The following is a 49829-nucleotide window of genomic DNA, read 5'->3' as shown; positions in this document are numbered from 1 at the left end:
GCTTCATATTTTTAAAGAACATTTCGAAACACTTCGTTGTTCCGAGGGATGTGCATTCTAAGCATTCCCAATTTTTTGTCAATACTTAATTTTGAATTTCTTGAGAAGAAGTTTCGAACTTAAGTTTTACTTGACGCTAACTCGTTGCTGCTTTGCTTTTCAGCGTAGCGCCCCGTGTCAGTGGGGTCGCATTATAGGGCGATCCGATTTTAGTGCAACCCTTTTTTTAAAGAAAATTGCGAAAAACAGATTGTTTGGATAGAAATCACTCTAAGACAGTTGTTTTTGCATGTTTTACAAACAAAAAGAGCGCTAAATGCGCTCTATTTTTAATTCCCAACCGAATTTTGATAGGTAAGCTGCTTCTTGAATGAGCTCCGCTAACATCAACGGATGAAGGGATAGCCAAGGATTGGGCATTTGCATAGTCAGGGACTTATTCTCTTTATTGTTGGCTTGCACTGTTACTTTAGGTAGAACATCGTCTTTTCTACGCATAGATAACAAAACACCAAGTCGAACTACGACGCATAACAACTTAGCGTATCCAAAGTGACAACCTAATCGATCAAAATCTTTGGCAACAAGGTCAGCTCTATGATTTTTAACGATAGCAACGATAATATCTTTTTGCGCTTTGCTATATCCAGGCATTGAAGTATTCGCCAATATATAGCCGCTGTGTCTATGGTACTGTTTATAGTCAATCAGCAAGCCTACTTCATGAAGAGATGCGATTGCCTTTGCCAAGTGAAGACTCGCTTGTTCATCGAGACCCCAGCTTGATGACACTTGGGCGATAATATCAGACACCACTTCGTATACTCGCAGCGCCTGCTCGGTATCAACATGATAACGCTGAGTGAAACCATCCAATGTGCGCTGACAGATATCGACAGCCTGAAAATCAGGGATCATACTATAAAGTACACCCTCACGAAGTGCGCCACCGGCAAGACCCATAGATTGAATATCCAATGACTTGAATAGTGCAATCAAAATTGCAAGGCCCGATACAAAGACTAAGCGGCGTTCTTCAATTAGCCCAGGTAAAGTTAGCGCAGCCACCGTTTCACATTCAATTGCTTTAAGCTTTACTTCTTCCAACTTGCTCAGAGTCAGTTGTTCATTCTCGCCCATCGCAGCGAAAATTTCCTGAATGGCTTGAACAGTACCTGACGCACCAATGGCTAACTCCCAGCCAAGCTTTTTATATTTGGCTTGAATAGGCTGAATAACCTGTTTTGCAGCCAGCTCTGCAGCGTCAAAGTTTTTCAGACTTAATAGGCCATCGCTGAAATATCTATCAAGATAAGTCACACAACCCATATTTAAACTTTTATACAGTAAGGCATCAAAGCCTTTTCCGATCACAACTTCGGTACTCGCGCCGCCAATATCAATAACGAGTTGCTTACCTTGACAGGCGGATGTGTGAGCGACACCTTTGTAAATCGTTTTAGCTTCCACTTCTCCACTTATCACATTTACCTGATGATTAAGGATCTGCTCCGCTTTTTCGATAAATGTGTGAGCGTTAGTAGCCAAACGCAATGTCGCAGTCGCTACAATACTGACATTTTGCTTGGGGATATCTTGTAAGCGCTCAGCAAACAAAGCAAGGCACTCCCATCCTCTTTGCATCGCCTCAAGCGACAATTCATTTTGGTCATTAAGCCCAGATGCCAGCCGCACCTTCCTTTTCACACGGCCGATTGTGTGAATACCGCCTGCCATATGTTTCGCTATCAACATATGAAAGCTGTTAGAACCTAAGTCTATTACAGCGTAAATATCTTCCTTCGAAGCAGTCTTTGCCACTTTTCAAACCTCAACAAATCGCATTAAGCGCTTACTACTTTACTATCCAAGTTTATTTGGATTGTGGTTTTCTATAGCCACCAGTTCGGCGACCGCCACCACGTTGCTTGTTACCACTATTACCATGGCCTGAATGACGACGTTTATTTACTTGAGGCGCACGCAAGTCAGTTAATAGTGCTGTTTTATCATAATGAGAAACAGGAATTGCATGTTCTATGTATTCTTCTATCTCATGTAAATTGTAGGCATATTGCTCGCACGCGAAACTAATCGCATGCCCAGATGCACCAGCTCGACCCGTACGACCAATGCGGTGAACATAGTCTTCTCTGTCATCCGGCAAGTCAAAGTTGAACACATGACTTACTTCAGGAATATGTAAACCACGTGCTGCAACATCAGTCGCAACCAGCAAGTCAACATCACCACGCGTAAACTGCGCTAATATCGATTGGCGTTTCTTTTGGTTCACATCGCCAGTAAGCAAACCAGCACGGTGACCATCCGCTTTCAGCCATGCATATACGTTTTCGCAGCTGTGCTTAGTATTAGCAAAAATGATTGCCTTCTCTGGCCACTCTTCCTCAATCAAAGTAAGCAGTAAAGGTATTTTGTCCTCTGTTGACGGGTGAAATAGCTCTTCTTGAATACGCTTGCCCGTTTTAACATCTGGCTCAATTTGCACATGAATAGGATTGGTCATGTGTTCGAATGCTAACTCTTGCACTCTGTATGACAGTGTTGCAGAGAATAATAGATTTAATCGCTCTTCACGACCTGGCATGCGATTAAACAAATAACGAATGTCTTTGATAAAACCTAAATCAAACATTCGGTCTGCTTCATCTAGCACAACCACTTCGATATCATTGAGGTTATAAGCACCCTGCTTATAAAAATCGATTAAACGCCCAGTCGTTCCGATTAGTATATCCGCACCTTTTTCCAGTTGAGCCCGTTGTTTTTCGTAATCTTCGCCACCATATACAAGGGCAAGCTTAAGATCACAACGTGGCGCAATGACTTGCGCGTCCTTATGTATTTGGATAGCCAACTCTCGAGTCGGTGCCATAATAATTGCACGAGGTTGCGTTTTTTTATCCTTTTTAGTCTGCAATAGGCGATGACAGGTCGCGGTCAAAAACGCAAGGGTTTTGCCCGTACCAGTTTGTGCCTGACCCGCGATATCGCGGCCTTCACAGATGTAAGGTATACACTTTGCTTGGATTGGCGTACAAAATTCGAAGCCATTTTCCTGTAAACCGGCGACCACTTCCGGCGCTAAAGCAAAGTCGTTGAATGTTTTATTGGTCAAATGTGTCTTAGTCATAGCAATAAAGCATAACGTTTAAACTTGCAATAAGAAACAAGAGTGTTTAAATACGCATTAAATATTTCGCCTAATTCTAACGGAGAGCGTAATGAGCGACAAAATTATCCAACTAACTGATGACAGCTTTGAAGCTGACGTAATCAAATCTGACAAGCCTGTACTAGTAGATTTCTGGGCAGAATGGTGTGGCCCTTGTAAGATGATTGCGCCTATCCTTGATGAAGTTGCAGAATCACACGGTGACCGCGTTGCGATCGGCAAACTGAATATTGACCAAAACGCAGGAACTCCACCTAAGTACGGTATCCGTGGTATTCCAACACTATTACTGTTTAAAGATGGTGCAGTAGCCGCAACCAAAGTTGGTGCTCTATCTAAGACTCAACTTGTTGAGTTCCTAGAAAACAACCTGTAATTCAGGTTGTTACATACTCTGCGGCATCACTGCCGCAGTTGTAGACCTGATCTATATCATTTTTAATAGAATAAAATTTGTATAAACACTGGACGACCTGACGCCTAGCTGCTAACTTATAAAGCCACAAACCTTTAAGCTTTATCAAATCAACCTCTCTCGTGAAACTAACGAGAATGACAACTGTAATAAAGAACCCACCAATATGCATTTACGCGAATTAAAAGACAAGTCAATCAATGAACTTGTAAAACTTGCTGAGTCCATGGGACTTGAAAACGTAGCTCGTTTAAGAAAACAAGATATTATCTTTGCTATTTTGAAAGCGCACGCGAAAAGCGGCGAGAATATATACGGCGGCGGTGTTTTAGAAATTTTACAAGATGGCTTCGGCTTTTTACGTTCTTCAGAAGCATCTTACCTAGCTGGCCCTGATGATATTTATGTTTCTCCGAGCCAGATTAGACGTTTCAGCCTGCGTACCGGTGATACCATCAGTGGTTTAATCAGACCACCAAAAGATGGCGAAAGATACTTTGCATTATTGAAAGTTAATGAAGTTAACTTCGATAAGCCTGAAAACTCTCGTACCAAAATCCTATTCGAAAACCTAACGCCTATTCATGCTAATGAGCGTATGGTAATGGAGCGAGGTAACGGTAGTACAGAAGATATTACCGCTCGAGTATTAGACCTTGCTTCTCCAATTGGTAAAGGTCAGCGTGCACTTATCGTTGCACCACCAAAAGCGGGTAAGACAATGTTGCTTCAAAACATTGCTCAGTCCATCACATACAACAACCCAGATGCAACATTGATGGTACTACTAATCGATGAACGTCCGGAAGAAGTAACTGAGATGCAGCGTCTTGTTCAAGGTGAAGTAATTGCTTCTACGTTTGACGAACCTGCCAACCGCCACGTTCAAGTAGCAGAAATGGTAATCGAAAAAGCAAAACGCTTAGTTGAGCATAAGAAGGATGTTATTATTCTACTTGACTCAATCACACGTCTTGCTCGAGCATACAACACGGTTATTCCTTCCTCAGGTAAAGTATTAACTGGTGGTGTTGATGCCAATGCACTTCACAAACCTAAGCGCTTCTTTGGTGCTGCGCGTAATGTTGAGGAAGGCGGAAGCTTAACCATCATCGCAACGGCACTTATCGATACCGGCTCTAAGATGGATGAAGTTATCTACGAAGAGTTTAAAGGTACGGGTAACATGGAACTACACCTAAACCGTAAGATTGCGGAAAAACGTGTATTCCCAGCTATCGACTTCAACCGCTCTGGTACTCGTCGTGAAGAACTACTAACGAAGACTGATGAGCTTCAAAAGATGTGGATCTTGCGTAAGATTGTGCATGAAATGAGTGAGATCGATGCCATGGAATTCCTTATTGATAAGCTTTCCATGAGCAAAACAAACGATGAGTTTTTCGACTCAATGCGTCGTAAGTAAGTAGACTCTAAGTCTAATTTTTGAAAAGCCAGCTTATGCTGGCTTTTTGCTTTTCAGGTTCGCCAACTGCCTGTTTTTGTTCTATACCTATCTAGTGAATTTAAACCGTATTTGTATAATGAACCTAGGGACTTAGAATGAAGCCGAGTCGTATTATTGTCACAGTCACACTGTTTAATCTGGCTTCGGTAACACTCGCAATCACCTTGCTATCTTCTGATACAGCCAAAATAGCTGTTGCTCTCGGAGCTCTAGTACTGGGGGCGCTCTTCCAGCTTTTATGCTTTAAGAAAACCTCTTCCGCTGAAAAGAATATGGAACATCTCGTTCGCAACTTTATCAACGACAATGGTGTCGACCTAACGTATCGCTTTAACGAACAAGATAAAAATATTTCTAAGTCCTGCCTACTAATGAATGATTGCTTCGCCGTTATAGAACATATAATTAGTGAAGTATACGCATCTTCTTCTCGACTTCACCCAATGGCAGATAGTTTAAGAGATACCTACGCATCCATGACGCAAAAAGCGACGCTACAACATACTCACGGAGAATACTTAGCCACCTCGATACAGTCTATGTTAGAGATCTCCGCGCGTTTAGATACTAGCTTAGAGCAGATCTACGCATCTGTAGAAAACGCTACAACGGCAGTGAAGCAGACCAGATTAGATACTGACAAAAGCCAAAAAAGCCTGCTAACTCTTGCAGATAACATCAAAAAAACCAATGAACAAATAGAGTTGCTCAAAACAGACAGCAACGAAATTAGCTCAGTGCTTGAAGTTATTAATGCTATTGCAGAGCAGACCAATTTACTTGCGCTAAACGCTGCGATTGAAGCAGCACGAGCTGGCGAGCTAGGCAGAGGCTTTGCCGTCGTTGCTGATGAAGTTCGTAATTTAGCGGCAAGAACAAGCCAATCTACAAAAGAAGTAAGTCTGGTTATCAGAAAAATTCAATCCGGTACAGATTCTGTTTACGCACTCATGCAAGCAGCACTAGAGGAAACAGATAACACGGTAAAATTAAGCGAAGCCTCTACAAAAGAGGTTGATGAAATAGAAAACGCGATGCTCTCTATCAACCAAATGTCTCACGATATTCATCGACAAGTTGGAGAACAGAAGCAAGCCTCTGACGAAGCTCAAGAGAGTATAGAGTCAATGGTGCACCTGAATTCAGATGCACTTTCAAGTACAAGAATACAGGCGGTCTCCAATCGTGACCTCATAGCACTATCGCAAAGTATTCATTCCAAGTTATCCATGTTTAAGATTTCAGATTACACCCCGGAACTAGACACCAGAAAAGACAGTTCACGGGTATCAATCAGTAATATTGAGCAACCTGAAAACTCAAATGTGGGGAATGCTGATGATATAGAACTATTTTAGGACGCTAAAGACTCTTTAGATTTTAGCTGATCGCACATCGCTAAGAACAAAGACTGAAACTGATCTTCATTTCCTTGCTTTAACACTTTTTCAAATTCTATGGCTATACTTGCCAGTTCGGGAAATTCAAACATAGATGCCGCCCCCGCCAACTTATGGCAAATAGCCTGGAGTGTGAGCAGCTCTTTATTTTGCCAAGCATCAATTAGTAAATAACGCTCTTGTTCAAAAGTACTTGCGAAGCTATCTCTTAAGTCCGATAAATCGATATTAAGCTCATATGCTTTGCCATGCTCAAAGTTCAAATGCGTATTCAGAACTCCCAGCAATTCATTTTTATTAATCGGCTTGCCAATATGTCCATTGAATCCAGAATCAATATATGATTTGACTTCTTCCATCAGTACATTAGCGGTTAGCGCGTATATCGGCCCAGAATAGCCAGCAGAACGAATAATCCTTAATGCTTCGACACCATCCATTCTTGGCATTTGAATGTCCATAAGCACCAAATCAGGAAAATCACTAAGACACTGTTCAACCGCTCGAGCACCATTTTCGGCTACAATGACCGTCGCCCCCGTCCGCTCGATCATACGAGAGAATAATTGGCGGTTTTCAGGGTGATCCTCTACAACCAACACAGTACCTGATAACAAAGGTTGCTTTAGCTGAGGTTCTTGCGCTTCAGTGGCCGCGACATTGAGATACACAGTACAAGGTACATGAAAAGAGAAGATACTGCCTTTATCAATAATGCTTTGAACTTTTATTTCACCATTCATCATATGCGCAAGCTGGCTCGACAAACTTAATCCGAGCCCAGAGCCACCAAAGCGCCTTGTTATGCTGTTGTCAGCTTGTTGGAAATTATCAAAAATTCGGCCTATCTGCTGCTCAGTCATGCCAATACCTGTGTCCTTCACCACAAACTGTAAGCCATGGTGCGTTTCAGATACTTCTAATTCAATACGGCCTTTTTCGGTAAACTTTAGGGCATTACTTAGCAAGTTTATTAGTATTTGTTTTACTCGAATGTAATCTAAACGCACGTAAGCGTTAGCCCTGACCTGGTCACAAACGATAAACTCTAATTCCTTACTCTGGATATTTTGTTGAAACATATCGCATAAGTCCGCAAGTAAGCTGCTTACCGAAAACTCTGTTGATTCAAGCTCTAAGCGCTCAGCTTCGATTCGACTTAGGTCAAGAATATCATTGACGAGATCTCGTAAGTGTAACCCTTGATTATAGATAGTTCTGACTGAAGCTTGTGCCTGAGCATTTAAATCTTGTTCGACCAACAAGTCTTCTGCATGTCCCAGCACCGTAGTAAGTGGCGTTCTGATTTCATGGCTCATGTTTGCTAGAAATTGACTTTTCACTTGATTTGCCGCTTTTAACTCATCCGCTTTTTGCTGAAGCTCAGATGTTCTAAGTGCGACTTTTTGACTTAGCTCCAGTTTTGCTCTTTGCTCAACCTTACGTCGGTAAAGTGCGAAAGTTGTCAGTAAGGTTAATAGTGCAATGATAACACCCAACAATTGTAACTGGCTGCGCTGCTCTTCTTTCAGTAGCTGTAATTTTTGCTCTTGCTTGAGCACTTCAACTTCTCGAGAAAGCTCACTCGCTTCATACTTAGCACGATAATCATTGATTCGCTTAAGCACGTCATCATTCATTAAGCGCTTTTGCGCTTCCAGATTTTGCGAGTCATATTCTCTAGCTTGTTGTATATTACCTTGAGCAGCCTCAATTAGCGCTAGTAAACGTAGCGACATTCGCTCCTTCTTCTGCTCGTGCATCAATCGGCTGGCAGCTAAACTTTGCTCAGCATTCGCTAAGGCTTCTACAAGTCTGCCTTGTGCAAAAAATATTTGTGCTAATGTATATTGCGCCTCCATAACATTAGCGGGGTTTTGAGCCTTTTCAGCGTAATAAAGTGCAAAATTCGCCTCTTTTTCAGCAACGTCAAGCTGATCTAAGGAATAGCTAAGAAGTGCGAGGTTAACGTATTCGTACGATAAATGGCGAACATCATTTTGAGCTTCATAATACGTAATGGCGGCCTGATAAGAAGCTTTAGCCAATTCAGGCTTTTTCGTTTCCGTATACAGGACTCCAAGATCTGCATGAGCAAGCGCGACACCATATTCATCACCCAATTCATTAAAAGCTTTAAGCGCGGTATGTAGCATCTCCTCCGCTTTATCGTAGGCAGCTTGACGAATATAAACCCCTGAAATATTGAGTAGAATGTCAGCGTGATCTTGAGCATTGCCAAACTCCTGATAGAGCTCGTCCGCTTTTAAATAGTTTTGTAGTGCAAGATCTAAAGTAAAGTTTTTAAAGTAGGCCAACCCTAGGTTGCTGTGTAAGTTAGCCATTTCAATAGGGATATTACGCTGCTCAGCCAGCGCTAAAGCACGAGAGTAAAACTCTATTGCCTGTTGGTATTGACCGAGATAGAAATTACAGATCCCTTGTAGCTTAACAGCAGTAAAGTGGTTGTCAGTTAAGGGCTCTGACTGGGTGATTAATTCTAGCTGACTAAGAAAAGCTAGTGCATCTTTAAACTGATTGTGACTATAAGCAGACTTACCAAGGCTAAACAAAATGTCCACTTTTTTCTCTTTTCCGAGCTTTTTCTCAGCGAGAAGTTCCTTGCCTAGAATTTTTTTTTGTTGCCAATTCGTAATCAGCTTCATTTCCGTAATGCGTTCAGTGAGTGAAGTATTACTCACTGCATATTCCGCATGAAAAGTAGTAGAGAGATAAAAACAACACGCAAACACAGATCTGGGCTTTAGTAGCCTCGATAAATTCATTGTTGCTCTCCATTGCTTATCATTTAGTCTGCGTGGTAGTGTGAAGATACACCAAGACTAAAGAGGCGACAATGTTCAATCCGCTTACAGATGTTATTTTTAAATTAATTTGTCAAAATCAATCTTTAAAAGTACACACTATTGCCGCCGCTCTGATGGAACAACAGCAACTACCTCGCCTTGATGAAGATGAAAATAAAAATCTCTTCAAGCGCAACTTTCTGATCATGAATGCCCTGTACCAACTTCAGCAAGAAGTATTCGCTGAGGGTCAATACCTGCATGTTGAAGCGCTCAATGTTTATCTAGCTCCACAACTAGGTGAACATCAATTAGCATTAGATGATCCGCTCAGAAGCTACTATTTAGATTGGCAACACTATGAAACCAGCAGTGAAGAAGTGAGTGCTCTGTTGGATAACTTTTGGCAGCGCTTTGCATTCAATGGCGCTCGCCAGCGAATTAATATCAAGGCTGACGAATTAAACGCGATTAAAACACGCTGGCGACTGCCTAACGGATATGATCGCAGGATGTTAAGTCAATGTTGGAGAAAACTGGCCCTGACTCATCACCCAGATAAATCAGGTGATGAGGAGGCTTTCAAACGCTTAATGAACGAGTATGAGATACTTAAGCAGACCTTAAGCACGTAGGGCTTTATAGCGCTTATTTTTAATTTTGCTATTGTTAAGCTTTCGTAGTGCAGGCTTTACTGCCTCGCGTTTTACAGCCACGAAGGTTTGTACATCATATATATTGATTTTACCAATTTGTTTAAAGTTAATGCCCTCTTCACCTGTCAAGCTGCCGACGATATCTCCTTTGCGAAGCTTTTGTTGCTTTCCACCTTCAATCATGAGGGTCACCATATTCGACTTATAGGCTGGTTTTTCGAGCAGTGAATGGCCCGGCAACGTGCCATGTTTTAGCTCTTGACCATATATTTCCGCCAACTGTTTTATTTTGAAGGCTTCTTTTTCTCCATAAAGAGATACTGCGATACCTTTGTGCTCACCCCGGCCCGTACGACCAACACGGTGAATATGCGTCTGTGGCTCAAGCGCCAAATGATAGTTAACCACAAGCTCAACTTCCTCAACGTCGAGCCCTCGAGCGGCCACGTCAGTGGCAACCAAAATATTGGCACTCTTATTAGCAAAGGTGAGCAATGACCACTCACGCTCACCTTGATCTAAATCGCCATGTAACTCGACACAAGCAAGTCCGGTTTGGCGTAATTCTTCGAATAGTCGCTTAGTCTCAGCTTTGGTATTACAAAAAACGATACAGCTTTGCGGCTGGTGCTGCATTAACAGCACTCTCAGCGCGTTAAAGCGCATTTTATTGTTGTCTAACTTATAAAAGGTTTGCTTAATGCTGTGGTGTGCTTGTTCTTCTTTTGCTTCAACAAACTCTGGCTCACGCATATATTGCTTCGCCAGTTTCATGATCTTATCTGGGTAAGTCGCACTAAACATTAGTGTTTGTCGAACTTCAGGGACATACACTAAAATGCTTTCTAGCGCTTCAGTAAAGCCCATATCCAGCATCTGATCAGCTTCGTCGAATACCACAGTCTGCGTTTCAGTTAGCATGAGTGAGCCATTAAAAACATGCTCTTCAACTCGACCAGGTGTACCAACAACAATATGCGCACCGTGTTGCAACGCCCGTGTTTGAGGTTCAATTGGCGTTCCTCCGCAGAGTGTTTGCACTTTGACGTTACCAATTAAAGCCGCCATTTTTCTGATCTCTTGTGCGACTTGATCAGCCAACTCTCTCGTTGGACATAACACCAAAGCCTGAACTTCATTGCACTCGGGCTGCAACTTATTCAGCAGCGCAAGTGAAAACACCAGTGTTTTACCAGATCCAGTTTTCCCTTTCACGACTAAATCTCGTCCGGTCAGCGCCGGCGCTAAACTCACAGACTGTACTGCTGTTGGCACCATGTAGTTAAGATCTACAAGGCGCTGAGCAAGCGCTTGGTTTAGAGGTAATTGAGAAAATGAAGTGATCGACACAGTGCTTTCCTATTCGCTATCTTAATCGCGTATTTTATACCAAATGTGTAAATTCGCTAACCGCTTTACTCTATTATTCCAAGATAAAGCCCCCCTAGATTGTGGATGAATTATCCTCATCGCAATACACGGACTTACATCACAATTTATGCTTTAATCTCTCGGTAACTCCATTTTTACCAAGGATTATCATGAAGTTTAAATCACTATTGGCATTTGGTTTATTAAGCGCAGGTTTGAGTACAGCACTGCAAGCCGAAGAATTTACTACACAACAATTAGAACAAGTTAAACAAGTTAGAGAAGCCGCAAGCCACAGCAACCTAAGTTGGCAACTACTAGAATCCCTCACCACAGAAGTAGGCCCACGCTTACCGGGTACCGAAAATGATAAAAAAGCGGTAGCTTGGGCAAAGAAACAATTTGAGCAACTGGGCTTTGACAAAGTCTGGCTTGAGAAAGCGACCTTTCCTGAATGGCGCCGCTACCATGAGTCTGCAAAAATCCTGATACCGAGCGAACAACCGCTACACCTTACAGCGCTCGGTAACAGTGTCAGTACACCAAAAGATGGCTTAAGTGGCGAAGTGGTGTTGTTTGAAACTCTCGATGAGCTGATTGCTGCGCCAGACAACAGCTTAAAAGGTAAAATAGCTTTTATTAATTACCGCATGAACCGCGATATTGATGGTAATGGCTATGGACCGGCAGTAAGAGCTCGTAATAGCGGCGCCGTAGAAGCGGCTAAAAAAGGCGCTATCGCCTATATGATGCGCTCAGTCAGCACCAGCCACCACCGCTTCGCGCACACTGGCGGCAGTCACTATAAAGCGGGAGTGACAAAGATCCCGTCCACTGCAGTTGCCAACCCAGATGCGGATCAGCTAGCACGCCTTATCAACTCTGGTCATGCAGTTAAAGTCGCGCTAAATATTCAAACTGAGGACTTAGGTGAAGGAACCAGTTATAACGTCATCGGTGAATTCTCTGGTACTGAGTTTCCAGAGCAATATGTCTTGATTGGTGGTCACTTAGACTCTTGGGATCTGGGTACTGGTGCACTCGATGATGGTGCTGGTGTTGCATTAACGATGGCGGCAGCTAAGCATATTGCCGATGTAAAACGCCCTAAACGTAGTGTCCGCGTAGTCCTATTTGCAGCAGAAGAACTCGGTCTTTGGGGAGCAAAAGCTTATTTTAAAAAGCATCAGGCAGAATTAGACCGCATCGTAGCCGCATCCGAGTCCGATTTTGGTGCAGATGTAGTGTATGCGTTTGAATCAAACGTAAATGCCGCTTCCTTACCGGTTGTGCGTGAGATTGCAAAACAATTGGCGCCACTTGGCGTTACTTATATTGGCAAGAATAGCGCACATGGTGGTCCTGACTTAATTCCGCTGAAAAATGCTACATCAGCGCCAATCTTCGCTTTACACCAAGATGGAACCGATTATTTTGATTATCACCACACAGCCGATGACACGCTTGATAAAGTCGATCCAGAAAAACTAAAGCAAAATACCGCGGCATACGCCGTATTTGCCTTAATGGCAGCCGATGCCAAAACGAAAATGGCAGGGAAATAAAATCTTACACTTATGGGGACAAGTACACTTGTCCCCTACACTCAAGTTGCCTACCTTAGACATACCCACACCTAACTAACTAATAGAATATGGAAATCAAAAGCGTATTTTTTTCCTTTTACGACACAATATTCAACTTCATCAGTAAATATAAAGTTGCCGTGTCGGCACTAATTGTGGTCACTATTGCATTTTACTTTTATAACCAGCATCAACAACAAATCGCTAGTTATCAAACATACTTAGCATCCCCACAAATCGATGACCTGATTATTTTTGACGCTGGCAAGAACACTGGGCAAGTTTATGATCCTGCTTTTCAGATATTACAAATTACTGAGCTGACAGATGACAACATTGAAGTGAAGGAAAGTGCCTACACTTATCGAACAATGCGTAACATCACCCGAGATATCCGTGTCAGCATGCTAATGACCGATCATTATTTTAAGCCACAAAGGCTGACGCTAGAAAAAGACAATCTATTAGACTTACTTGACGATGAAACCATAGTCTCCGTATACAGGCCTGTAGGGATCCATGTACTCGGCGGCGTTGTTAGACAAAGATTTAAAAAGCCGAAGCCACTATATAATGGACCTAAGATCTCTGCACAGAACCAAGAAGCAATTCACGCTTACAGCCAAGGAAACTTTGAAGAAGCAAAAACGGGATTTGCAGCAGCGGCTAAAACCGGCAACCCTTGGGCACAATATAACTATGGGACAATGCTTCGCGACGGTGAAGGCGGTGCAAAAGACATTAAAAAAGCGATCCACTGGCTTAAACTTGCCGCAGAGCAAGGTAATCATAAAGCACAGACAGCCCTGGCTAAGTTATGCCAAGACCACCCCTGTTAACTGTGACTTTGCTTGTGATACTGCACAGTCAAAACGTTTGCTTCAAACTCTTGTTGTGCCACCGGTTTAGAATGAAAATAGCCTTGTGTCATATCACACAGTAAATTCTTTAAAAACATGCATTGTGCGGGGGTTTCAACCCCTTCCGCAATGACCCTTAAGTTCAATTTATGCGCCATCAATATAATCGCACTGACGAGCGCTTTATCTTCTTCATCTTCAGGTAAATCACGAATAAAGGTTCTATCAATTTTCAATTTAGAAAGCGGGAAGCGCTTGAGATAACTCAACGACGAATATCCAGTACCGAAGTCGTCAATCGCCAGTTCTACGCCGATTTCTCTTAATGCTTTTAATTGTGACAATATTTTGTCTGAGTTTTCAACTAGTACTGACTCTGTGATTTCCAATGTCAGATATTTAGCTTCTAGTCTGGTGTCTTTAAGTACTTTTCTTACTAATGCAACCATATCTTGGCGTTTAAACTGGATACTAGAAACGTTAACTGCAATAAATAAGGGTCTACCGTAGTTGTCTTGCCAAGCTTTAACTTGAGAACAAGCGTGATACAGCACCCATTCTCCAATGGGTAAGATAAGCCCTAGTTCTTCGCAAACGGGAATAAATTGCTCTGGAGAAACATGGCCTAGCAACTCACTTTTCCATCTTAACAACACCTCGCAGCCAACGAGGTCGCCTCTACCAAGCTGTGAAAAAATAGGTTGGTACACCAGTGATAATTCTCGATTAGACAGCGCTTTGTGCAAGGCACTTTCTAACACGCTACGCGCTTTGGCATGTTGATGCATCGCTGAAGTATAGAATTGAAAACAGTCGCGACCATGCTCCTTCGCTTTATACATTGCACTATCGGCATTACGTAGCAAGATTTTTCGATCGGTGCCGTCATCTGGGTAAAGCGTGATCCCCATACTACCGGATACATAAGCTTCGTGCCCTTCCAAATGAAAAGGGTTGGCTAGTGCACGTAAAATCTTAGTCGCAACCTGCTCTAAATCACTGATAGAACTTATATCTTGTAGCAATAACGCGAACTCATCCCCACCTAATCTTGCAACGGTATCAGAACTGCGCACGCACTCATTAATACGGTTTGCAGCTTCTTTGAGTAGTAGATCACCAATATGATGTCCAAGCGTGTCATTCACTGCTTTAAAGCGGTCAAGATCGATAAAACAAATTGCAAAGCGCTCTTCTAGCTGAGCTGCTCGTTTTAACGCTAAATCAAATTTAACGTGATAATGATGGCGGTTTGCAAGACCTGTCAAACTATCAAAGTTGGCTTGCTGCCACATCAACTGTTCGTTACGTTTTCTCGAGGTAATATCACTGAATAACGCAACATACATATCAATTTCCCGAGCATCGTTAAATACTGCAGATACTTGCAGCCAACTCGGATAAATTTCACCATTTTTGCGCTTGTTCCAAATCTCTCCCTCCCAATGGCCTTTGTTAACCAAGTCATCATATAACGCGTTGAAAAAGCGCTCATCGTGACGTCCAGAGTTCAGGATTGATGGAGTCTCCCCTATCACTTCATCCATGCCAAAGCCTGTAATTTCGCTAAATGCACGATTTACCATTTGGATTTGATTATGTTTGTCGGAGACCAACACACCTTCAGAGGTTGTCGAAAATACCGTACTTGCCAAGCGCTGTTCTCTTTCGTTCTCAAGCTCTTCCGTAATATCTTGAATAACATAGATAAAACCCAGTTTTGCTTGTGTTTCACTTACCACCGGGGCACAAGAAACCCGCACATTGCGATAACCAAAACGCGCATCAAGTTGGCACTCAAGCGTTCCTTCCGTTAGCAGCTTTTCACTATCAAGCACATCAAATAAGGTATAAATAGATTTTGATTTTAACGCTTCTAAACTATCAAAATCCTTTAACACTGAGCCATTAGCGGCTTCAATGTGATGAGTTTCATCCGTAAACACCAGATATGCTTTAATACCATCAAAAATGGCACTGAGCTTCGCACCTTGGTCTTGTGCTCGCTGATTGGAGCGCCTTAGCCTGACCAAAACGGTCATCAATACCGCCATCGATAGAATAAGCACAGCAATTACCGCAGTTAACAAAATGACCTGTACCATATTGGCTTGCTTGATTTTTTCAGTCTGCAGCATGACCTGTTGTTCAAGATTGGCTTGGTAATGCCAAAGATCTTGCTGTAGCTTACGCTGCTCACTCATATCTTGAATGATAGAAAGTAACCTTGGTTTACCATCGCTATCTTCAAACGGCGTTGAGTGAACACTCACTGTTTTAGTACTACCGTCTGCAGTTTGATGTTGGAAGATAAAATAATTGCGGCCTTCATTTAATGCCGCTTGACGCTCATTGGCAACCTGCTCGGCGGTAAATAAGTTGATATCTTGAATGACTTTTGATTCTAGTACCGCCTCGCTATAACCATAGAATGCGGCAGCAGCCTTATTGGCATCCAAAATTTTTCCAGACGTGGGCTCGATGATCAACATCACCGCGCTATGATTAGAAAAAGTATAATATGGTAACTCGTTAGCTGGTGCTGAAATACAAAACAGCAACAGCAGCCCCCCGAGCAATTTTGACATCAACTTCAAACTCAGACCCCTCAGGATATCGTTTTATGCAACCGCGGCGACTATAGCGCAAAGGGTATGTGAGCTACATCGAAAGTCGATTTTTGCTTGTTTCATATCAAAACAACTCAACACACACATCTTTTTATAACAATTTATACACTTGCTCCGGCGTACTGACAAGCCGATACGCTCTGAAAGTGTAGTCTATTTCGCAATAGTGTAGACGCAAAAGTGAGTCACTAAACCTTTTCACCATCCCATCCGTACAGCTAGGAAAAATATGCCTAGTTGATATACTAGGCCAAACTCAACTCACAGTGCGCCGATGAAATACCAAGACTTACGAGATTTTATAGCCCAGCTTGAAAAACAAGGAGAACTTGTTCGCGTCAAGCAGCCCATTTCCACCAAACTAGAAATGACTGAAATTGCAGACCGAACGCTGCGAGCAGGTGGACCCGCTATCCTATTTGAAAACCCTGTTGGTTATGACATTCCGGTACTGGCTAACCTATTTGGCACACCAAAGCGCGTCGCAATGGGGATGGGACAAAGCGATGTCAGTGAACTAAGAGAAGTCGGCAAGTTACTCGCTTTTTTAAAAGAACCCGATCCACCGAAGGGAATTAAAGAAGCCATTGGCCAGCTACCGGTATTCAAACAAGTGTTGAATATGCCAGCCAAAGAAGTGAAAAAAGCCCCATGTCAGGAAGTTGTACTGAGCGATAATGAGGTTGATCTCACTAAACTACCTATTCAACATTGCTGGCCTGGTGATGCCGCACCTTTAATTACATGGGGGTTAACGGTAACCAAAGGTCCTTATAAAAAGCGTCAGAACCTAGGGATTTATCGTCAACAGCTATTGGGTAAAAACAAAATTATTATGCGCTGGCTATCACATCGTGGCGGTGCGCTTGATTTTCAGGAGTGGTGCAAAGAGCACCCCGGCGAACCGTATCCGGTATCTGTTGCACTTGGCGCTGATCCGGCGACGATTTTAGGTGCGGTAACCCCAGTTCCAGATACGCTAAGCGAATACGCATTTGCAGGTCTACTGCGTGGTAGTAAGACGCAGGTTGTTAAATCAATTTCAAACGAACTGCAAGTACCAGCGAGTGCCGAAATCGTCTTAGAAGGATATATTCAACCGGGCGAGCTCGCGCCAGAAGGCCCATATGGCGATCACACAGGCTACTACAATGAAGTTGACGACTTCCCTGTAATGACTGTCACTCATATGACACATCGCAAAGATCCTATTTATCACAGCACTTATACGGGCCGCCCGCCTGATGAGCCAGCTATTCTTGGTGTTGCGCTCAACGAAGTATTCGTGCCGATTTTACAAAAGCAATTTCCGGAAATCGTCGATTTTTACCTTCCACCAGAAGGCTGCTCATACCGCATGGCGGTCGTCACCATGAAAAAGCAGTATCCGGGTCATGCTAAACGCGTGATGATGGGCGTATGGTCTTTCCTTAGACAATTTATGTACACCAAGTTTGTCATTGTTTGTGATGATGATGTAAATGCTCGCGACTGGAATGATGTGATTTGGGCGATAACAACACGTATGGATCCCGCAAGAGACACCACCTTAGTTGAAAGCACGCCTATTGATTATCTCGATTTTGCTTCCCCTGTGTCCGGACTTGGTTCTAAAATGGGTATGGACGCAACCAACAAGTGGCCGGGTGAGACCGACCGTGAATGGGGCGAGCCTATCGTTATGGATCCCAAGGTTAAACAACGCGTTGACGAAATTTGGGATACCCTAGGGATCACCATCAAATGACATATATCATCTAACATTGTGCACTCAGCTATGCTAGAGTGCACAGACTTTAGCCACGTGCTTAATAAAGGTAACACATGCAAGTATTAGCAGCAGAGGTTGTCTCAATTACACCTCTTACGGAATTTGTTCACAAAGTTATATTAAAACCTGAAGAAGCGGTGCAATTCGAAGCCGGCCAGTATCTGCAATTGGTACTTGGTGAAAAAGACAAACGTGCTTTCTCGATTGCCAGCAGCCCTTCAAAAACAGAGCAGTTAGAGTTACATATCGGTGCTTCTGGCGCAGACTCTTATGCCATGCAATCACTAAATCACCTACGTAACGCTTTTGATACAAAGCAAACCGTTGCATTAGAAGTTGGTCTTGGCGTATCTCAGATCCGTGTTGATCAAGCGCGTCCACTAGTTCTACTTGCCGGCGGCACTGGGTTTTCTTATGTCAAATCTATGGCCGATCACTTGGCTGAAACAGGTTACGACCAACCTGTTTTATTTTATTGGGGTGTAAAAGAAGAATCTGCGCTATATGCAAAAGCGGAGATGGAAGCTTGGGCCGCCTCAAATAAACACTTTCAGTTTATTCCTGTGGTAGAAAATGCCAGTGAGGCATGGCAAGGCCATCGCGGCTTCGTTCATCAGGCTGTGATGAAAGATATCGTTTCTTTAGAACCGTACAGTATTTATATGGCTGGCCGCTTTGACATGATAGGTATCGTGCGTGATGACTTTATCAATCATGGAGCTGAGCGCGACTTTATGTACGCCGACGCTTTTGCGTTTATTAAGTAACTTAAGCCAAGTTATTTAATAGCAATTTATCCAATGTGTGGCAGGTGTTTAGTCACACATTGGAAAAACAGAACGAACCAATCAAAACAATCCATTTTACCAAAGCAGTCTCACCCGCTACTCTCATATTACACACAAACACCGCGAGAAATATGATGAGTAAACTCTATGTTCGTGACATCATGTCACCCGATTTCCCACAGTTAACCGCCGAGACCGAACTAACCGACGCGATTAGTTTGCTACAAAAGCATCATTTAATTGGTGCGCCAGTGATAGATGCACAGCGTCATCTTGTTGGATTTATTTCAGAGCAGCAGCTACTCAAGCCTTTGCTTAATTCCAGCTACTTTTGTGATGGTAAAGTACAGCTGAGAGACTTACTGGCTACGCCTGCCCTCAGTATCGAAGCTGCAACAACCGTTGTCGACCTTGCACAACGTATGCAGCAAAATAGTCCTAAGGTTTATCCCGTACTCAATGAAGGCAAAGTGATTGGAATTGTGACACGTAGCCAAGTCGTTGCGGCGCTAAAAGAGAGTTATCTTAGCTGTGCGGGGTGATCCCACACAGCAATTTCAGCCTACGCTTTCTTTGCAAGCAACGCTTTTTTATCAGCTTCGCTTAAAAAGGCAATCTCAACCGCATTGCGCTGCGCTTTATGGATATCACTAAAATCTAAACCTGCCGCCGCAGCTGCATGGCTATACTCGTTGTCCAACTCGATACCTTGAACCGCAGGGTCATCGGTATTGATGGTTGCCAATACACCATGATCTAAAAATGCTTTCAATGGATGCGTGGTTAAACTTTCGACAGTACTTGTTTGGATATTACTGGTTAGGCAAGACTCGATCCCGATACGATTATCACGTAAATAGTCCATCAGAGCTGGGTCATGGATTGCTTTAACTCCGTGACCGATACGTGTTGCACCAAGTTCTTTAATGGCTTGCCAGATACTTACCGCGCCCTCAGCTTCGCCAGCATGTACCGTCACACCAAGGTAAGCATCGCGAACCTGCTTATAATGTTCAATAAACAGCTCGCCCGGGAAGCCCAGCTCGTCACCCGCGAGGTCAATCGCAACCAACTGCTCTTTAAAGGCAAGTAGCGCGTCTAGCTCATATTGGCATTTCTCAACACCAAATGTGCGTGACATAATCCCGATCAGGTTAACCTTAATGTCTTGGCCTTTAACTGCACTTTGTACACCGTCGACTACGGCTTCAACAACGCCCTGCGGGTGTAGATTATGGGTTTTTGCCATGTAGTAAGGGCTAAACCTTAGCTCAGTGTAATCAATACCTTGTGCAACTGCGTCGGCAACATTTTCAATCGCAATACGGCGACAAGCATCGTAGTCACCTAGTACCTTTACGCCCCAATCTAGTTTTTCAAGAAACGCCATTAGATTAGGTGCATTGTCCAACACTTGAACATGCGGGCGTAGACCTTCGAGATCCGTTGCTGGTAAATCCATATTAAACTGCTGGCCAAGTTCTAAAATCGTTGTAGCACGAACGTTACCATCTAAGTGGCGATGTAAATCTAATAGTGGGAGTGTGTTATTGATCATAAGAGACTCGATTTGCAGTTAAAATTTTTGGGATCATACGCACCTAAACTGAGATAGCAAGGACATATGTCAGAATTGAGTATAGCTAACTTTAGTACAAAAAAGCCTGCACATTGCTGCGCAGGCTTTTCGTTACGATTTTGCGATTAAATACGCTTTCTCGTAGGTATGCATTTTTTCGTAGGCGAGCTGAGCTTGCTTACTCCAGCGCGCTTCCCAAGGGTTTGCGCTTAAAGAATCAAAGATCTTCGCAGCAAGTTCGTAATCCCCCTCAGCATTGCAAAGGCAAGCCAATGAGAACAGCAACTCCTTGTCATCTGGATGTTTTTTCAATTGCTGCTGCAGTGCTAACTTGAGTTCATTATTACTTTGCGTGCTGTGTTGCAGATAGTCCGCCAACTGGTGATATTGACCTTGTTTAAGCAGCTTCTTGAGCTCGCCCAACACTTCCGCTATGCGTCCCTGTTGCAGCTTCACCTTATTAAGAGCAGGTATTGCATGCGCTTTTACTGCCTTAGGTAGCATATTAAACAAAGTGTCTGCTTGCTCTGGGGCTATTACAAACATACGCTCGAACACACTCTGCCACTGCGTATCACTCCAATTGAGCTTTTTGTGCCACTTCGCGATTTGTGCAGCGGCCAGCTCGGGTTGCTTAGCCTGTAGGCAAGCTAAAATGTAACCGCTAAGCACCGCAGACGTTGGTTTAGCCGCAGACATTTTATCATCAAGTAAAGCCAACGCCTGTTCACTATTATTTGCCTCTAGCCATAGTGCCGCGAGCTGCCCTTGGTTGTCATCTGATATTGCTTCTAGCTCCGTATTCGCTTTGACAACATCTCCTTGTTTTAACGCCGCTTTGGCTGCGATGGCACGCACATAGTCTTGGCGTTCATCCGGCTGCGGCGTTTTCGTCAACAAAGTTGCGGCTTGTTCCACTTCGCCGTTAATAAATAGCCACAAACTTTCGTTCCATGCTTGTTGCGCTTTTAGTTTGCGCTTTCTGGAAAAATGACCTTTCGTATTGACTAGGCGATGCCACGACCAACGCACTACCTTACCCAACAACACTAAAGCGGTGATGACAAGCAACAACAAGATAGTGAAAGACACTATGCTGCCTTCAATCGTGGTTTGATTGAAAGAGATCAACACATAGCCTTTCTCATCAATGAGCAAATGACTGGCGGCTAGCGCGATAAAGATAAGCGCGAAGGTGATGATTTTTGCCATCATTTTAGCCACCCTTTTACTGCTGCTGGGGTGGCAAGCTCAATCGACTCTTGGCGCTGAACTTCACTGCGGCTCAGCTTGTTTAAAGCCTGCTGCATCGCGCTCACAGGCGCGTGTTGCGTATCAAAATAACGCGCCAATGTGTCGGCTGCACTATCAAGCGCACTGAAGTAAATGCTCGCCTGTTGATCTATTAATGCGGTTTGTGCTTGGGTTAAATAAGCACGCAGCTGCGTGCGTATAAGCAGCTGCTCGTTTTTATCTAAGAGTGGGTCTATCACCACTTCATCATGGTGGCGTATGGTAATAAAGGCATCAACCAACCCCCGCCAAGAGCGCTTTAAGTTCGCTTGCCAATCATCAACCTGTTGCGATAGCGCAGCATCTTCACTCGCTGCCTTTTGCGGAATCTGCTTGGTTTTGATCGTTAGCGTATCAACTTGAGACAATAAACCATGAAGCTCAAAGTAAAGTGACTCCGTTTGTGGCTTTGGTAAGGCCTTCAAAGCCGCAATATCTGTAGCAATCGCCTGCTTAACAGCAGCCGTGTTGGACTCAGACTCTAAGCTCTCTTGCAAGCGCTGCAGAATAGCGATTGCGCCAAGATAATCTTGCTCTGCCGCGACCTTAAATGCAGCAAGGCGCTGTAAATACAATGCCTCAGAGGCCACGGCACCGCTTACTTGCTGCTGCGCCTTGGCAAGCGTCTGCGTTAGCTGGGTTTCCACATGTTGCTGCTGCTCAGCCAATCGCTTTGCGACATTGTCTTGCAACGAATCAAGCACATTTTCTACTCGCTGAAGTTGCGATTTAGCGCCACTCAGCTGTGTGTTTAGTAGCTGATTTTCAGCGTTAATCGCTTGGTTAGCTAACAACGCTTGTTGCAACTGTTGTTGCTGTTGCAAATAAACATAGCCAGCACCAGCGCCACTACCCAGTGCCACTAATAATGCAAGGAGCGCAACCTTACTCACACCAGCCTTAGCGTGATGTGGCGTTACGGTTTGCTCTGCTGCTTTTGCAGCTTGCTGGGTATTTGTATTCTTTGTTTGCGATTCAGACTGAGTCATTTTGCGCCCTTGCTGCTTGGTATAGTCGATGATACTCCCTGCGATGGCACGATTATCAGGGCCATGACATACCACAATTTGAGACTGTTCGATGTTATAGGATTGCTGTACATGCTCAGCAATACGTTGGCTCACAACAAAGAAAGTGCGCTGAGCCAACCAATCTTTACTTGCTGACGACTGCGTATTAAAAATCGCATCCGCTGCACTATTACTGGTAATGACTATACCTTCAATCTGCTGGCTTCGCCAGTGGTCTAACCAGCCATCTGCATTGTCTTTTACGGCAACGCGTTCATAAACCACCAAACTGTCAAGGATGGCCCCCCGCGCTTTTAAAGTTTGCGCAATAACGGGACGCCCGCCTTTCCCTTTGACCAACAATACACGCTTGCCCTCAACAGAGGACAGCTGCGGGAGTGCAAGCAAGCCTTCGGAATCAGGTTGTTTAGGGTATTTAGCCTTGATATTTAGGGTCTGCTGGATAGCATCGGCCGTGCCTTCGCCAACAGCAAAAGCTGCGCAATGTCCAGCTAATGGTACTTCTAATTGGTGAAAGTATCGCACCGCATCTGGCGAGACAAAAATAGCTAACTCGGCTTCGCTTATCATTGCTTTGGCGGTGTCACTCACCACCACTTCGTTAAGCTGCAATACTGGGCAAATCACTGAGCTAATTTGCTGCTGTGTCAGCAACTCAGATAAAGGCTCTGATTTGCCAACGGGTCGAGTTAGCACAACTTTCATTTAAGCGTCCCTATAAACCTCAGCAAGAATTTTATCTGCACCTTGCGCAAGTAAGGATTCTGCCAATTGAATTCCAAGTTGCTCAGCCTCTGCAACCATACCTGAGCATTCGCCGCGCAAAATTTCGCTGCCATCGACAGCACCTACTAAACCGCGCAAGTGCACCTGATCGCCCGAGACTTCGGCGTAAGCACCTATAGGAACCTGACATCCTCCTTCCAAACGGCGGTTCATCGCCCGCTCGGCAAGTACACGAATACGTGTATCAGTGTGCTCCAGTGGTGCGAGGAATGCTTTAGTTTGAGCATCATCGCTACGACACTCGATGCCGACAGCGCCTTGACCATTGGCCGGTAATGAAGCCTCAGGTTCAATGTAACTTGCGATTCTATCCATCATTTCTAACCGGATAAGTCCCGCGGCGGCCAAAATAATGGCATCAAACTCACCCGCATCGAGCTTAGCTAGGCGAGTATTCACATTACCGCGTAAGTCTTTAATGATTAAGTCCGGACGAGCCGCTCGAATTTGACATTGGCGACGCAAGCTTGATGTGCCAACCACAGCGCCCTCTGGCAACTCTGCCAGTGAGGTATAAGTATTAGACACAAACGCGTCTCTTGGGTCTTCGCGTTCGCAAATAGTATGCAGCTCGAGCCCTTCAGGGAAATCAACAGGTACATCTTTCATTGAATGCACTGCAATATCTGCGCGCCCTTCTAACATGGCCTGCTCAAGCTCTTTGACGAACAACCCTTTACCGCCAATTTTTGCCAGTGGTGTATCTAAGATCTTGTCGCCTTTCGTCGACATCGGCACGAGCTCTACTTTTAGGTTCGCATGGTGTTTTTCAAGCTCTGCCTTAACAAATTCGGCTTGCCATAGCGCCAAAGCACTTTTGCGCGTTGCAATACGTAATATGGAAACTTGTTCTGTCATGATTTGCCTTTCATTTATTGCAGCGTTATTGCCGCTGCAAAGAGTTAACTATGTGGTGATGGCAGTCGGTCTCGTGCTGCCATACACAATACTGCGAGTAAGATTATTGCTGACTATTATCCACAATGCGGAACGTCTTTTGAGCAAGCAGTTGTCCAGACTGCGTCACCACCTCAACACGCCAATCTCCGGTTTGACTCGGCATGACGTTCTTACTTGAATAAGTACGGTAGCGCGCGGCTTGGATCGGCAGCTCCACTTCTGCCATCAGCTCGTCTTGATGAAACCACAGGTGCGACACCACTTGATCCTTAAGCGCGTGCACTTCAGTGAAAAAGTACAGCTTGTCACTAAACTGAGTGGTCGCAATTACCTCTTTCAACACATTCGTTGGTTCGCGGTCATCAATCATAGTAGTGAGTACAGCGCGGCTGATAAATTGCGTGTCGATTTTTGCCCCTAGCGCGACACTGGCTATGCGCGCTTCAGCATCAAATTGATTTTTAGCTTCAGCCCTTGTTTCTGTTTCTGTTTCTGTTTCTGTTTCTGTTTCTGTTTCTGTTTCTGTTTCTGTTTCTGTTTCTGTTTCTGTTTCTGTTTCTGTTTCTGTTTCTGTTTCTGTTTCTGTTTCTGTTTCTGTTTCTTCAGAAGCTTGTTGCTGTTCTTGGTCTAGTGCAATGACTTGAGCGACCTCTATTGAGGGCGTCGTTAAAACGGTATCAGGTGAGGTATCCGCACTTAGCTGCTCGCCCTCACGCTCTTCATTAGAGTCTACTGATTCAGGAGAGTCATTCAGTGATGTATCGGTTTGCGCAATGGTGGCATGCATAGGTACTGCCACTTGGGTATCATCTTCATCTGCATTGACGTTATTCACGACACCATAAACCCCCGCGGTCGCAATGCCAGCAAATGCTACCGTTGCCATAAAAATGCGTTTCCAGTGCCATTGATAGGTCACCGCTGAGGGCTCTGAGGGTTGCTTACTCACCGACGTTTTTATGACAATCTTTTGTGACATTGCTTTGCTCCTGTATCTGTCACCAGTACCTTATACCACTTAATATTAATCGCTCAGTCTCGTAATTAACCAAGCGCGAATGGCTTTTAACTCGTCAAGACAGACCTGATGCTCCATTGGGTAGTCTTGCCAGCTCACTTCATAGCCTTGCTGTTGTAACGTGTTAAATGCGTGCTCACCTGCAAACATAGGCACGACAGGATCAGCACTGCCATGCGCCATAAAAATAGTGAGCTCGCTTTGCTGTGCTTCTGCGCTGAGTTTTTCAGGCACACACATATAAGTTGATAGTGCCATGACACCAGCCAATTTAACAGTTAAACGCGGTGCAAGATGGAGCGCGATCACGCCCCCTTGAGAAAATCCAGCTAAGATAATGCGGTTAGCTGGAATACCTTTATCTAACTGTGCCTGAATTAACGCTTCAACCTGAGCTGATGAGTCTCGCACACCTTGCTCATCCGCTCTTTTATCCAGATCAAATGATTTAATGTCATACCATGCACGCATCACCATACCACCATTTATGGTGACCGGCTGCTCTGGTGCATGTGGAAAAATAAAGTGTGCACCCAATTCCTCAGGCAGGTTTAACTCAGAGGCAATGGGTAAAAAGCCGTTTCCTGAATCGCCTAAACCATGGAGCCAAATAATACTCGCTTTATGTTGTCCTTTGGCAGGATAGTCTACAAACTCCAACATTAATCGTGCTGCCACTCTATTGCGATATTTGCCTGTTTAGTCGCCGCGTCGCTCATAAATTGCCAAAACTCAGCACCGGAGCGATTATCAATCCACTGATCGCCACGCAACTCAAAGTGATGACCATTAAACTTAGTCGCCACCCAGACTTGGTGCAATGGTGCTTGTTTGTTGATAACAATTTTGCTCTTGTCAGGGAAAATAATTTCTAGAATTCCCGATGCTGATTCGTAATCTAAATCAGCGTCACAATCATCGATCTGCTCTTCAATAGTCAACATTAGCGCATCGGCTAACTCATGATATTCACTTTCTGTCATCGTGATTTCCTCTTACTGACGCACTGCGGCATGGTGCCTAAGCTTAACTCGCTATTTGAGCAATTTGATGAAGACGAAATTTCAATAGCGAAAAGCTGCTTTTTTTATCAATTCTGTTACTCTGCGATTATAAAGGCACTGACACGAATTATCTAATGAAAGCGACACCTTATAAATTTAGCGTAACGGCACTTGTTTTTACTACTTTAATCGGATTATCGGGTTGCGGTCAAAGCGGTCCGCTTTATTTGCCTGAACAACAGGCTAAAAAACCAAACCAACCGAAAGCAGCACAAGCAAACCAGCCTGAAGCAGAACAACAGGAGCGTTAAAATGGATTATTTCAATTATCAAGATGGCGAGTTATTCGCTGAAGATGTCGCCATAACCACAATCGCCGAGCAATATGGTACTCCTTGCTATGTCTACTCGAAGAAGACTTTAACGCGGCATTATCACGCTTTTACGGATGCCGCAGCCGGTCATCCCCACTTAGTGTGCTACGCAGTAAAGGCGAATTCAAATATCGCCGTGTTGAATGTCTTGGCTCAGCTTGGTTCTGGTTTTGATATCGTGTCGAAGGGTGAACTTGCGCGAGTGCTAAAAGCAGGGGGAGATCCTCAAAAAGTCGTTTTTTCTGGTGTTGCGAAAACGGAAGATGAAATTGCGTTTGCGCTTGAGACTGGGATTAAATGCTTTAATGTTGAGTCAATTGCAGAGCTTCACCGCATCAGTGAAGTGGCAACCAGACTGGATAAAATTGCGCCAATTTCATTGCGTGTAAACCCAGATATCGATGCAAAAACTCACCCCTATATTTCAACCGGGTTAAAAGAGAACAAATTTGGTATTGATATCAAAGCCGCATTTGATGTTTACCAGCTCGCGTATGCCCTTCCGGGTTTAAAAGTGGTTGGGATCGACTTCCACATCGGCTCTCAGTTGGTTGAGGTTAATCCATTTTTAGCGGCGTTAGATAAAGTGCTGACTCTAATCTCTCAACTTGAAAAAGCGGGAATTTACTTGCATCACCTCGATATCGGTGGCGGTCTTGGCGTGCCCTATGACGGTGAAAAACCGCCGCATCCGAGTGCTTACGCTGCAGAGATTAAAGCGCGATTGGCGCAGTTCAATGATCTAGAACTCATTTTTGAGCCTGGTCGAGCGATTGCTGCCAATGCCGGTGTGTTGGTGACTAAAGTCGAATTTATTAAGCCAACCGAGCATAAGCATTTTGCCATTGTTGATGCTGGTATGAACGACATGTTACGACCATCGCTTTATCAGGCTTGGCAAAATATCGTACCAGCCACACCGCGAGACGACGTTGACGCGATAAATTACGACGTGGTTGGTCCAGTGTGTGAAACGGGTGACTTTCTAGGTAAAGACCGAGTACTTAAAATTAAGGCTGGCGACTTATTAGTACAGCGCAGTGCAGGCGCGTATGGCTTTACCATGAGTTCAAATTATAACTCACGCCCCCGCTGTGCAGAGGTCATGGTTGATAACAACCAACACCACCTAATCCGCCAAAGAGAGCCGTTAGAATCTCTATGGCAATTTGAGCAACTACTGCCACAATAATCCGACTTGGATACATCCTAGGGGTGCAAAACAAGGCTTAATGCCAAGCAGCTTCCCTAGTCGAGGTATCCATGGCAAAGTATTAGTAAAGTGAGGCCATGGTTTTATACCAAAAGATAACCACTCTATGTTTATAAACTTTTCAAAAATGCATGGTTTAGGCAACGACTTTGTGGTGATAGATAATGTCACCCAAAATGTGTTTTTGTCTCGAGACCAAATTAAGAAGTTAGCAGATCGCCACTTTGGAATTGGCTTTGATCAGCTGTTGATGGTTGAAGCGCCTTATTCCCCGGACTTAGATTTTCATTATCGTATTTTCAATGCCGATGGTAACGAAGTTGAGCAGTGTGGTAACGGTGCTCGCTGTTTTGCTCGTTTTGTCCGCATGAAGGGCTTAACGAACAAACACAAGGTTTGTGTCTCTACAAAGGGCGGCAATATCACCCTTTATACCGAAAAAGACGGCCAAGTTACCGTGAATATGGGCAAACCAAACTTTAACCCACAAGCCATTCCGTTTCGTGCAAACAAACAAGAAAACACCTATATTTTAAGAGCCGACGAACATACGGTGTTTTGTAGCGCGGTTTCTATGGGCAATCCTCATGGCGTGATTATTGTCGATAGTGTAGAAACCGCAGAGGTAGCTACACTTGGACCACTCCTTGAACACCATGAACGTTTCCCACAAAAGGCCAATATTGGCTTTATGGAAGTGATTTCTCGTGAATACGTTAAGCTACGTGTTTGGGAGCGCGGCGCTGGCGAAACGCTTGCCTGTGGCACAGGAGCATGTGCTGCCGTAGTTGCAGGCATAATGCAAGGCAAGTTAGAAGAAACCGTTAGGGTCGACCTACCAGGTGGCAGTCTTCAAGTGCGTTGGGGCGGTCAAGGTCAAGTAGTGAAAATGACCGGACCGGCGGAGCATGTTTTTGATGGGCAAATCGCAATATGACCATAAAAGAAGCAAATTCGACTGAACAATTAGTCATTGAGTACCTGCGCAAGCATCCTGATTTTTTGCTCAGGCACCCTTATGTGCTATTGGATTTGCAGCTACACCACCAGCAGCAAGGGCTTCCAAACCTTGCTTTGCACCAACAGCGGATGCTCCGCGATGAAGTCAACTCACTACAGCAGCAGATCAAAGACATGGTCCATTATGCAAAAGCCAACGAGCTGGTTTTCAAGCAATTGAGTGAATGCCAATTGGCTATCATGCGTTGTACTGAGTTGAGTGCAATCAATCATACGTTAGCACAGCGCTTTGAGGACCACCCGGACATCCAAACATGTAAACTCATCAACATCGATGATACGCTTTTGGAACTCGTGTCAGCTAAACTGAGCAGTAACAACTGCTACTTAGGACGACTCAGTCAGTCACAAGCTGAACTCTTGTTTGCCGATATTGAAGTAGGATCGGTAGCACTTTACCGCGTTGATGCGTCAGACAAAGGTCGCTTTATTCTGGCTTTTGCCAGCCGCTCACCAGAACACTTTTCGCCACAACACGACAATATGTTGATCACGGCTTTTATTCAAACATTATCGCTTAAGCTCGAAGCACTGGCATGAGCCTAACACCACTATCGGAAGATTGGACGCAACCAGTAACCGCCTTTATGGCACACTTGCGCCACGAAAAGCACTACTCAGAACATACACTAACCCAATACAACACTCAGCTTATTCAAGCAGCGCAGTATTTTTGTGACCACGCCTCTTCTTGGCTAGAAGTCAGTGGCGAGCAAATTCGCCGCTACAGCATGAAGCTTCGCGGTCAAAATTACAGCCCAAGAACCATCAACCTTAAGCTCAGTTGTATTCGGAGCTTATATAAATTTCTCAAGCTCAAGTCACAATCGCAACAGGCAGTCGTCAATCCCGCGCAAGGGATCCGAGGGCCTAAGTTTCAAAAGCCACTCCCAAAGAACCTTGATGTTGACCAAATGGGACAACTTCTGGAAATTCAGGCAGATGATGCGCTTGCCATTCGTGATAAGGCCATGATGGAATTAATGTACTCTAGTGGTTTGCGATTAAGCGAGTTGATTGGCGCAAACCTATTGGATGTCAAAGACGGTGAAATACGCGTGCTTGGTAAAGGCGGCAAGGAGCGTGTTGTGCCTGTCGGTGGTAAAGCGCTAAACGCACTAGCTGATTGGCTCAAAATAAGGCCGCAATTTGCAACATTGGAAGAACCCGCGCTTTTTGTGAGCAAATTAAAGCGCCGGATCAGTCCTCGCCATGTCCGCGCAAGAATGAAAGAATGGGGTCTGAAACAAGGGGTTAGTACACCTATTCACCCCCATAAACTGAGGCACTCGTTCGCCAGCCACATGCTAGAATCCAGCGGTGACTTGCGCGCGGTACAAGAGATGCTTGGACATGCCAGCTTATCAGCCACTCAGGTCTACACCCATTTAGATTTTCAACATTTAGCAAAAGTGTATGATAGCGCTCACCCAAGAGCGAAAAAGCAAAAAGACGAGTAACAATGAGATTCAATAAGCCCATTTCAGACATTGCCGCCATCAGTTTTGATTTAGACGATACACTATACGACAACAGGCCTATTATCATTGCGGCCGTTAACGCCATGACAGCGCACCTGAATACTATTCCCGAGTGGCAAGCGAGGGGGCGATCATTCTGGTCTCAATGTCGAAACGAAACGCTCAAACAAAACAGTGCGCTTGCAGAAGATGTGACAAAGTGGCGTCAAGTGGCACTTGAATGGGGCTTCACGGCACTGGGCTTTGATACCGCAACAAGTAGACAGCACGCACTACGTGCCTACCAAGCCTTTGCCGATGCCCGCAGTAATATCACGGTCAGCGACGCCGTCATCAGCCTGCTTGCTCAGTTACGCAGTCAATATCACATTATTGCTATCACTAATGGTAATGTCGAGATAGATAAATTTAATCTTCGCGATAGTTTTGACTTAGTGCTTCGCGCTGGAATTGATGGCCGCGCTAAACCTCACCCTGAGCTTTACCAGCTTGCCTGCCAGCATTTTAACCTTGCACCACATCAACTTCTGCATGTTGGCGATAGCTTAGATACCGATGTACAAGGAGCACACCGTGCTGGCTGCCCTAGTGTTTGGCTTCGCAATCACTTTGCACCATACCAGTACAAAGGATTAGCCAATGTGGAAATCGATGACATACAAATGTTAAAAAAGATGATGTAATGTTTCCTTTCATGCGGTTGCATTCGGTGCTTGAATAACGTACTAATATTGACTTCCAAAAAACGATAATAATGGAAGTGAAATATGTCATCACAGGACACAACAAGTGACACAGGCTTTTTTGGTCATCCAAAAGGTCTGTTTACACTGTTTCTCACCGAGATGTGGGAGCGAATGAGTTATTATGGCATGCGTGCCATGTTAGTGCTTTTCATGACGGCAACCTTACAACAAGAAGGCCTTGGTTTTACTGTCGCATCTGCAGCCGCAATATATGGCCTCTACACTGGTTCGGTTTATTTCTTAGGGTTACCTGGCGGATGGATAGCCGACCGCCTCCTTGGTGGTCAACGCGCGGTTTGGTACGGCGGGATCATCATCATGTGTGGCCACATTATTCTCGCCATTCCTAGCGAGTTTTCTTTTTTTGTGGGCCTTATCTTTGTTGCCAGTGGTACGGGCTTATTAAAGCCAAACATCAGTGCCATGGTTGGGCAGCTCTATAATGATGAGGATAATCGTCGTGACAGTGGTTACGCCATTTATTATATGGGGATCAATTTAGGCTCTGTGATTGGTTATATGGTGTGCGGCTACTTTATGGAAAATGTCGGCTGGCACTGGGCCTTTGGCGCAGCGGCTGTCGGTATGGCAGTCGGCCTTATCACGTATCGTTTAACAGGCAAACATATTGCCACTGTCGGTAACGAGCCAACTAACCCCATGAAAGGAAAAGAGAGCGTAAAAGCATGGAGTGCTATAGGCCTTGCAATTGCGGCTGTCGCAGCAGTTACCATTGCTGCATTTACTGGCGTATTAGTGATAAACCCTGTGGTACTGGCAAAGTATGTAGCCTTCGCTTTCACCATTACGTTTTTCTTGTACTATGGTTATATCTACTTTGCTGGAAACCTAGATGAAAATGAAAAGCGCCGAATGTGGGCTCTCTTTTTGGTTTGCGTTGCCTCTACCTGCTTTTGGTCTGGCTTTGAGCAAGCAGGCTCTTCGCTTAACCTCTTTGCTCGTGATTATACGGACCGCTTAATAGGCAGCTTTAGTATTCCCACAGCTTGGTTTCAATCTGCCAATGCCTTTTTCATTATTATCTTATCACCTTTCTTTGCAGCGCTTTGGATTAACTTAGCCAAGCGTATGATCACGCCAACCTATAGCGTAAAATGTGCGATTGGCCTTATCATCATGGCGAGCGGATTTATTGTGATGTTTTTCGCTTCCCAATATGCAGCCCAAGGCCTACAAGTAGCGCCAATGTGGTTGATAACCACTTACTTTCTGCACACCGTGGGTGAACTTTGCTTAAGCCCAGTGGCGTTGAGCGCAGTAAGTAAGTTATCTCCCAAACGTTTTGCTGGGCAAATGATGGGGGTTTTCGTACTCACTTACTCCATTGGTAATATCTTCTCGGGTCTGCTCGCTGGTAGCTTTGATCCTAATAATATCGAAGACTTGCCCAACCTTTATCTGCAAATTGCATTATTTACGATCGGTATTGGTGTATTTGTCGGTGTGCTTGGTCTTAAAACCAAGCATTGGGAAAAACAATCTGAAAAGCCACTGACAGAACAAACGGCTTAAACGAATTGGAGATGTAGGAGTGATGACTTCTACATCTTCTCAAACTAAGCTAAAATCAGATAACTACAATTCGGCACGCCCATTGCTGCTTGATGTCTATATCAACAAAAACACATACGGTTCAATAAACTTTTATTATTCATTTCTGTAACTCGATTCCTTGTCCAAAATAGAGTCACACAACACAAATATGTCGTTTTTCTTCCGACTTTGCTACTGTACTGGCTCTTTCAAAAAAGGATGCTGTTTTCTATGTCTAAAGTTATGATCACTGGTGCAACGGGCTTACTTGGCCGCGCACTTTGCCAAGAGCTAAGTAGTACCCACGAAATTTTAGGATGTGGCTTTAGCCGAGCAGCCGCGCCACTTCACAAACTTGACTTGGCTGACCACAGTTCGGTTTTAGATTTCTTAGATAATCACAGCCCAGAGGTACTTATTCACGCAGCAGCAGAGCGCAGGCCAGAGCAATGTGAGCGAGACCAAGCGGCGACGCTTGCGCTCAATGTTGCGGCAACCGAGTTCTTAGCCCAAGCCTGCCGCGAAAGAGATATTCGATTTTTCTTTATTAGTACCGACTATGTGTTTGACGGTACCTCAGCACCTTATGTTGAAACAGATATCACTAATCCTGTGAACTTCTACGGTCAAACTAAGCAAGCTGCGGAGCGTGCAATACTGGCAGACAGCGCACTACACACCATAGTGCGAGTGCCAGTTTTATACGGCGAGGTAAAAACGCTGGAAGAATCTGCGGTAACCGTTATTGCAAAACAGCTGTTAGCCAACCCCGCTTCAAGTCACGATCATTGGGCCATTCGCTACCCCACCCATGTCAATGATATTGCGCTAACTCTCAAGGATGTTATCGCACAGCCTAACCTTAGTGGGATTATTCATATCAGTGGCAATCAAGCATTCACTAAATATGAAATGGCGCAGGTCATGGCGAAGGCTTTGCAGCTACCGACGCAAGATCTCATGCCGCTGAGCCAACCGAGTGACGACGCAACAAGACCAAAAAATTGTGCACTAAAAGACACAAGATTGATTAACATAGGGATCGCTCACCAACGCGATTTTGCAACCGCGGTGAGTGAAGTGCTCACGAACCACAGATAACGCTTAGAAGAGGTTATTACGACCAAAGGGCACTTCTAATGTATTGTCATTGCCTGATACTGAGTGCCCTACCATTTCGTCATAAGCACTTTGATGTCTAATCACCATTTCCATGTAGCTAATATCAAGCAGGCGTTTTTGAATTTGCAGCGGGTTATGTGCTTTTAAAAACTCACCATTTTCTTCCGTGACATAATATTCCACGTTATTAATAAGCACACTGACTTGATAAAGCGCTAAATCAATGGAATGCACTATTACCTTTTGCAGCGGCTGATGTTGTTTTAACTTTGAAAACGCAATGGCCATTGATATTCCCCATACATGGATCCAAACAGTCTGTTGCCCTACAATACGCGCTGTTATCTCATTTTGATCATGTGAATGTCTATGTCCTATCCGATGCGTTTGGCTAAATATCTCAGCCACTGCGGTGTTTGCTCTAGGCGACAAGCGTCTCGCTTAATTGACAGCGCAAGAGTGACCGTAAATGGTCGCTTGGCCAATCACATAGATCACATCAATTTGACCGATTCCATTATGGTCGATGGTGAACTGGTCGCGCCCCCGCAAGCGAGAAGGCTCTTTGTTTACCATAAACCTGTTGGTATAGACTGCAAATTGAATCCAGATGACCCGGCTAGTATCTATCATGTACTACCTAAATCGTGTCGTGTTTATCCAATAGGTCGGTTAGACAAAGACAGCCGGGGGTTACTACTACTCACCAACGATGGGGCACTGTGTCAGCAGTTAATCCACCCAGACCATCATCAAGAGAAAGAATATGAGGTGCAAGTCGACAAGCCTCTAGATCCAGGTTTTTGCCTTAAAATGGCAGCCGGCGTGCCAGTGAAGGGCCAAATAACCCTACCCTGTACCGTTGAACAAATCGCACATGACCGCTTCAGAATAGTGTTACGCCAAGGACTCAATCGCCAGATCAGAAGAATGGCACATCACTGTGGTTATCGGGTTATCGACTTATACCGAGTGCGTATCGCAAACTTAGCATTGACACAACTAGAGGTTAACTCCGCTGAAGTGAAAGAGATTTCAGCAGAGTTAATTAAATTAGCCTAAGTGTAGAGTCACGCAAAGGACAACTATAAACCACACACCACAATAATGGCGATAGCACAGCCGAGTCCTAGCGCCCATACGATGGAGCGCAGCACGTCAATATTCGCCCAATACAGCACACAATATAATGCTCGAGCGACAATATGGCCTATGGCTAGCCATTCGACTAGAGAAGTGTAGGTTTGGGTGCCAAACGCAACGGCTAAGGCGACAGCAAAAACAGCTAATGACTCAAAACAGTTTTGATGTGCGGCTAATGCTCTTGCCCCCAGCCCTGTCAGCTTCTTTTGCTGTTCACGCGGGAGCTTGTTGTCATAGCCCCCTTCTTTGTTCATCGCCACTGCCACAGGAATTTTGGCAAAATAAGGTAGTAAGATAGCAAGAATTGCACAGATGATTAGTATACCCACAAGATACTCCTTCAACCTTTTGATTATTCAACTCAGTAGAGCAGAATAGCGTTAAAAAGAAAAGCCATAAGTGAATACGTAATACCCTAACCTATGGCCCAATCTTGTAGCATCGATCTTAATCATATCGTGATACTGAAAATTGAACATGTGGCAAATTGTCGCAGTACGCCAACCACAAGAGTTGCTTCCCTAGCACCTTGATACACATTGAATTATTTTCACTATCACGAAAATGCATTTATTCAGACTCGCTCCTATCCGGTATGCTGATACACATTCGAGCATTGTAGAGTCACCTCTCATGTGGATTTTGTTCACCTTGCTAGCGGCTTTTTCTCAGGCTTGGCGAAATGCTTTTCAAAGCAAATTGAGTGAAAGCGCCTCCACAGCCAGCGTCACTCTAGCAAGATTTATTTTAGCCAGCCCACTTGCGGGGTTATATCTTTGGAGCCTTTACCAGATTGCTCCTGCAGAATCGCTCGTCATTAACGATGACTTTTTAGCCTTTGTGCTGGGGCCTGTGTCATGCAGATCATCGCGACGGGGTTAATGGTGGTGCTGTTTAAGCAAAATAATTACGCCATAGGTGCTGGACTTGCGAAGAGTGAGGCACTCGTGGCGGCGATTTTGGGCGTACTCTTTTTTGGCTCGAGCTTAACTTTACTCGGTTGGTTTGGTGTCTTTATCGGCGCCATCGCGGTGTTGTTATTGAGTGGGTTTAGCCTGCGTGCTTTCAATGGTAAAACTGCTCTAGTAGGACTTGCCTGTGGAACAAGCTTCGCGCTTACTTCTCTTTGGGTGCGTGAAGCCAGTATCGCATCGGGCCTACCTTTCCCCCACAGTGCAGCCTGGGTGTTGCTGTTAGTGCTGGTTTGCCAAACTGTGATGTTGAGTATGTATTTGACGATACGCGAACCACACTCTTGGCCCGTGCTGTGGCAACGTCGTAAACTGACGCTGGCAATTAGTGTTAGCAGTTGCATCGGTTCTATAGGTTGGTTTAGCGCAATGAGCCTTGAGCATGTAGCCTACGTGAAAACCCTTGGCCAAATCGAAGTGTTTTTCACTTTGCTTATCTCATTTTTATGGCTCAAAGCACCAGTAAAGAAGCGCGACTCAATGGGACTCTTACTCATCGCCATTGCGGCTATTTTGGTTATGCTAACTTAAGTACCACAACCCCACTGATGATAAGTAACACGCCCAAGTAGCGCATAAAACTACTTGGGTCACCGTAGAAAAAGATACCCACTAAGAATGTGCCTGCCGCGCCAATACCCGTCCACACCGCATACGAGGTACCCAGTGGAATTTGCTTTTGCGCCAGCCATAACATCCAGCCGCTCAAGGCCATAAAACCAACGGCTATCACTATGCCTAACCAACGAGTATCGGCTTGTTGAGCCATTTTCAGACCAACGGGCCAACCTATTTCAAACAAGCCAGCCATAATTAAATAAACCCACGCCATACTATTTTTGTTTCAACTCCACAGAATACAGGTCTTTTCTTCGGTCTCGTAAATTACGCACCGTTCCTTCACTATGCAATATTTTGAGTTTATCTAAGTCTAAGTCACTAAATAACAGCATTTCCGTATTTGGTGTTGCTTCGTTGAGTGCAGCATCATGAGGAAAAGCAAAGTCCGATGGCGTCAACACCGCTGACTGCGCGTACTGCACATCTAGGCTTTCTACCTGTGGCAAGTTGCCAACGCTTCCTGCGATAACAACGTAGCATTCGTTTTCAACCGCACGAGCTTGCGCACAGTGCCTCACCCTTAAATAACTGTTTTTCGTGTCAGTCCAAAATGGTACAAACAAAATATCCAGCCCTTTTTCAGCCATGATCCGTGATAACTCTGGAAACTCCACGTCGTAGCATACTTGGATCCCTACTCGGCCCGCATCCGTATCGAACACTTCAATTTTATCACCGCCTTTGATAACCCAATCGTAGTCTTCGTGAGGGGTGATATGAATTTTACGTTGTTCATCCACTTTGCCAGAGCGGTGACACAAGTAACTGACGTTATAGAGCTTGTCGCCCTCAAGTAGCGGCATAGAGCCCGTGATAATATTGGCATTGTACTCAATCGCCATTTGCGACATAGCGGCTCTAAACTGCTCGGTATACGTCGCCAACGCACGAATAGCTTCGGTCTGATTTCTATAGCTTCCGAGACCCATTAGTGGCGCGTTAAAGAATTCAGGGAACAGGATAAAGTCACTTTGGTAATCCGAAACCGTGTCCACAAAATACTCAACTTGTTTCATTAGCTCCTCTACCGATTCCACCCGGCGCATTTGCCACTGTACAGCCCCCACTCTGACGATGGTTTTCTTACTTTCGATCACGGTATCGGTGGGCTCGAAGAGAATGTTATTCCACTCAAGTAGGGTCGCATAGCCTTCGGAGTCCTGATCTTCCGGTAGATATTGTTTAAGCAGTCGCTTTACTTGGAAGTCGTTGGCAAGTTGGAAGCTTAGAATGGGGTCGTGTAATTCTTTATGATCGACTTTGTTTATATACTCCATTGGCGACATACTGCCACGGAATTGCTTATAAAGCGGAATACGACCACCTGCTAAAATCGCACGCAAGTTGTACTGACGACAAAGCTCTTTACGGGCATCATACAGTCGCCGACCAAGGCGTAGACCACGATGGCTTTTGGCTATCACTACATCCAGCCCGTACAGCGCATCAGCATTACTATCACTAAAAATTCGGCTATGCGCGTCAACAATGTCTTCATAGGTATGCGGGTTAGAAAAGGTTTGATAGTCAACTTGAACACTCAGCGCGATACCGACGAGACGCTCACCGTCTTTGACACCGATCTGTCCCTCAGGAAACTGGTCAATCAACCTAAATATCGTATGACTCGGCCACGCTCCACCAAGATCTGGGTAGGCTTCATCCATTAATGACTTAACCTGATCGTAGTCAGGCTTTTCTAGGTTACATAGCGTGATCCGCGCTTTTTCTACAGACATATCAACTCCAAAGCTTTTATTATCTACCTATCTCTCACTCTACTACAGCCAACCTTGCTGGATGCTGAGCGAATAACCAGAGCTTAGGTCAAATAGACGGCAAATCACAATAGAGCTTCTATACTTTATTTTATTGTGAATACCACAAGAGCTTACGTTTGACTAAATACCACCCTTATAGCAAACCAGACCAAGTAGAAGCATTAAAATTTGCATTATTACGACGTGTGGCCGCGTATTGCATGTGGCTACACGCTGGCCTCATTGGTGTATTTTGGCATTTAGAGGTGAACATACTTGCTTGGGTCAACGTGGGTAGTGTGCTGATGTGGTACGTTGGCATTAAACTCATTGATGCGAGTAAGCCCTCTATTGCACTGCGGGTTTTCTGCCTTGAAGTCGCCGTCCATGCGACGCTGGTGTGTGCCTATCTCGGCATGTCACTCGGGTTTCAGTACTATCTCTGGACAGTGTCATGCCTCATGTTGTTAGACTACCAACTCAGGTTACGCAATGCCGTGATTTATTCCGTTGTGTTGATCACGCTATTCGCAGTCTTAGAATTATTGTTTGGTGATGTTGCCTATCAATATCGCTATCAACAGTTAATTCCCTATGTCCATTTTGCCAATGTGCTCATATGTGGTATTCCAATGATCTACACAATCAGCCACATACGTAAAATGACGGTGCAACAAAGAGACAAATTAGAAGAACTCGCTGCACACGATCCGCTCACTCAAATGTTCAACCGTCGCTATGCGCGCGAATTAATCACCCATGCTAAAGAAAACTGTATCTCTACTCACTCTCCTTTATGTTTGGTGATGGCGGATATCGACCACTTTAAAAAAATCAATGACACCTTTGGCCATGACAAAGGAGATCAAATCTTAAAAAGCGTGGCCGAAACAATCAAAGCACATATTCACCCTGCAGACATTGCCGTTCGTTGGGGTGGTGAAGAATTTTTAATTGTGCTGGCGCCTTGCTCTAGTGGAGAGGCAATGCAGCGCATGGAAAAATTACGACGAGCCGTCGAAGCCACCAGTTTTGAAAACGAAATACTTAAAGTCACCATGAGTTTTGGCGTTGCAAATTGGGACCCTAGTCAATCTTTTGAGGTTGTCATTCAACATGCGGATGCCGCACTTTACGATAGCAAACATTCAGGTCGAAACCGCGTTACCGCAGCACCGATTTTGCGTGTATCGGAGGGCGTCAGTTAACCCTCCGATACGTTCAGTGCAAAGCCTTACTTAGGTGAAATGACAATCTGGTGAGTTATTTTGCCTGGTAACAAGGGGGTGTTGCCTCCTTCAGTATAGTCATTAAACCCCGTACGATAAAATGGTGATAGCGGATGTCCACTTTGGCCACCAGCAACTGTTAAAATCGCATTTTCTAAATGGCCAGGTTGTGCAATAAAGCGCTGTGATGCACCAAATGCTTTACCTTGCACTGCTGGCATAAAGGTATCACCAAAGGCTTGTGTGGTTGGCATATCTAACAACCCACTTAGCATAGGCATTTGTTTGGAGAATGGGTGCTGCACCTTAAGTGCATTCACATTTCCCCAACGCCAAGCGGCCATATTACTGCCATAGCGTTCACTGAGTTTTTGTTTGGCTAGTTGATATGCCGCCAGCTCAAGTTCATTCCAATTGCTATAGCTGCCAAGCCAGCTATTTGGTTGCTCAGTTAAAAGCTGCCAAAGGCCGGGTTCGAAATAACCTTTAACAGACTTCAGCGACAGGCTCTGCGTTTGTAAATACTGCTCTAACGGCGCATATAATGTGTCTATCAAGGCATTGCGATAAGCTTTCACCAAAGTGTAGCCAACTGAATCAGCACACGCGCAGCCCTGCCAGTCTTTAAGTAACTTTAAATCTTTGTCAAATGAGCTTGAGTCTTGCGTTTGCAATAGCGTGACTAAGCGCTCATGCCAAGGCGTTAAAAACTTCGCTTGGTTATCCAGTTGCAGCTGATAGAAATCTGCTTCGGTGAAAACTTGCTTACTAATCAGGCCATCACGAATTTGTGCGGCGCGTGCACCTGGCGCATAACCTCCATCACCAAAGCGTTGATTATCCGCGACAGACACGACTCGAGCGTTTGCAGTCCATAACTTACCGCTTTCAGGGTCTTGTACCACCGGGCGAATACTCTCGTTATTTTGCCAAGAGGATTCATACTCTTCCTGCTTCACCGCAGTATCATGAGCAAACTTGCGAGCAGGAATAGCGCCAATCGGCGTCCACGCTGCACTACCTTGGCTATCCACCACGACCAAATTCTGAATTGGAATGCCCACATTTTTGGCATGTGCAGTCGCTTCTCCAACTTCAGAGAACAGCTCAAGCTGAATGAGCTCTAGATTGACTGCATAGGGCTGGTGAGCAACCCAACTCAGCGCAAGCTTTTTACCACCCAACTGCTTTACTGGGCCAAACGCACTCATTTCCAACTGATAAGTATGCACCTCACCGCTAGGTAACATAATCTCTTCAGCGATCTGCTGTGTTTTGGTGTCGCTATTAAGCTCTATCCAATCAGCAGCATCTAGATAGCCATTCGTAAATCCCCATGCGATGTGATTATTGCTACCAACAACGATGGCAGGCGCGCCAGGTAACGACACGCCTGTGACTTGTACCTCTTTACCCTGTTCCTGATAGTTTAGCTGCGCGCGATACCAAATTGATGGTACGCTTAAACCCAAATGCATATCGTCCGATAACATAGCCGCTCCTGTTTTCGTCAGCGCACCGGTTACCGCCCAGTTGTTACTGCCATATAACGGTACATCTTCAATATGCTGAGGCTGAATTTGCGCCAGATGCGGCTCTAAGATTGGAATAGCGGCAGTTGGTGCCGTTATTACGCTACCATCTAATGCGGCTTGATGGTGGCTGGGCTGCAAAATGAAATCGAGCATACCTTGACCATATTGCTGCTTAAGGGCTATCAAGGCTTCATCACGCTCATAGTTGGCTGTTTGTAAATCTAGATACATGCTGAAAATAACTAGCAAGCTGTCCTCTGGCTGCCAAGGTTTAGGTTTTGATCCCAATAGCAAATATTCAAAACTGGTGAACCCAGATTGCGCTCGACCATCATTCACTCCACGAGTATAACGCTCAAGAGTTAATCGATAAGCACTCGGTAAGGACCGTACAATTAACTTAGCTCGCTTTCTAAACTGATGAAATCGCATCCTTTCATCTAAACCTATTGCAGCGGAACCAAATAACTCGCTCAACTCACCCGCAGCATTACGACGTAATAAATCCATTTGAAAAAATCGGTCTTGGCCGTGCGCAAAACCCAAACCATAGGACGCATCTGCTCGCGAGTCCGCCGATACCACTGCTTGTCCCATCGCATCTCGCGCTACCGTCACGGTATTTTCAATTGTCGTAGCACTACCTTTTCCATCGAGTGCTGGCAAGCTCAATGCCAACAGACCATAGATGGTCGCTGTCCCTAGTAATACGAGCAACAGCAGTACGACAACAATTCGTTTAATCCAAGTAAGCATAGCTATCCTTTACAATGTGCTAAATATACAGCTGGAAGGTATATCATGTCATCGGCCAATAAACCAATATTCTCGACTGTGTCACAGTTATAAGACAATCAAGTTAAAACGTTTTATTTTGCTCAATTAGATTTCGCTTTGTGAGGACTGAACTATAGTTAAATCATCGTCTTCAACACAAAAGCACCATGATTTCTGAACTATCGACATCACCACTTAAATTTCGCTTTGTGAAATATAGCTTCTGGCTTCTGCTGGTCGTTATCATTGCGGTGGCATGGTATGTCGATCAAGTAAACTATCGCCGCTTAATCGCAATAGAAAAGAGTCGCTCGACCGAGGAAGTGAATGTCTACCGCACTAAAATAGAGGGTATTCTGGCAAAAAATGTACAACTTGTCAGAGGGCTAGGCATTGCCCTTTCAGGTCAATCCGAGCTATCTCAAGCTCGCTTCGAACAGCTCGCAAAACCCTTATTCGATAGTAGCCGAACCCTTCGCAATATCGGAGCAGCCCCAAATATGCGGCTCGACTATATTTATCCTTTAAAAGGCAATGAAAAAGCCATAGGCCTAAACTATCAAACCCATCCGACGCAAAAATACGGCGCATTACTCGCCAAAGAAAGTCGCGAAATCGTGATGGCAGGGCCACTAGAATTACTTCAGGGCGGGACTGGTTTAATCGCAAGAGTTCCAGTTTACACTGATAAAACCCACTTCTGGGGGTTACTCTCTGTCGTGCTCGATATGGATAACCTTTATCAACAAGCAAACTTTACCGCATTAGAAAGTCAATACCTGATTGCGATTCAAGGCGTGGATGGCAAAGGCCGAGAAGGTGATTATTTTTATGGCAACAGTAATATACATTCGCTTGCCCCCATCGCATTTAGTGTTAATGTGCCCTCCGGTGAGTGGGAACTCTACGCCGTGCCCCGCATTGGCTGGCAACCAGCAGTAACTGCAGTATGGCCTTTTCGCTTAGCAATCATCGCGCTGATTGTCATCTTTATTGCCGCATTTATCTTTATCAATCGACTGCTATCGCAACTTCAACGCAATGCCTTATCACTGACCAATATGGGCATACTCGCAGAAGTTGGCGCATGGGAAATTAACGTCAAAACCCGTGATATTATTTGGTCGGACGTCACCCGTAGTATTTTCTGCGTGCCAAGGCAATTTCAGCCTACTTGGATGAATACGACAGAGTTTTTCAAAGCAGGTTTGCACAGAAAGCACTTGCAAGACTGTATTGATGAACTTATAAAAACCGGCCATGAGTTCGAAGAAGAATTTATCATCCAAACCCAAAAGATGGATGACTTATGGGTGCTGGTGAAAGCACGCGCTATTCGCAGTGGCAAACGCACTAACCACATTTTTGGTTCCATTCAAAATATTCATAAACGCAAAATCATGGAGATGGAACATGATAAATTCGCCAAAAATAATGAGCTCCTTGCCCATTTGAGCTCTCACGAAGCCATCTTAAATAACCATCTCAGCAAAGCACTCACACTCTGTGCAGATACCTGTAGCAAAGGAGTGGAGGTTAATAAAGTTAGCATTTGGCAATTTAATGAGGATAAAAACCAGCTGATCCCAGTGTGTTTTTCAAATGCAGCGATGGATAACTTAGAGCACTTTCCTCCTTGGCGAAAAGCAATAGCGCCTGCGTTATTCAATGAAATTGAGAGTGGCCAAATAATTGCGGCGGAACAAGCTGAAAACCACCCAACAACAATGGCCCTCACCACAACGTACCTTGAGCCTTTTGAAATTAAGGCGATGCTTTGCTGTCCTATCAGTCATAAAAACCAAACCTTAGGCGTTCTTTGTGCAGAGTACGACATAATAAGTCCAGCTTGGGGTCAAAGCGATCTCCGTTTAATGAAGTCTATCGCCGCCATGTTAGGAAGCCTTTTTATCAATAAAGCCCACCAAAAGGCAAAAAATCAAGCCATCATTGATAAAGATTTAGCAGAGCAATCCGCAAAAATGAAGGCTGAGTTTTTAGCCAGCATGAGTCATGAGATACGCACCCCACTTAATGGTGTAATGGGTATGGTTGAGCTTGTCATGCACTCACAACTCACTTCGACTCAACACCACCAGCTCTCCTTGGCACATAGTTCAGCGAAATCTTTGCTCACTATAATTAATGATATTCTCGACTTTTCCAAAATCGAGGCTGGTAAGCTAACGATAGAATTTGTTGAGTGCGATCTTATCGAGATGCTCAGTAATATGCTGTCTGGGTTTGTGCGCGCCGCTGATGCCAACAATAACCGGCTGCATATCGATTTATCAGGTATGAAAGTCCATACCGCGCAAACTGATCCGAATCGCCTCAAACAAATTCTCAATAATTTGCTAAGCAATGCAATTAAGTTCACCCATGATGGTTCAGTGACATTAAGCTGCCATACAGAACAAACGGGCGAGCAAACTCGGCTTTGGTGCAGTGTAGAAGATACTGGTATCGGTATATCAAAGGAAAAGCTCAATAAAGTTTTTGATTCATTTACCCAAGCAGATATATCAACCACTCGGCAATATGGCGGCACAGGGCTTGGTCTCACCATTGCAAAGCAATTATCTCAATTGCTCGGTGGCGACCTACAAGCATTTAGTAAAGAACACGTTGGCAGCACGTTCTCCTGTAATGTGCTACTAACTGCTGCCAAACCCATTACCGAGCATGAAAAGTCTGATAATTCAACGTTATATATATTAAGCGAAATCAATGAAGACTATAGTAAACTACTGAAGCCTTGGCATATCACGTGCTTACACGTGCAGCAACTTGATATGCTCATGACTCAGCTACAACAACCATCCTCACATCTTGCTGTTATTTTGGATGCCAAGTTACTCAATGCCATACCACGGAAAAAGCAACAAGCACTCAAAACGCAGCTAACACAACAACAGATCGCTCATGTGGTTGCCGTTGAAGAACAAAGTAGTGAAACGCTCTCGCTATTTACCTCTTGTGAGCGGGTGTACTACCCCATTACGCCATATGCAGCACTTCAGGTGTTCAATGCTGATTATCAAGATCCAGACAAGCCGAAATCCGTCAAAGCCGATTCACCGGTCAGTGCTGAACCCTTGTTAGCACGCTCAATCTTATTAGTGGAAGATAATCGGATAAACCAAACCGTTGCGATAACCATGTTAGAACGTTTAGGTGCAAAAGTAGTCTGCCAAGAAAATGGAGAGTTAGCACTTGCACACTTGCAATCGATTAACAAACCTTACGATGTTATTCTAATGGATTGTCAGATGCCGGTGATGGATGGTTATCAGGCAACACAGCAGATCCGCCAAGGTGTTGCCGGAAAAAACCATCAGAATAGCGTGATCGTTGCACTAACCGCCAACGCGATGCAAGGTGATAGAGAAAAATGCCTCAATGCAGGTATGGATGACTACCTCACCAAACCCATTGACTTTGATGAGCTAAAAGCCAAACTTCTGCAAGTAAAACCACAGCAAACAATGCAGGCACCTTCGTCTACGGCCCAACAAAGTTAGCTCGCACACTTTGCTACAGTAAATATTGGTATTATATTGCTATTATCAAGATGATGTTATAAATCTCATCAGCAACAACAAAAATAAGGAAAGTGATGCAATTAGATACTCAAGAGCAACGTGTACTGGGTAGCTTAATCGAAAAGCAAGTCACCACCCCAGAACAATATCCAATGTCACTCAACGGCCTCACCAATGCGTGTAATCAAAAGTCAAATCGCGAGCCGGTGATGGAACTCTCTCAAAATGACGTGCTAGATACATTGACTCGCCTACAAGAAAAACGCTTAATTACCTGCGACGAAGCACTGTCTGGTCGCGTCGACAAGTACAGCCAGCGCTTTTGTAACAGTGATTTTGGTCACCTTAAAGTCAACGCGAAACAAAAAGCGATTATCTGTTTGTTGTTACTGCGTGGACCACAAACCCCAGGTGAGCTGCGTACCCGCAGCAGCCGCCTCGCAGAATTCAGTTCCGTACAGGACGTTGAGTCGACATTAAGTGCGATGCAAGAACATGATTATGTGGTTAAGCTTGCCCGAGAACCAGGAAAACGAGAAAGTCGTTATCAACACTTGTTTGGTGACCAAGTCGTTGAACCAACAACAACATCGGCAGAACCCATAACCTACACACAAAATGACAGCGAAATCGAGAGCTTGATCGCCGAGATTGAGCAATTAAAGCAAGAGCTCGCCACCATCAAAGCACATTTAGGGCTTTAAAAAGCGCGTCAGCACCAACATAATAGAAGTTTATCGCCCCGATAGTATTGAGGAAACAGTATGCGTGAAGCAATCATGGCCGAAATGAAAGTTCAGCCAATTATTGACCCGGAATTTGAAGTCAAACGACGTGTCTCATTTTTAAAAGCACGATTACAAGCCTCTGGCTGCTTCACTCTTGTGCTTGGCATCAGCGGAGGCGTTGATTCGTCAACTTGTGGACGCCTATGCCAGCTAGCTATCGATGAACTCAATGCTGAACATGGTACTGGGGCTTATAAATTTATTGCCATGCGCTTGCCGTATGGCGTTCAAGCTGATGAAGATGAAGCGCAACTTGCACTTGAGTTTATCCAACCGAGTCAGCGCTTAACAGTCAACATCAAGCCTGCGGCCGATGCTATGCACGAGCAAGCACTTGCTGCCATGGCCGGTGGAAGCGTGCCACTGCCTTCACAAGCCAGCGTGGATTTTATTAAAGGAAACGTAAAGGCACGCCAGCGCATGGTAGCGCAGTACGAAATAGCAGGCCTGACTCGCGGTTTAGTAGTCGGTACCGATCACAGCGCTGAAAACATCACGGGCTTTTACACCAAGTTTGGTGACGGCGCCTGCGACTTAGCGCCCTTGTTTGGCCTGTCAAAACGCCAAGTTCGCGCACTAGCGGCTTTTCTCGGGGCACCTGCGGGACTAGTACATAAAGTACCGACAGCCGATCTCGAATGTGACCGTCCAGGCCTTTCCGATGAAGAAGCGCTAGGACTAAGCTATGACAATATTGATGACTTCCTTGAAGGTAAGCCCGTTAGCACTGAAGTAAACGACAAACTTATTGCCATTTATCAGCGCACCCAACACAAGCGTCAACCAATTCCTACGGTATACGACGAACAATAGTCTTGTTGGCAGGAGATAACCAGTTATTCATCCTGCCAACCCTAATTTCTCAATTCACAAGGTGATTAACGTATGAGCCCCGCAGCTGCACCTATTTTAATTACTGGTGGCGCACAGCGCATTGGACTTGCTTTGGTGAAACACTTTCTCGCTAAACAGCAAGCCATCATATTGACGTATCGCACCAAACATCAAGTTATCGATGAACTAGCATCGCTAGGTGCCATTTGTATCAAGGCTGATTTTGACGAGCCAGAAGCAATCACACAACTCAACAACCAAATTCGTGCCCATACCGACGCACTCAGTGCCATCATCCACAATGCATCGAGCTGGGATTGTGAAGCCAATAACCCTGATTTTTCAGCATTATTCGACAATATGATGCGGATCCACGCTAAAGTCCCTTATTTGATCAATCATGCCTTGAGCGACTTATTGACTGCTAGCAATAACGTCAGCGATGTGATCCATATTACTGACTATGTAGTAGAAAAAGGCAGTCCAAAACACATTGCCTATGCCGCAAGTAAAGCTGCATTAGATAACTTAACTCGGTCATTTGCCGCTAAGTTTGCACCTAACATCAAAGTGAATAGCATTGCACCTTCTCTTATCATCTTTAATCAAGACGATAGTGACGAGTACAAGGCAAAAACCTTGAAAAAGTCTATTATGGGAATTGAGCCTGGTAGCAAAGAAGTTATCAATAGTGTCGACATGATACTCTCTAGCAACTATATGACAGGACGCACGGTACAAATCGACGGTGGCCGCCATTTGAGGTAACGCATTATGCAAGATAAATTACAACAGAGTTATAAAACGATTATTGAAGCCGTGGGTGAAGATGCAGACCGCGAAGGATTATTAGACACACCCAAGCGCGCAGCGAAAGCGATGGAATATCTGACTCAGGGCTACCGTCAAACACTGGATGAAATCACCAATAACGCGGTATTCAGCTCGGATGCCGATGACATGGTGCTGATCCAAGATATAGAGTTGTACTCTATGTGTGAGCATCACCTTCTGCCTTTCGTTGGCCGTTGTCACATCGCTTATATACCTAACGGTAAAGTGCTCGGCTTGTCTAAATTTGCCCGCATTGTTGATATGTTTGCCCGACGTTTTCAAATCCAAGAGCAGCTAACTCATCAAATCGCCAAGGCCGTTGAGGAAGTCACCGGTGCAAAAGGCGTTGGCGTGATCGTTGAAGCCAAACATATGTGTATGATGATGCGTGGCGTTGAAAAACAAAACTCTAGTATGCGAACGTCTGTCATGCTTGGTAACTTCAGAAGCGACCCCAAAACCCGCAACGAATTTTTACAGCTAGTGAAAGGATAAGCACGCTATGTCGAATGCCATTATTAAGGTGACGAATTTAAGGCTACGTACCTTTATTGGTTTTAATCCCGAGGAGCGGGAGAAAAAGCAAGATGTCGTGATCAATATTGAGATTCACTACCCAGCGGATACGGCATGTTTAGATCATGATAACGTGGCTCACGCGCTTAATTACAAAACCGTGACCAAGGCAATCATCACGCTAGTAGAAGAAGGGCATTTTTTGTTACTTGAGAAATTAGTGGCTGACATACTTGCTGAATGTCATCAACATCAAGACGTGACATATGCAAAAGTCACCGTAGATAAACCGCACGCTTTACGGTTTGCTGACTCAGTGTCACTCACGCTTGATTGGTATAGAAGCTAAGCGATAAGACCCTGATATTCACTTCCTTGCCTTCTGGTGTTAAGAAATCACCTGTAAGGCAAGGTAAATCACCAGTGCATAACGAGCGCCTTTACCGAGCGCGACTAACACAAAAAACCACCCAAAAGAGGTTCGTAAAGACCCCGCTACCACAGTCAAAGGATCTCCGACTATGGGTAGCCAAGCAAATAGCAATGAAAACTTACCGTAACGATTAAATAGCCCACAAGCCTTATCATATTGCTGTTGAGAAACCGGAAACCAGCGCTTATCTCGCCACTTAGCGATAAACCAACCAAGATAGTAGTTCACACAGCTACCAAGTAAATTACCCATTGTCGCAGCCAGCCATAACCAAACCAGTTCGCCTTGCTGTTTCACAACGAGCCCACTCAGCGCCAGCTCCGACGACGCAGGTAATAATGTTGCGGCAATAAAAGCAAGCCCAAATAAAGAAAGGTAAATCATATCAACGGCTATAAGAAATTGGACTTTAAGAAATCATCTAAGTGGGGCAATATACTGAAATGCGCGCAAGAGTTCAAAAACACAGACACGGAAACAAGGAATAGACATGAAAACAACAATAAAAATGTTACTACTTAGTACCGTTCTCACCACCGGATTTAGTGACTGCAAGGCCTCAAACGAAGCGCTACCACGGGCAGATGATGGCTATCAGACCTATATCCACACCGGCGACTCCTTTAAACATTTGCAATTGACGGATATCAAAAACCAAGCTGTTAGGTTCGATGCTAATCACAAAAAGCTGGTGGTTTTATTCGCGACTTGGTGCTCCGATTCGCAACGCTTATTGAGTGAACTAAAACAATCTGAATTACTCACCCAGGCCGA

44 protein-coding genes and 1 pseudogene (1 of these 45 only partly in view) are annotated in these 49829 nt (G+C 44.7%); 27 read left to right on the top strand and 18 right to left on the bottom strand.

Annotation, left to right across the window (positions count from 1 at the left end; all coding sequences use genetic code 11):
• Positions 1–312 precede the first annotated feature (312 nt).
• Both gppA and rhlB read right to left on the bottom strand, forming a co-directional pair.
• Complete coding sequence (gppA, locus tag GSF13_RS05740; protein WP_174170983.1) at positions 313–1821, bottom strand: guanosine-5'-triphosphate,3'-diphosphate diphosphatase; 1509 nt, start codon at positions 1819–1821, stop codon at positions 313–315.
• Positions 1822–1873: 52 nt separating this feature from the next.
• On the bottom strand, positions 1874–3154 hold the full coding sequence (gene rhlB / locus GSF13_RS05735; protein ID WP_010604249.1) for an ATP-dependent RNA helicase RhlB: 1281 nt from the start codon (positions 3152–3154) through the stop codon (positions 1874–1876).
• A gap of 91 nt (positions 3155–3245) precedes the next feature.
• Here rhlB and trxA point away from each other — a divergent pair, with 91 nt between their 5' ends.
• The 3 genes from trxA (at position 3246) to GSF13_RS05720 (ending at position 6437) form a co-directional block, all read left to right on the top strand.
• Entirely contained in the window at positions 3246–3572 is a 327-nt protein-coding gene (gene trxA / locus GSF13_RS05730; RefSeq protein WP_010378172.1) for a thioredoxin TrxA, read from the top strand.
• 205 nt (positions 3573–3777) lie between these two features.
• A complete protein-coding gene (gene rho, locus GSF13_RS05725; protein WP_010604247.1) occupies positions 3778–5037 on the top strand; it encodes a transcription termination factor Rho in 1260 nt (419 codons plus the stop codon).
• 137 nt (positions 5038–5174) lie between these two features.
• Positions 5175–6437 carry a methyl-accepting chemotaxis protein gene (locus GSF13_RS05720; RefSeq protein WP_211867445.1) on the top strand — a complete coding sequence of 421 codons (1263 nt, stop codon included), beginning with the start codon at positions 5175–5177 and terminating at the stop codon, positions 6435–6437.
• Here the strand turns inward: GSF13_RS05720 and GSF13_RS05715 are convergent.
• A complete protein-coding gene (locus tag GSF13_RS05715; protein WP_249122739.1) occupies positions 6434–9181 on the bottom strand; it encodes a response regulator in 2748 nt (915 codons plus the stop codon). The two genes, GSF13_RS05720 and GSF13_RS05715, sit on opposite strands and share 4 nt — an antisense overlap.
• A gap of 155 nt (positions 9182–9336) precedes the next feature.
• Here GSF13_RS05715 and GSF13_RS05710 point away from each other — a divergent pair, with 155 nt between their 5' ends.
• Positions 9337–9921: a DNA-J related domain-containing protein gene (locus tag GSF13_RS05710; RefSeq protein WP_174170986.1), complete on the top strand. Its 585-nt coding sequence runs from the start codon at positions 9337–9339 to the stop codon at positions 9919–9921.
• On the opposite strand, the gene dbpA is transcribed toward GSF13_RS05710, so the two are convergent.
• The gene (gene dbpA, locus GSF13_RS05705) at positions 9910–11292 is read right to left on the bottom strand and encodes an ATP-dependent RNA helicase DbpA (RefSeq protein ID WP_211867443.1); all 1383 of its coding nucleotides are present in this window, start codon (positions 11290–11292) and stop codon (positions 9910–9912) included. The genes GSF13_RS05710 and dbpA overlap by 12 nt on opposite strands.
• 191 nt (positions 11293–11483) lie before the next feature.
• Here dbpA and GSF13_RS05700 point away from each other — a divergent pair, with 191 nt between their 5' ends.
• The gene (locus GSF13_RS05700; protein WP_174170988.1) at positions 11484–12878 is read left to right on the top strand and encodes a M20/M25/M40 family metallo-hydrolase; all 1395 of its coding nucleotides are present in this window, start codon (positions 11484–11486) and stop codon (positions 12876–12878) included.
• Between the two features lie 89 nt (positions 12879–12967).
• Entirely contained in the window at positions 12968–13738 is a 771-nt protein-coding gene (locus GSF13_RS05695) for a tetratricopeptide repeat protein (protein WP_102055841.1), read from the top strand.
• Here the strand turns inward: GSF13_RS05695 and GSF13_RS05690 are convergent.
• Entirely contained in the window at positions 13735–16347 is a 2613-nt protein-coding gene (locus tag GSF13_RS05690) for an EAL domain-containing protein (protein ID WP_211867441.1), read from the bottom strand. The genes GSF13_RS05695 and GSF13_RS05690 overlap by 4 nt on opposite strands.
• A gap of 316 nt (positions 16348–16663) precedes the next feature.
• On the opposite strand from GSF13_RS05690, the gene ubiD reads away from it, so the two are divergent.
• From ubiD to GSF13_RS05675, 3 genes are all read left to right on the top strand, one after another.
• Positions 16664–18136, top strand: a complete 1473-nt coding sequence (ubiD, locus tag GSF13_RS05685) for a 4-hydroxy-3-polyprenylbenzoate decarboxylase (RefSeq protein WP_174170991.1) — start codon at positions 16664–16666, stop codon at positions 18134–18136.
• A 77-nt stretch (positions 18137–18213) separates the two neighbouring features.
• A complete protein-coding gene (gene fre, locus GSF13_RS05680) occupies positions 18214–18927 on the top strand; it encodes an NAD(P)H-flavin reductase (protein ID WP_211867439.1) in 714 nt (237 codons plus the stop codon).
• A gap of 155 nt (positions 18928–19082) precedes the next feature.
• Complete coding sequence (locus GSF13_RS05675; RefSeq protein ID WP_010604237.1) at positions 19083–19490, top strand: CBS domain-containing protein; 408 nt, start codon at positions 19083–19085, stop codon at positions 19488–19490.
• 20 nt (positions 19491–19510) lie between these two features.
• Here the strand turns inward: GSF13_RS05675 and add are convergent, their stop codons facing one another.
• From add to cyaY, 7 genes are all read right to left on the bottom strand, one after another.
• Positions 19511–20506, bottom strand: a complete 996-nt coding sequence (add, locus tag GSF13_RS05670; protein WP_211867437.1) for an adenosine deaminase — start codon at positions 20504–20506, stop codon at positions 19511–19513.
• 132 nt (positions 20507–20638) lie between these two features.
• The gene (locus tag GSF13_RS05665; RefSeq protein WP_211867435.1) at positions 20639–21742 is read right to left on the bottom strand and encodes a heme biosynthesis HemY N-terminal domain-containing protein; all 1104 of its coding nucleotides are present in this window, start codon (positions 21740–21742) and stop codon (positions 20639–20641) included.
• Positions 21739–23556 (bottom strand): uroporphyrinogen-III C-methyltransferase, encoded by a 1818-nt coding sequence (locus GSF13_RS05660; protein ID WP_211867433.1) that lies wholly within the window; start codon positions 23554–23556, stop codon positions 21739–21741. The genes GSF13_RS05665 and GSF13_RS05660 overlap by 4 nt, the downstream gene beginning before the upstream one ends.
• On the bottom strand, positions 23557–24495 hold the full coding sequence (hemC, locus tag GSF13_RS05655; protein WP_211867431.1) for a hydroxymethylbilane synthase: 939 nt from the start codon (positions 24493–24495) through the stop codon (positions 23557–23559).
• Positions 24496–24598: 103 nt separating this feature from the next.
• Positions 24599–25516, bottom strand: a complete 918-nt coding sequence (locus GSF13_RS05650; RefSeq protein WP_211867429.1) for a DUF2914 domain-containing protein — start codon at positions 25514–25516, stop codon at positions 24599–24601.
• A gap of 45 nt (positions 25517–25561) precedes the next feature.
• Positions 25562–26218, bottom strand: coding sequence for an alpha/beta fold hydrolase (locus GSF13_RS05645; protein WP_174171020.1), 657 nt, complete (start codon positions 26216–26218; stop codon positions 25562–25564).
• A complete protein-coding gene (gene cyaY / locus GSF13_RS05640) occupies positions 26218–26538 on the bottom strand; it encodes an iron donor protein CyaY (protein ID WP_010378141.1) in 321 nt (106 codons plus the stop codon). The genes GSF13_RS05645 and cyaY overlap by 1 nt, the downstream gene beginning before the upstream one ends.
• Before the next feature lie 155 nt (positions 26539–26693).
• On the opposite strand from cyaY, the gene GSF13_RS05635 reads away from it, so the two are divergent.
• The 8 genes from GSF13_RS05635 to GSF13_RS05600 all read left to right on the top strand — a co-directional run bounded on the left by GSF13_RS05635 (position 26694) and on the right by GSF13_RS05600 (position 34048).
• A complete protein-coding gene (locus tag GSF13_RS05635; RefSeq protein ID WP_099031388.1) occupies positions 26694–26870 on the top strand; it encodes a lipoprotein in 177 nt (58 codons plus the stop codon).
• A 1-nt stretch (position 26871) separates the two neighbouring features.
• Positions 26872–28125 (top strand): diaminopimelate decarboxylase, encoded by a 1254-nt coding sequence (gene lysA / locus GSF13_RS05630; protein ID WP_174170996.1) that lies wholly within the window; start codon positions 26872–26874, stop codon positions 28123–28125.
• A 127-nt stretch (positions 28126–28252) separates the two neighbouring features.
• Positions 28253–29083: a diaminopimelate epimerase gene (gene dapF / locus GSF13_RS05625; protein ID WP_174170997.1), complete on the top strand. Its 831-nt coding sequence runs from the start codon at positions 28253–28255 to the stop codon at positions 29081–29083.
• Positions 29080–29706, top strand: coding sequence for a DUF484 family protein (locus tag GSF13_RS05620; protein WP_206472101.1), 627 nt, complete (start codon positions 29080–29082; stop codon positions 29704–29706). The genes dapF and GSF13_RS05620 overlap by 4 nt, the downstream gene beginning before the upstream one ends.
• Positions 29703–30626, top strand: a complete 924-nt coding sequence (locus tag GSF13_RS05615) for a tyrosine recombinase XerC (protein WP_102055832.1) — start codon at positions 29703–29705, stop codon at positions 30624–30626. Before GSF13_RS05620 ends, GSF13_RS05615 begins: the two co-directional genes overlap by 4 nt.
• 2 nt (positions 30627–30628) lie before the next feature.
• Entirely contained in the window at positions 30629–31330 is a 702-nt protein-coding gene (locus tag GSF13_RS05610; protein WP_206472100.1) for an HAD-IA family hydrolase, read from the top strand.
• 84 nt (positions 31331–31414) lie between these two features.
• Positions 31415–32926, top strand: a complete 1512-nt coding sequence (locus GSF13_RS05605) for a peptide MFS transporter (RefSeq protein WP_010604223.1) — start codon at positions 31415–31417, stop codon at positions 32924–32926.
• 252 nt (positions 32927–33178) lie between these two features.
• Positions 33179–34048, top strand: coding sequence for an SDR family oxidoreductase (locus tag GSF13_RS05600; RefSeq protein WP_174171000.1), 870 nt, complete (start codon positions 33179–33181; stop codon positions 34046–34048).
• Positions 34049–34051: 3 nt separating this feature from the next.
• Here GSF13_RS05600 and GSF13_RS05595 read toward each other — a convergent pair whose 3' ends face one another.
• Complete coding sequence (locus tag GSF13_RS05595) at positions 34052–34357, bottom strand: DUF6482 family protein (RefSeq protein ID WP_174171001.1); 306 nt, start codon at positions 34355–34357, stop codon at positions 34052–34054.
• 81 nt (positions 34358–34438) lie between these two features.
• On the opposite strand from GSF13_RS05595, the gene GSF13_RS05590 reads away from it, so the two are divergent.
• Complete coding sequence (locus GSF13_RS05590; RefSeq protein WP_211868946.1) at positions 34439–35131, top strand: pseudouridine synthase; 693 nt, start codon at positions 34439–34441, stop codon at positions 35129–35131.
• Between the two features lie 23 nt (positions 35132–35154).
• On the opposite strand, the gene GSF13_RS05585 is transcribed toward GSF13_RS05590, so the two are convergent.
• Positions 35155–35541: an MAPEG family protein gene (locus GSF13_RS05585; protein ID WP_010604218.1), complete on the bottom strand. Its 387-nt coding sequence runs from the start codon at positions 35539–35541 to the stop codon at positions 35155–35157.
• 304 nt (positions 35542–35845) lie between these two features.
• Here GSF13_RS05585 and GSF13_RS05580 point away from each other — a divergent pair.
• Positions 35846–36714: pseudogene (locus GSF13_RS05580) on the top strand (DMT family transporter).
• Here the strand turns inward: GSF13_RS05580 and GSF13_RS05575 are convergent.
• Positions 36701–37015 (bottom strand): multidrug efflux SMR transporter, encoded by a 315-nt coding sequence (locus GSF13_RS05575; RefSeq protein WP_010604216.1) that lies wholly within the window; start codon positions 37013–37015, stop codon positions 36701–36703. The pseudogene GSF13_RS05580 and the gene GSF13_RS05575 sit on opposite strands and share 14 nt — an antisense overlap.
• Position 37016: 1 nt before the next feature.
• On the bottom strand, positions 37017–38543 hold the full coding sequence (locus GSF13_RS05570; protein ID WP_010604215.1) for a bifunctional GNAT family N-acetyltransferase/carbon-nitrogen hydrolase family protein: 1527 nt from the start codon (positions 38541–38543) through the stop codon (positions 37017–37019).
• A gap of 158 nt (positions 38544–38701) precedes the next feature.
• On the opposite strand from GSF13_RS05570, the gene GSF13_RS05565 reads away from it, so the two are divergent.
• The gene (locus tag GSF13_RS05565; protein WP_174171004.1) at positions 38702–39772 is read left to right on the top strand and encodes a GGDEF domain-containing protein; all 1071 of its coding nucleotides are present in this window, start codon (positions 38702–38704) and stop codon (positions 39770–39772) included.
• A gap of 26 nt (positions 39773–39798) precedes the next feature.
• On the opposite strand, the gene GSF13_RS05560 is transcribed toward GSF13_RS05565, so the two are convergent.
• Entirely contained in the window at positions 39799–42084 is a 2286-nt protein-coding gene (locus GSF13_RS05560) for a penicillin acylase family protein (RefSeq protein ID WP_174171005.1), read from the bottom strand.
• Between the two features lie 188 nt (positions 42085–42272).
• Here GSF13_RS05560 and GSF13_RS05555 point away from each other — a divergent pair, with 188 nt between their 5' ends.
• The 6 genes from GSF13_RS05555 (at position 42273) to folX (ending at position 48971) form a co-directional block, all read left to right on the top strand.
• A complete protein-coding gene (locus tag GSF13_RS05555) occupies positions 42273–45629 on the top strand; it encodes an ATP-binding protein (protein ID WP_211867426.1) in 3357 nt (1118 codons plus the stop codon).
• 95 nt (positions 45630–45724) lie between these two features.
• A complete protein-coding gene (locus tag GSF13_RS05550; RefSeq protein ID WP_010604211.1) occupies positions 45725–46354 on the top strand; it encodes a DUF480 domain-containing protein in 630 nt (209 codons plus the stop codon).
• 60 nt (positions 46355–46414) lie between these two features.
• Positions 46415–47251: an ammonia-dependent NAD(+) synthetase gene (gene nadE, locus GSF13_RS05545; RefSeq protein WP_211867424.1), complete on the top strand. Its 837-nt coding sequence runs from the start codon at positions 46415–46417 to the stop codon at positions 47249–47251.
• 72 nt (positions 47252–47323) lie between these two features.
• Positions 47324–48040 carry a dihydromonapterin reductase gene (gene folM / locus GSF13_RS05540; RefSeq protein ID WP_010604209.1) on the top strand — a complete coding sequence of 239 codons (717 nt, stop codon included), beginning with the start codon at positions 47324–47326 and terminating at the stop codon, positions 48038–48040.
• Between the two features lie 6 nt (positions 48041–48046).
• A complete protein-coding gene (folE, locus tag GSF13_RS05535; RefSeq protein ID WP_010604208.1) occupies positions 48047–48601 on the top strand; it encodes a GTP cyclohydrolase I FolE in 555 nt (184 codons plus the stop codon).
• A 7-nt stretch (positions 48602–48608) separates the two neighbouring features.
• Positions 48609–48971, top strand: a complete 363-nt coding sequence (folX, locus tag GSF13_RS05530) for a dihydroneopterin triphosphate 2'-epimerase (protein ID WP_211867416.1) — start codon at positions 48609–48611, stop codon at positions 48969–48971.
• 39 nt (positions 48972–49010) lie between these two features.
• On the opposite strand, the gene GSF13_RS05525 is transcribed toward folX, so the two are convergent.
• Positions 49011–49439 (bottom strand): YqaA family protein, encoded by a 429-nt coding sequence (locus GSF13_RS05525; RefSeq protein WP_095727083.1) that lies wholly within the window; start codon positions 49437–49439, stop codon positions 49011–49013.
• A gap of 106 nt (positions 49440–49545) precedes the next feature.
• Between GSF13_RS05525 and GSF13_RS05520 the strand changes: the two genes are divergently transcribed.
• A protein-coding gene (locus tag GSF13_RS05520) for a thioredoxin-like domain-containing protein (RefSeq protein WP_206472092.1) crosses the window boundary here: on the top strand, positions 49546–49829 show its 5' portion. It continues 229 nt past the right edge of the window; only the first 284 of its 513 coding nucleotides appear in the window; it begins with the start codon at positions 49546–49548; its stop codon lies beyond the right edge, outside the window.

It is taken from the genome of Pseudoalteromonas sp. M8, assembly GCF_018141365.1.
Lineage (GTDB): Bacteria > Pseudomonadota > Gammaproteobacteria > Enterobacterales > Alteromonadaceae > Pseudoalteromonas.
The sequence above is the reverse complement of the archived record's forward strand: the minus strand, read 5'-3'. Positions and strand labels throughout refer to the sequence as shown.

Coding starts and splice junctions, on each gene's coding strand:
- rhlB (WP_010604249.1), bottom strand. CDS start 3,154: ATGACTAAGACACATTTGACCAATAAAACATTCAACGACTTTGCTTTA.
- trxA (WP_010378172.1), top strand. CDS start 3,246: ATGAGCGACAAAATTATCCAACTAACTGATGACAGCTTTGAAGCTGAC.
- rho (WP_010604247.1), top strand. CDS start 3,778: ATGCATTTACGCGAATTAAAAGACAAGTCAATCAATGAACTTGTAAAA.
- GSF13_RS05720 (WP_211867445.1), top strand. CDS start 5,175: ATGAAGCCGAGTCGTATTATTGTCACAGTCACACTGTTTAATCTGGCT.
- GSF13_RS05710 (WP_174170986.1), top strand. CDS start 9,337: ATGTTCAATCCGCTTACAGATGTTATTTTTAAATTAATTTGTCAAAAT.
- GSF13_RS05700 (WP_174170988.1), top strand. CDS start 11,484: ATGAAGTTTAAATCACTATTGGCATTTGGTTTATTAAGCGCAGGTTTG.
- GSF13_RS05695 (WP_102055841.1), top strand. CDS start 12,968: ATGGAAATCAAAAGCGTATTTTTTTCCTTTTACGACACAATATTCAAC.
- GSF13_RS05690 (WP_211867441.1), bottom strand. CDS start 16,347: ATGTCAAAATTGCTCGGGGGGCTGCTGTTGCTGTTTTGTATTTCAGCA.
- ubiD (WP_174170991.1), top strand. CDS start 16,664: ATGAAATACCAAGACTTACGAGATTTTATAGCCCAGCTTGAAAAACAA.
- fre (WP_211867439.1), top strand. CDS start 18,214: ATGCAAGTATTAGCAGCAGAGGTTGTCTCAATTACACCTCTTACGGAA.
- GSF13_RS05675 (WP_010604237.1), top strand. CDS start 19,083: ATGAGTAAACTCTATGTTCGTGACATCATGTCACCCGATTTCCCACAG.
- add (WP_211867437.1), bottom strand. CDS start 20,506: ATGATCAATAACACACTCCCACTATTAGATTTACATCGCCACTTAGAT.
- GSF13_RS05665 (WP_211867435.1), bottom strand. CDS start 21,742: ATGATGGCAAAAATCATCACCTTCGCGCTTATCTTTATCGCGCTAGCC.
- GSF13_RS05660 (WP_211867433.1), bottom strand. CDS start 23,556: ATGAAAGTTGTGCTAACTCGACCCGTTGGCAAATCAGAGCCTTTATCT.
- hemC (WP_211867431.1), bottom strand. CDS start 24,495: ATGACAGAACAAGTTTCCATATTACGTATTGCAACGCGCAAAAGTGCT.
- GSF13_RS05650 (WP_211867429.1), bottom strand. CDS start 25,516: ATGTCACAAAAGATTGTCATAAAAACGTCGGTGAGTAAGCAACCCTCA.
- GSF13_RS05645 (WP_174171020.1), bottom strand. CDS start 26,218: ATGTTGGAGTTTGTAGACTATCCTGCCAAAGGACAACATAAAGCGAGT.
- cyaY (WP_010378141.1), bottom strand. CDS start 26,538: ATGACAGAAAGTGAATATCATGAGTTAGCCGATGCGCTAATGTTGACT.
- GSF13_RS05635 (WP_099031388.1), top strand. CDS start 26,694: ATGAAAGCGACACCTTATAAATTTAGCGTAACGGCACTTGTTTTTACT.
- lysA (WP_174170996.1), top strand. CDS start 26,872: ATGGATTATTTCAATTATCAAGATGGCGAGTTATTCGCTGAAGATGTC.
- dapF (WP_174170997.1), top strand. CDS start 28,253: ATGTTTATAAACTTTTCAAAAATGCATGGTTTAGGCAACGACTTTGTG.
- GSF13_RS05620 (WP_206472101.1), top strand. CDS start 29,080: ATGACCATAAAAGAAGCAAATTCGACTGAACAATTAGTCATTGAGTAC.
- GSF13_RS05615 (WP_102055832.1), top strand. CDS start 29,703: ATGAGCCTAACACCACTATCGGAAGATTGGACGCAACCAGTAACCGCC.
- GSF13_RS05610 (WP_206472100.1), top strand. CDS start 30,629: ATGAGATTCAATAAGCCCATTTCAGACATTGCCGCCATCAGTTTTGAT.
- GSF13_RS05605 (WP_010604223.1), top strand. CDS start 31,415: ATGTCATCACAGGACACAACAAGTGACACAGGCTTTTTTGGTCATCCA.
- GSF13_RS05600 (WP_174171000.1), top strand. CDS start 33,179: ATGTCTAAAGTTATGATCACTGGTGCAACGGGCTTACTTGGCCGCGCA.
- GSF13_RS05595 (WP_174171001.1), bottom strand. CDS start 34,357: ATGGCCATTGCGTTTTCAAAGTTAAAACAACATCAGCCGCTGCAAAAG.
- GSF13_RS05590 (WP_211868946.1), top strand. CDS start 34,439: ATGTCCTATCCGATGCGTTTGGCTAAATATCTCAGCCACTGCGGTGTT.
- GSF13_RS05575 (WP_010604216.1), bottom strand. CDS start 37,015: ATGGCGTGGGTTTATTTAATTATGGCTGGCTTGTTTGAAATAGGTTGG.
- GSF13_RS05570 (WP_010604215.1), bottom strand. CDS start 38,543: ATGTCTGTAGAAAAAGCGCGGATCACGCTATGTAACCTAGAAAAGCCT.
- GSF13_RS05560 (WP_174171005.1), bottom strand. CDS start 42,084: ATGCTTACTTGGATTAAACGAATTGTTGTCGTACTGCTGTTGCTCGTA.
- GSF13_RS05555 (WP_211867426.1), top strand. CDS start 42,273: ATGATTTCTGAACTATCGACATCACCACTTAAATTTCGCTTTGTGAAA.
- GSF13_RS05550 (WP_010604211.1), top strand. CDS start 45,725: ATGCAATTAGATACTCAAGAGCAACGTGTACTGGGTAGCTTAATCGAA.
- nadE (WP_211867424.1), top strand. CDS start 46,415: ATGCGTGAAGCAATCATGGCCGAAATGAAAGTTCAGCCAATTATTGAC.
- folM (WP_010604209.1), top strand. CDS start 47,324: ATGAGCCCCGCAGCTGCACCTATTTTAATTACTGGTGGCGCACAGCGC.
- folE (WP_010604208.1), top strand. CDS start 48,047: ATGCAAGATAAATTACAACAGAGTTATAAAACGATTATTGAAGCCGTG.
- folX (WP_211867416.1), top strand. CDS start 48,609: ATGTCGAATGCCATTATTAAGGTGACGAATTTAAGGCTACGTACCTTT.
- GSF13_RS05525 (WP_095727083.1), bottom strand. CDS start 49,439: ATGATTTACCTTTCTTTATTTGGGCTTGCTTTTATTGCCGCAACATTA.